This is a genomic window from Roseomonas gilardii (assembly GCF_001941945.1).
Classification (GTDB): Bacteria; Pseudomonadota; Alphaproteobacteria; order Acetobacterales; family Acetobacteraceae; genus Roseomonas.
Map to the genome: position 1 here is coordinate 112,074 of NZ_CP015583.1, position 55,994 is coordinate 168,067.

The window sequence follows — 55,994 nt, forward strand, 5'->3', positions numbered from 1 at the left end:
CCGCATCGCCAAGCCGTTGTCCTGGCCGGGATTTTTCCTGCCCCGGCCTCTGCCTGCGTGGCGAGAATCTCCCCAGGGGCCGTTTCGTCGGATGCTCTGAGCAGAAAGTGCTTGATGATTTTTGGTTTCTGTTTCTAAAAAACGATCCGAACTACCCAACAAAGACCGATTTCTGCTCAGAGGTCCGGAGGAACAGGCCACCGCATGACGCATCCCCTGCCACATCCCCGCCAAAAGCCGACGATCTGGCATCGGGGCCGCGCTCGTGGCCTCCCCGCGCTTTCCCTGCTGGCCCTGCTTGCCGGGGGCGGGCTCCTCGCCCCGGCGGGTGGTTCACCCGTCCAGGCTGCCGAACGCTCCACCGCACGGGCCCAGCAGGACATGCCCGCGTTGCGGCAGGCCCGGACGCGCCTGCCGGCCCTGGAGGCGGCGCTCGGGCGCTCCGGTACTGCGCAAGGAATTGGGCAGGGGCCCGGACCGCGCGGCATGGTGCAGCGGCGGATGGAGAAGCAGCGGCAGCTCGCCCGTGACGAGGCCCGCGCGCGCGGCGTCGCCATGCCGGCGGCGAAGCTGGCCGGGGCCGGCGTGGCGGGGGGGCTGCTGGCCGGCACCGCCCGCCCGGCCCTGTGGAGCGAATTGCCCGGCTGGGAAAGCGACACGGTGAGCGAGGCGATGCCGGCCGTGCTGGCCTCCTGCCGCGCCGTCACCGCGGGCTCCCCCGATGCCTGGCGCCGCGCCTGCGATGCCCTGGCCCAGGCCTGGCGCAACCTGCCGCCCGTGCCGGCCCGTGCCGGCGGCGCTCGTCTGCGCGAGGCGCGGCAGTTGCGCGATGCCCGTCTCCGCGATGCGCTGGAGGAGAACTTCATCCCGACCCCGGTCGGGGAGGGCCTGCTGACGGGCTATTACGAGCCGGTTCTGCGTGGCTCCCGCATGCGGGTGGGCGATTTCCAGACCCCGCTCCACGCCCCGCCTTCCGAGCATGTGCAGCTCGCCCAGGGCGACGGCCAGCGACCCCAGCACGGCCAGATGATGGAGGGCAGGCTGCAGCCGTTGCCGGACCGCGCCGCCATCCAGAACGGCGCGCTGGACGGGCGCGGGCTGGAACTGGTCTGGGTGGATGATCCGGTGGAGGCCTTCTTCCTGCAGATCCAGGGCTCCGGCCGCGTGGTGTTGCCGGACGGCAAGATGCTGCGCCTCGGCTATGCCGGGCAGAACGGCCAGCCCTACCGCTCCATCGGCCGCTCCCTGATCGACCGGGGCGATGTCGCGCCGGAGAACATGTCCGCCGATGCCATCCGCCGCTGGATGACCAAGGTGGGCTATGACCGCACCGCCGCGCTGATGGCGGAGAACCCGTCCTACATCTTCTTCCGCATCAACCAGGGCCTGCGCCCCGACCAGGGGCCGCCGGGCGCCATGGGCATCCCGCTGACGCCGGAACGCTCCATCGCCGTTGATCCCTCGGTGGTGCCGCTGGGCGCACCGGTCTTCGTGGCGGGGGGCGGCATCCGCCGCCTCGTCGCGGCCCAGGACACGGGCGGCGCCATCCGCGGCCCGGGGCGGGGCGACCTGTTCCGCGGCTGGGGGCCGGAGGCCGGCAAGCGGGCGGGCAACCTGCGCGAGCCGGTGCGGATGTGGGTGCTGATGCCGCGGGCGAATGCCCTGCTGGCGGACGGGAGCCGCTGAGCGGCGGCCCTTCCCGCCGCTCAGCGGGACGCGGGGCCTATTCGCCCTCGCCCAGCATGCTGCCGCCGACGGTGCGGGACTGCCCCCGAAAGGTGGCGACCGCCTGCTCCTGCTCATCCACCACCAGGACGTCGTAGATCCCGCTGCGTCCGGCCTCCGCGACACGCCGGGCGCGGGCGGTCAGCACCGTGCCTGCCATGACGGGGCGAATGTAGTGGATGGTGCAGGACTGGCCGACCGTGATGCGGTCGAAGCTGTTGCAGGCGCAGGCGAAGGCGGAATCCGCCAGCGTGAAGATGAAGCCGCCATGGCAGTTCCGGTGGCCGTTCAGCATGTGCGGCGCGACCTGCATCGACAGGTCCGCCTCGCCCGGCGCCACCCGTAACAGCCGCATGCCGAGGCCATTGCTGGCCGGATCGCGTTCCAGCATGGCGGCGACGCATCGCTCCGCGAGTTGCTGCGCCGTGTCCCCTGCTTCCATCCCCATTCCGGTTCCTTCCATCCGTTTTCACCGGCCGCCCGGTCAGGAATAGTCTGCGCGCCGGACCGGCCCGGGACAAGGCGGCCGCGATCCGGCGGTTCCGTGCCGGCCCTGCCCTGGCTATGCAGGAGGCCGATGTCCTCCCCGCTCCTCGATCCGATCCTGCGCCACCTGAACAGCGAGCCGTCGCGCACCTGGTCGGTGGTCATCACCTTCTACGGCGACGCCATCCTGCCACGCGGCGGCTCCGTGGGGCTGCAGACCCTGGCCGAGGTCCTGGGCGGGCTGGGGGTCAACGACGCCGCCGTGCGGGCCGCCGTGTCGCGCCTCGCCGCCGATGGCTGGCTGGAGCGGCGGCGGCTGGGGCGGAACAGCTTCTACCGCCTCGCGGAGAAGGGAGCGGGGACCTTCGCCGAGGCAGCACGGCGCATCTACGGCCCGCACGAGACCCAGCCGGAGGACGACCGCCTGCGTCTGCTCCTCCTGCCGCCGGAGATGGCGCGAGAGCCGGCGCGCGAGGCGCTGCGGGCGGGTGGCTACGGCGCCGCGCTGCCGGATCTCTGGCTGGCGCCCTGGTCACGGACGGTTCCCGCCGAGGCCCGCGCCGCGATCGTGCTGGAAACGCGGGCCGGAGCGGCGGAGGCCGAGCGGCTGGCAGCCCTGGCCTGGGACCTGGAGGGCATCGCCGAGGGCTACCGGCGCTTCCTGGAACCCTTCGGCGAGGTCTCGCGCCGCATGCCGGAGGAAGGCCTGCCGGGGCTGGAGGCGCTGGTGGCGCGGCTGTTGCTGATCCACGAATACCGCCGCGTGGTGCTGCGCGACCCGTTCCTGCCGCGCGCCATGCTGCCGGCGGAATGGCCGGGCGAGGTGGCGCGGCGGATCTGCGCGGACCTCTATGCGCGCCTCCTGCCTGCCTCCGAGGCTTGGCTCGATGCCCATGCGGCGGACGAGGACGGCCCATTGCCCGCTCCGGGGCCGGAACTCTGGCGGCGTTTTCGCGAAGATATGTGACGAATAATTCTTGAACACGTAAATTTCGTCACATATGATCCTCCCAACGAACGACGTCAGGGAGGCCAGCCATGTACACGCAGGCGCTCAATCAGAAGGACGAGCCGCGCGACATCCCCATGCTGGAGGATGCGGAGGCGGCGGCGCGGTTCCAGGCGCGCGTCGATGCCGAGGAGCGCATCGAGCCGAACGATTGGATGCCCGAGGCCTATCGCCGGACGCTGGTCCGTCAGATCTCCCAGCACGCGCATTCCGAGATCGTGGGCATGCTGCCGGAAGGCAACTGGATCACCCGCGCGCCCTCGCTGCGCCGCAAGGCCGCGCTGCTGGCCAAGGTACAGGACGAATGCGGCCACGGCCTCTACCTCTATGCCGCCGCCGAGACGCTGGGCGTGACGCGGGAGGCGCTGACCGACCAGCTCCTTTCCGGCAAGGCCAAGTATTCCTCGATCTTCAACTACCCGACGCTCACCTGGGCGGATATCGGCGCCATCGGCTGGCTGGTGGACGGCGCGGCGATCATGAACCAGATCCCCCTCTGCCGTTGCTCCTACGGCCCCTATGCCCGCGCCATGATCCGCGTCTGCAAGGAGGAGAGCTTCCACCAGCGCCAGGGCTACGAGATCATGCTGACGCTGTGCCGCGGCTCCGAGGAGCAGAAGGCGATGGCGCAGGACGCGCTGAACCGCTGGTGGTGGCCCTGCCTGATGATGTTCGGCCCGCCGGATGCGGCCAGCCAGCATTCCGACCAGTCCACGCGCTGGAAGATCAAGCGCTTCTCCAATGACGAGCTGCGCCAGCGCTTCGTCGATGCCACCGTGCCGCAGGCGAAGTATCTCGGCCTGACCATCCCCGATCCGGAACTGCGCTTCGTGCCGCCCCCGGCGGATGCGCCCGAAGGCGCGACGGGCCACTGGCATTACGGCGCGATCGACTGGGCGGAGTTCAAGCAGGTCCTGGCCGGCAACGGCCCCTGCAACCGCGAGCGCCTGGCCGTGCGCAATAAGTCGCACCGCGAGGGCGCCTGGGTGCGGGAGGCCGCGCTGGCCCATGCGGCCAAGCGCAACGCACGCCGCGCCGCGGCCGCCTGAGCGGGGAAGAGGAACCGATGTCCAAGGAACAGGCCACCCCCCAGACCAACCCCCAGACCACCCCTTTGTGGGAGGTCTTCATCCGCAGCCGCAACGGCCTGTCGCACAAGCATGTCGGCTCGCTGCACGCGGCGGATGCCACTCTGGCGCTGCAGGCGGCGCGCGACGTCTATACGCGGCGGGGGGAGGGGCTCTCGGTCTGGGTCGTGCCCTCCAGCGCCATCACCGCTTCCGATCCGTCGGAGAAGGGCATGATGTTCGAGCCCACCGCCTCCAAGATCTACCGGCACCCGACCTTCTACGAGGTGCCGGACGAGGTCGGGCATATGTGACGGCGCGCGGGAAGGAGAACGCCAGATGGCCACGAGCTCGATCCGCCTCCGCGAGACGCCGCCGGTGCTTTTCGCGCTGCGCCGGGCGGATGACGCGCTGATCCTGGGCCACCGCCTGTCGGAATGGTGCGGCCATGCGCCGATGCTGGAGGAGGACATGGCGCTGGCCAATATCGCCCTCGACCTGATCGGCCAGGCGCGCACGCTCTACGACCACGCGGCGGTGCTGGGCGGGGAGGGGCATGACGAGGACCGCCTCGCCTATCTGCGGGAAGCCGGCCAGTACCGGAACCTGCTGCTGGTGGAGCAGCCGAACGGCGATTTCGCGCAGACCATCCTGCGGCAGTTCCTCTATTCCGCCTTCGCCGACCCGTACTGGCGCGCGATGATGCGCTCCGCCGATCCCACGCTCGCCGCCATCGCCGCGAAGTCGGAGAAGGAGAGCGCCTACCACCTCCGCCACAGTGCGGAATGGGTGATCCGCCTGGGCGACGGCACGGAGGAAAGCCGTGCCCGGGCCGCCGGGGCGCTGGCGCTGCTCTGGCCCTATACCGGCGAGATGTTCGAGGCCGACGCGGCGGAGCGCGAGCTGATCGCGACCGGCGCGGCGGTGGACCCGGACACGCTGCGCGGGACCTGGCTGGCGACGGTACGGGAGGTGCTGGAGGAGGCGACTCTGCCGCTGCCCGACCCCTCGGCCTGGATGCAGAGCGGCGGCCGCAGTGGGCGGCACAGCGAGCATCTGGGGCATCTGCTCGCGGAGATGCAGCATCTCCAGCGCACCTATCCCGGCGCCGTGTGGTGAGTGCCGTGGAAACCCTGTGCGAGCGCGCCCTGCGCGCCGCGGCGGCGGTGGTGGACCCGGAGATCCCCGTGCTGACCATCGCCGATCTCGGCGTGCTGCGCGAGGTGCGGGAGGTGGACGGCACGGTGGAGGTGCTGATCACCCCCACCTATTCCGGCTGTCCGGCGATGAACATGATCGCGCTGGAGGTGGAGATGGCGCTCGAACGCGCCGGCCTGCCGCGCGCCCACGTGCGCACCGTGCTCTCCCCGGCCTGGACCACGGACTGGATGACCGAGGAGGGGCGGCGCAAGCTGCGCGACTATGGCATCGCCCCGCCCGGCCGGACAGGCGGGCGGCGCGCCCTGTTCGGGGAGGAGGAGGCGGTGGCCTGCCCGCAATGCGGCTCCACGCGCACGGAGCGGCTCGCGGAATTCGGCTCCACCTCCTGCAAGGCGCTGTGGCGCTGCCTCGCCTGCCGCGAACCCTTCGACCATTTCCGCTGCCATTGAGGGACGTCTCCCATGTCGAGCACCCTGCCGCGCTTCCACAGCCTCCGCGTCGCGGACCTGCGGCGCGAGACGCCGGATGCCGTCTCCATCGCCTTCGAGGTGCCGGAGGCGTTGCGGCCGCTCTACGGCTTCAAGCCGGGGCAATACCTGACGCTCCGGCGGGATTTCGACGGTGAGGAGGTCCGCCGCTCCTACTCCATCTGCTCCGGCCCTGATGACGGGGAGCTGCGCATCGCCGTGAAGCGCGTGGAGGGCGGCAGCTTCTCCGGCTGGTGCAACACGGCGCTGCGGGCGGGCGATGCGCTGGAGGTGATGGTGCCGACCGGCCGCTTCGGCATCGTGCCCGAGCCGGAGGCGGCGCGGCTGCATCTCGGCTTCGCCGCGGGATCGGGCATCACGCCGATCCTCTCGATCATCCGCTTCCTGCTGGCGCGCGAGAAGCGCAGCCGCTTCTTCCTCTTCTACGGCAACCGCAACGCCGCCGACATGCTGTTCCGCGAGGCGCTGGAGGAGCTGAAGGACCGCTTCCTCGACCGCTTCTCGGTCTTCCATGTCCTGTCGCAGGAAGAGCAGGACCTGCCCATCCTGAACGGCCGCCTGGACGGGGAGAAGGTGCGCCTGCTGCTGCGTCACCTCGTGCCGGCGGCGGGCGTGGACCATGCCTTCCTCTGCGGCCCCGCCGGGATGAGCGAGGATGTCGCCGCCACGCTGCGCGAGCTCGGCATCCCCGAGGAGCGCGTGCATGTGGAGCGCTTCGTCTCCGCCTTCGACGGCCGCCCGCGCCGCGCGGCGGTGCCGAAGCCCGCCCCGGATGCGCCGCCCGCGCACAGCGCCGCGCTGATCGTCGATGGCAAGCGGCGCGAGGTGCCGGTGGCCGAGGGCGAGGCCGTGCTCGACGCCGCGCTGCGGGCGGGGATGGACCTGCCCTATGCCTGCAAGGGCGGCATGTGCAGCACCTGCCGCGCCCGGGTGGTGGAGGGCACGGTGGAGATGGAGGCCAACTACTCGCTGGAGCCCTGGGAGATCGAGGCGGGCTATGTCCTGACCTGCCAGGCGCGCCCGACCAGCGCGCGCGTGGTCATCGACTACGACCAGATGTGACGAGTTCCGGCAGCTCCAGCCGGCTGGGGGCGCCATCCAGCACGAGGCCGACGGCGAGGCGGGCATAGTCCTCCCGCCCGAGCGGCCCGTCCGGGCGGAACCACATGTAGTTCCAGTTCAGCATGCCGAAGAGCGACATGGTCAGCGGCTTCAGCAGCAGGCGGTTGCCGGCCAGGTCCGGCCGCGCCGCCAGCAGGGCCTCGGCGAAGACCGCGACGAGCCGCCGCTCCAGCAGCACCAGCCCACGCTTCTTCTCCGGCGGCAGCAGGCGGAGCTGACCGATCTGCACCTGATGCGCGGCATCCGCCCCGGCATAGGCGCCGAGCAGCGCCACGGCGAGGTCCTCCAGGTAGCGGCGTGGCGCCGCCCCCGGCTGCGGCGAGACCGCCTCCACCACCTCCACCAGCTCCTCCAGGTGGAAGCGGATGATGTCGTGCAGCAGTTCCAGCTTGTCTCGGTAGTAGTGGTAGAGCAGCGCCTTCGACACGCCGCAGGCCTGGGCGATCATGCTGGTCGAGGCACGGTCGTAGCCGTGCTCCGCGAAGAGCTGCGCGGAACGGTCCAGGATCGCGCGGCGCTTGTCGTCATGGTCGGATGCGCGCGGGCGGCTCATTGGCAATTCCTGCTGCGGATCGGAACGGTGGCTGGCATCCGGCCTGGACAGGGCCGTGTCAAGTTCCCGGGCCTTCCGCCACGGCCGGGAGGCCGAGCGGCGGGAGGCGGAGCCTCCCTCCGGGGGCTGCCGCGAGGAGGCACGCCTAGCCTCGCTTGTCGATCACGCGGCGGATCTTGCCGATGGAACGTTCCAGCGCGCCGGGCTGTTCCACCACGACGCGTGTGGTGATGCCGATGGTGTTCTTGATCAGGCGGATGATCTCCTCGGCCTCACGCGCCATGCCGTCGCCGTCCCAGTAGCCGCCCTGGCACTCCACATGCACCGCCATCTGGTCGAGCCGCCCTTCGCGCGACAGGTGGATCTGGAAATGCCCGCTGCACCAACTCTGGCCGAGCAGGATCTCCTCGATCTGCGAGGGGAAGACGTTGACGCCGCGAAGGATGATCATGTCGTCGCTGCGGCCGGTGATCTTCTCCATCCGCCGCATCCCGGGCCGCGCCGTGCCGGGGAGGAGGCGCGTCAGGTCGCGGGTGCGGTAGCGGATGACGGGCATGCCCTCCTTGGTCAGGGTGGTGAAGACCAGCTCGCCCTTCTCGCCATCGGGCAGGACCTCCCCGGTGCGGGGGTCGATCACCTCCGGCAGGAAATGGTCCTCCCAGACATGCAGCCCGTCCTTGGTCTCGGCGCATTCCTGCGCCACGCCGGGACCCATGACCTCGGACAGGCCGTAGATGTCCACCGCCTGCATGTCGAAGGCCTGCTCGATCTGTTGGCGCATCGCGTTCGTCCAGGGCTCGGCGCCGAAGATGCCGATCTTCAGCGAGCTCTGCCGCGGGTCGAGGCCCTGGCGGTGGAACTCGTCCAGCAGCGCCAGCATGTAGCTCGGCGTGACCATGATGATCTCGGGCCGGAAGTCGTGGATGAGCTGCACCTGCCGTTCGGTCATCCCGCCGGAGATGGGCACCACGGTGCAGCCCAGCCGCTCGCCGCCGGCATGGGCGCCGAGCCCGCCGGTGAAGAGGCCGTAGCCATAGGCGTTGTGCAGCATCATCCCGCCCCGCCCGCCGGCGGCGTGGATGGAGCGCGCCATCAAATCGGCCCAGCGGTCCAGGTCGCCCTGGGTATAGCCGACCACGATCGGCTTGCCCGTGGTGCCGGAGGAGCCGTGCAGCCGCGCGATCTTTTCCCGGGGCACGGCCAGCATGCCGAAGGGATAGGTGTCGCGCAGGTCCGTCTTCACGGTGAAGGGGAATTTCGCGATGTCCGGCAGGTCCCGGAAGTCGCGCGGATGCACGCCAGCGGCATCGAACTTCGTGCGGTAGAAGGGGACGTTCTCATAGACATGGCACAGCGTCTGCGCGAGGCGCTCGCGCTGCAGCGCCTGGATCTCGGCGCGGCTGGCGCCCTCCACCGCGTGCAGGAAGGGGCCGGGTGCGGCACTGCCGGGCGGTTCCGCGGCCGGGGCGGAACTCGTGGCTGCGGCGCTCAGGCTTGTGGCGCTCATGGTGTCCGTTCCTCCAGGGGCCTCTTGGCGAGGGCCGTTGTCGCGAAAGCCTAGCCCGCGCGGCCGGTGAAGCGCGGCGGCCGCTTCTCCAGGAAGGCGCGCACACCCTCGGCGTAATCCGGCGTGCGCCCGGCCTGGCGCTGCAGGTCGCGCTCCAGGTCCAGTTGGGCAGAGAGGGTGTTGGTGGCGGAGGCATCCAGCGCCTGCTTCGTCAGGGCCAGGCCCTGGGTCGGCTGGGTGGCCAGACGCGCCGCCAGGGCCTCCGCCTCCGGCATCAGAGCCTCGTCCGGCACGGCGCGCCAGATCATGCCCCAGGCCTCGGCCTGACGCGCCTCGACGGGCTCACCCAGCAGCATCAGCGCGCGGGCCCGGGCCTCACCCACCAGGCGGGGCAGGGTATGGGTGCCACCGGAATCCGGGACCAGCCCGATGCGGGCGAAGGCCTGGATGAACTTCGCGGAATGCGCCGCCAGCACGATGTCGCAGGCCAGGGCGATGTTGGCCCCGGCGCCCGCCGCCACGCCGTTGACGGCGCAGACCACCGGCTTGGGCATGTCGCGCAGCCGGCGCACCAGCGGGTTGTAGAGGCGTTCCAGCGTGTCGCCGAGATCGGGCGGGCCATCCCCGCCCCGCCGGTCGCCCAGATCCTGCCCGGCGCAGAAGCCGCGCCCGGCGCCGGTCAGCAGCACGGCTCGGCAATCGGCATCGGCGGCGGCCTCGTCCAGCGCCGCGGCCAGGGCGGCGTGCAGATCCTCGTTGAAGGCATTGAGCCTGTCCGGGCGATGGAGCGTGAGCTTCCGCCAGCCTTCCAGCCGTTCGACCAGCACCGTGTCGCTCATCGCCGTTCCTCCCTGTCCTGGCCGGGTTTACGATACCCTTGGCCATTTGGTTCATTGACCGTCTGGACGGTCGATTAACCACTGTCCGAGGCCTCCCTGTCAATGACAGATCGTTGCTCCACCATTGGTGCCTTTGCGATGCAGCATTGCCGGTTGCGGACGCGTGGCAAGGAAGTGCTTGCATTGACCGTCCAGACGGTCAAATAATTCCGGCAACCCCGGCCCCGCGCCAGACGCGCCCGCAAGCAGGGGAGAAGCACCGCGAGGCGCCCGGGACGAGGGGCGCCCCCCCAGGGGATAGGGAACACCGATCATGCCGCTCACCCTCCGCAGCCACGCCCTGGACCGCTGGGTCACCCCCGCCGCGCCGGGCGCCGGGATCCGCAGCGCCGTGGACGGAAGGGTGGTCGCCACCGTCTCCAGCGAAGGGCTGGACTTCGCCGCCATGGCCCGCCATGCGCGGGAGGCCGGTGGGCCCGCCCTGCGCCGCTTCAACTTCCATGAACGGGCAGAGATGCTGAAGCGCCTCGCCACCTTCCTCGGCGACCGCAAGGAGGCGCTCTACGACCTCTCCTTCGACACGGGCGCGACGCGGCGCGACAGCCTGATCGACATCGATGGCGGCATCGGCACGCTCTTCGCCTATGCCTCGCGCGGCCGCCGTGAACTGCCGCCGGGGCGCTTCGTGGTGGAGGGCGAGGTCGAGAGGCTCTCGCGCAACGGCAGCTTCGCCGGGCTGCACATCCTCTCGCCGTTGCAGGGCGTGGCGGTGCATGTGAACGCCTTCAACTTCCCCTGCTGGGGCATGCTGGAGAAGCTGGCGCCCGCGATCCTGGCCGGCATGCCGGTGATCACCAAGCCGGCCACCGCCACGGCCTATGTCGCCCATGCGGTGGCGGAGGCGATCGTGGAATCCGGCATCCTGCCGCCCGGCGCCTTCCAGTTCGTCGCCGGCGGCACGGGCGACCTGCTGGACCACCTGACGGGGCAGGACCTGCTCTCCTTCACCGGTTCCGCCGCCACCTCGGTGAAGCTGCGCGACAATCCCGCCGTGTCGCGCAACGCGGTGCGCTTCGTGGCCGAGCGGGATTCGCTGAATGCCGCCATCCTCGGTCCGGATGCGACGCCGGAGACGCCGGAATTCGGCCTCTTCGTGCGGGAGGTGGTGCGCGAGATGACGGCCAAGGCCGGGCAGAAATGCACCGCCATCCGCCGCATCCTGGTGCCCCGCGCACAGGTCGCGGCGGTGGCCGAGGCGCTTTCCGCAGCGCTGGGCAGGATCACGGTCGGCGACCCGCGGCGCGAGGATGTGCGCATGGGGCCGCTCGCCAGCCTGAACCAGCGCCGCGACGTGCGCGCGGCGGTGGCGCGTCTCCGGAGCGAGGCCACGATCCTCTTCGGCGATCCGGAGCATTGCACGGTGCTGGGCGGCGATGCGGAGACGGGGGCCTTCATGGCCCCGGTGCTGCTCCACTGCGAGAGCCCGCTCCGGGCCACGCTGGTCCATGAGGTGGAAGCCTTCGGCCCGGTGGCGACGCTGATGCCTTATGACGGGGTCGAGGAGGCGGTGGCCCTGGCAAGGCGCGGCGAGGGCAGTCTGGTCGCCTCCGCCTTCTCCTATGACCCGGCCGTGACGGCGGAGCTGGTGGCGGGCCTCGCCCCCTATCACGGCCGCCTCTTCCTGCTCGACCGCGACAGCGCGGCGGAATCCACCGGCCATGGTTCGCCTTTGCCGGCGCTGGTGCATGGCGGGCCGGGCCGGGCCGGCGGCGGCGAGGAGATGGGCGGCCTGCGCGGCGTCTTCCACCACATGCAGCGCACCGCGCTCCAGGCCTCGCCCGCCAAGCTTGCCGCGCTCGGCGAGGGATGGATCAAGGGCGCGCCCACGCGCATCCCGGAATCCCATCCCTTCCGCCTGGATTACGATGCCCTCTCGGTTGGCGACACGGTGGAGACCGCGTCGCGCACCATCACGCTGGCGGATATCGAGCACTTCGCCGGCTTCACCGGCGACAATTTCTACGCCCATATGGACGAGGCGGCGGCGAAGGCGAACCCCTTCTTCCCCGGCCGCGTCGCGCATGGCTACCTGATCCTGAGCTTCGCCGCCGGGCTCTTCGTCGATCCCGCGCCTGGGCCGCTCCTCGCCAATTACGGGCTGGACCGGCTGCGCTTCCTCAAGCCCGTCTCGCCGGGGGATTCGATCCGCGTGCGCCTGACCGTGCAGCGGAAGAACCCCGCGCGGAAGCCGGAATATGGCGAGGTGCGCTGGGACGTGGAGGTCTTCAACCAGGAGGACGAGACGGTGGCGCGCTACGAGCTCCTGACCATGAGCACGCGGAAGCCGTGATGCGGGGGGCGGCCTGCCGGTGCCGTCATGTCCCGCCTTCGAAGGGCAGGCACCGCCCGCCTCTCCACCCGCTGGGGATCGGGCGCCAGGCTGGAGGCCGCCACGGAGAGCCCATGAAATCCCCGGGATTCAGCGGGAACCAGCTTCGGGGGCAAGACGGAGTCTCGCCCCCGAAGCGCGCCGACCGACTCACTCCGCCGGCTGCAGCCTGGGCCGGCGGTACAGCGTGGTGACCAGCAGGGCGGCCACCAGACAGAAGCTGCCGGCCACGTAGAGGGCGGGCAGATAGGTGGAGAACTCGGTCCGGCTGAACCCGGCGCCGAAGGCAGCGGTGGCGGCGCCGAGCTGGTGTCCGGTGAAGATCCAGCCGAAGACCAGCCCCGCCTTCTCCGGACCGAAGCGGTTGGCGGTGAGGCGCACGGTCGGCGGCACGGTCGCCACCCAGTCCAGCCCATAGACCACCGCGAAGATGGAAAGGGCATAGACGTTGAACTCGGTGAAGGGGAGGTAGAGCAGCGACAGCCCGCGGAAGGCGTAGTAGGAGGCCAGCAGCCAGCGGTTGTCGTAGCGGTCGGACAGCCAGCCGGACAGGATCGTGCCGGCGAAGTCGAAGATGCCGATCACCGCCAGCATGCTCGCTGCCCCGACCGGTGCCACGCCGTAATCGCCGCAGAGCGCGATCCAGTGCGTCTGGATCAGCCCGTTGGTGCTGAGGCCGCAGACATAGAAGGTCAGGAACAGCACCCAGAAGGTGTAGCTGCCGGCCGCCTCGCGCAGCACGCGGAGGGGAGAGAGGAGGAGGTTGCCCAGCCCCTGCTCGCGCGGCGGCGCGGCCTGCTGCACGGAGGTACCATAGGGCGTGAGGCCAAGATCCGCGGGCCGGTCGCGCATCAGCAGCAGCACCACGACCATGGCGATGGCCAGCGTACCGAGCACGAAGACCAGCGCGGTGCGCCAGCCATAGGCCGTGCTGAGGCTGGCCAGGATGGGCAGGAAGACGAGCTGCCCGGTGGCGTTGCTGGCGGTGAGAAGCCCGACCACGAAGCCGCGCCGTTCCGAGAACCAGCGCGTGGCCACGGTGGCGCCCAGCACGATCGCCGTCATCCCCGTGCCGAGGCCGACGATGACGCCCCAGAGCAGCACGAGCTGCCACAGCTCCCGCATCACCAGCGAGCCGAGCAGCCCGGCGGAGATCAGCACCAGGGCGCAGAGGATGACGCTGCGCACCCCGAAGCGGTTCATGAAGGCCGCGGCGAAGGGGCCCATCAGCCCGAACAGGGCGAGGCGCAGCGCGAAGGCGGTGGAGATATCGGCGTTCTGCCAGCCGAATTCCTGCTGCAAGGGCTCGATCATCACCCCGGCGGAACCCATGGCCCCGGCGGTGGCGAGCATGGTCAGGAAGGTCGCCCCCGCGACCACCCAGCCGTAATGGATGCCCTTCTGCCGCAGGCCCGTGGCCAAGGCGGTGGAGATCATGATGGCGTTTCCCCCGTGGGTGCCCGGTCGGGCGAATGGTTGAATCCGGACGGCAAAGGGTCAGAGGTCATACAGCAAGGCACGCAGGTTGCGGGCGCCCTCCGCGCCGAGCAGCGCCTCGACCTCCGCCTGTGCCTTGTTCCACAGCGGCGCGCCGTCGCTCAGCACCTGCTGCGCCGCCTCGGTCAGCTCCAGCGCGGTCTCGCGCTGGTCCCGTCCGGCTACGCTGCGGATCAGCCCGTCGCGTTCCAGCAGCTTGGCATTGCGCCCGACCGTGGAGCGGTCCAGCAGGCTGAGCCGCGCCAGCTCGGTGAGCGAGACGGGCTGGAAATGCCCGATCCGCCGCAGCAGGCTGTACTGGGCCACGTTGACGCCCGCAGGCGCCAGGGCCTCGTCATAGATCGACGAGACCTTCCGGGCCGCCACGCGGAGCGCGACGCAGTAGCATTCCGTCATCATAGATGCGGGTATATGCCCGCATTAGCCGCCCGTCCAGGGCTTTCTGCGGCCGTGGCGCCCTGATCCCGGGCTCAGATCTGGTCCCGCACCCGCTCCAGCGTCTTGTCCAGATGCATTTGCAGCACCCGCGCCAGCGCCGCGCCGTCGCGCTTCCGCAGAGCCGCGACCATCTGCTCGTGCTCGGCCACGGCGCCCGCCCATTTCTCCGGTCCGGCATTGCCGATGAAGCGGATGTGCTTCATCCGCGCCTGGATCGCCTCATGCGCCCAGATGAGCGTGGCATTGCCGGACAGCGCCACGATGGCCGTGTGGATCGCCTGGTTCAGCTTGAAATAGGCCATGCGGTCCCGGGCGGCATAGCGATCCATCATCGCCTCGTGCAGCGCCGCGACGCGCGCGATCCCCTCCTCGGAGGCCTCGGAGCAGGCGAGTTCCCCCGCCAGCCCTTCCAGGTTGCGCAGCACCGTCAGGCTGTCGGTCACGTCCTTCAGCGTCACCTTGCGCACCACCGCGCCCCGGGCCGGCACCAGCTCCACCAGCCCCTCGCCGGCCAGCATGCGCACGGCCTCGCGCAGCGGCGTGCGGGAAACGCCGAGCTTGGCGCAGAGCGCGACCTCGTTGATGCGGGTGCCAGGGGCGATGGTGCCCTGGGTGATCAGGTCGCGCAGCCGGGCCGCCACTTCCTCCTGGAGGGGGCGGCGCACGATCGGCCCCACGCCACCCGCCGGCAGGCCTTCCAGCCTGTCTTCGTCCATGAGGGCGGATGTGGCCATCAGCTTCGATCCTGATCCATGCTCATCCATGCGGGAGCCCTCTTAGATATGCCTTGACGGGGCCGGCCCGTCCACATTAGGTCTGGATTACTGTATGCAGTGTGAAGCATACTCTATGTGACGGCTGAAACGAAGCCAAAGCAAGAATGCGGGAGAGGGCGGCATGGAAGCGCAACTGCTGACGAGGCCGAGGATCGCTCTGGCCATGGGCGACGCGGCCGGCGTCTCCTCCGAACTGGCCGCCAAGGTGCTGGCCGATCCCCAGGTGCGCGAGGCCGCCGAGATCACCGTGATCGGCGATGCCCGCATGCTGGCCCGCGGCGCCGAATTCGCCGGCGTCAACCCGGATGTCGATGTGGTGCGCGATGGCGAGCCGATGCCACGCCGCGTGCCCGGCCGCCCCGTGCTGATCGATCTCGGCCATGGTGACCCGGACGGCATCAGGCTGGGCGAGATCTCCGAAGCCGGCGGCCGCTTCGCCACCGAGAATTTCCGCCGCGCCCTGCGCATGGCCGCCGCCGGCGAGGCCGACGCGGTCTGCTTCACACCCTTCAACAAGGCGGCGATGCGCCTCGTCACCCCGGGCTACGAGGACGAGATCGGTTTCTCCGCCGAGACCATCGGCTTCCATGGCGTGGCCAAGGAGTTCAACGTCCTGGAAGGGCTGTGGAACGCCCGCGTCACCTCGCATGTGCCGCTGAAGGACGTGGCCGGGCTGCTGACGAAGGAGGCCATCCTCGACAACCTGCGCCTGACCGACGAGGCGCTGCGCGCCTCTGGCGTCGCCCGCCCGCGCATCGCCGTGGCGGGACTGAACCCGCATGCCGGCGACAACGGCAATTTCGGGCGCGAGGAGATCGACGTGATCGCCCCGGCGGTGGAGGCGGGCAAGCGCGAGCAGATCGCCTGCGACGGTCCCTTCCCGGCGGACACGGTCTTCGTGCGCGCCAGGCGCGGCGATTTCGACGCGGTGCTGACCATGTTCCACGACCAGGGCCAGATCGCGATGAAGCTGATCGGCTTCGATGCCGGCGTGACGCTGATGGGCGGCTTCCCCTTCCCGATCTGCACCGCCGCCCATGGCACGGCCTATGACATCGCGGGCAAGGGCATCGCCCATCCCGGCGCCATGCGCAACGCGCTGCTGCTGGCCTCCCGCATGGCGGCGAGCCGCATCGCCGCCTGATCGACCGAACAACGGCGCGAAGGCCCGGAACGGGTGCGCGCCTCATCCCTGGAGGAAAACAAGAATGCGCGTTCTCCCGACGCTGACGCTCGCCTTCTCGCTCGGTGCCGCCTCCCTGGCGGCGACGGCACCCCGCCCCGCCCTGGCGGCCTGGGAGCCGAACCGCCCCGTCGAGTTCATCGTCACCTCCGGCGCCGGTGGCGGCACCGACCTCTTCGCCCGCACCATCCAGGCGGCGATCCAGAAGCATGAGCTGCTGAACGTGCCCGTCGTCGTCACCAACAAGGGCGGCGGATCGGGCGCGGAGGGCTTCGTCTATGGCCGTGGCTCGCAGGGCGACCCGCTGAAGGTGATCTTCGGCACCAACAACGAGTGGCTGCTGCCCTATGTCGCGCGCGTGGCCTGGAAGCCGGAGCAGCTCGTGCCGGTGGCCGCCATGGCCTTCGACGAATTCATGCTGTGGGTGAAGGCCGACGCGCCCTACAAGACCGCCGCCGACTACATCGCCGCGGCGCGCGAGAAGCCCGGCGCCATGAAGATGGGTGGCAGCCAGACCAAGGACACCGACCAGATCCTCACGCTGAAGATCCAGAAGGCGACCGGCGTGCGCTTCACCTACATCCCCTTCCGCGGCGGCGGAGAGGCGGGCGTGCAGCTCGCGGGCGGGCATGTGGATTCCAACGTCAACAACCCCTCCGAAAGCGTCGGCGGCTGGCGCGGCGACCAGGTCCGCCCGGTCTGCGTCTTCCGCAAGACGCCCCTGTCGGTCACGGAGAAGGTAACCGCGACGCAGTCCTGGGCCGATATCCCGACCTGCGCCAGCCAGGGCATCGCGGTGGACGAGTACCGCATGCCGCGCACCGTCTTCCTGCCGCCCGACGTGCCGAAGGAGGCGCAGGAATTCTGGACCAACGTGATGCGCAAGGTCACCGAGACGCCGGAATGGAAGGACTACATCACCCGCACGGTGCAGAGCGCGGTCTTCCTGACGCCTGACCAGATGAAGCCCCTCATGGAGGAGGAGCAGAAATCCGGCAAGGAGATGTTCGCCGCCGAGAAGTGGCTGGTGAACTGAGGCACCGGACGCCGGACAGGGAGCGACGGCCATGCTGACGCGTTACCGGATGGAAATGGCCACGGCGGCCGTCGTCTTCCTGCTGGGTGCCATCGCCGTGATCGGCGCCCTGGAACTGGACTATGGCTGGGCGGAGGACGGGCCGCAGGCCGGCTACTTCCCCTTCCGCATCGGCCTGATCGTCATGGCCGCCGCCGTCGCGATCGCGGTGCAAAGCTGGTACAACCGCACGGCCCTGACGCGGGAGGTCTTCGTGGACCGCGCCGGCAGCGGGCGCGTGCTGCGCTTCGGCCTGTCGATCCTGGCCCTGGTGGTGCTGTCGCTCACCCTCGGCATGTATGTCGCCATGGCCGCCTACCTGTTCGTCATGATGCGCTGGCAGGGGCGGCATTCCTGGCTCGCCAGCATCGCCGTGCCGCTGCTCTACACCATCGCGACATGGCTGGTCTTCGAGCGCTGGTTCCTCGTGCCGCTCCTCAAGGGGCCGGTCGAGGTTTGGCTCGGCCTGGCCTGAGGAGACCGGACGATGTTCGACAATCTCGACGCGCTGATGCACGGCTTCGGCGTCGTGCTCACCTTCCACCACGTCGCCATCATCATGGGCGGGGTGCTGCTGGGCATCCTGGTCGGCGTGCTGCCCGGCCTCGGCGCGCCGAACGGCGTGACCCTGCTGCTGCCGCTGACCTTCTCGATGGACCCTGTCTCGGCCATCATCCTGCTCACCAGCCTCTACTGGGGCGCGCTCTTCGGCGGCTCCACCACCTCGATCCTGTTCAACATCCCGGGCGAGCCCTCCTCCGTCGCCACGACCTTCGACGGCTATCCCATGGCCCGCAACGGACGGGCCACCGAGGCGCTAACCTATGCCTTCCTGTCCGCCGGCTTCGGCGCGCTGGTGGGCGTGCTGGTGATCACCGTGCTGTCCGGCTTCGTCACCTCCTTCGCCCTGCGCTTCGGCCCGCCGGAATACTTCGCGGTCTATCTGCTGGCCTTCGCCTCCTTCATCGCCTTCGGCGGCGGCGCGCCGCTCAAGACGCTGGTCTCCATCTGCCTGGGCTTCGGCTTCGGCATGGTGGGCATGGACACGGTCTCCGGCTCCATGCGCCTGACCTTCGACATCCCCGACCTGATCAAGGGCATCTCCTTCCTCGTCGTGGTGATCGGCCTCTTCGGCATCGGCGAGCTGCTGCTGACGCTGGAGGAAGGGCTGGAGTTCAAGAGCGTCCGCGCCAAGCTCAACCCGATCGAGATCCTGCGCGCCGCCGCGAAGATGCCGCAGTACTTCTTCGCCATGCTACGCGGCAGCGCCATCGGCGTCTGGATGGGCATCACCCCGGGCGGCCCGACCGCGGCCTCCTTCATGTCCTACGGCATCGCGCGCAAGGTCTCGCGCCGTCGCGACAATTTCGGCAAGGGCGAGCCGGAGGGCGTGATCGCGCCGGAAACGGCGGACCATTCCGCCGGCACCGCCGCCATGCTGCCGATGCTGGCGCTGGGCATCCCCGGCTCCGCCACCTCGGCGGTGATGCTGGGCGGGCTGATGATCTGGGGCCTCAACCCCGGCCCGATGCTCTTCATCGAGCAGAAGGATTTCGTCTGGGGCATGATCGCCTCGATGTACCTGGGCAACGTCATCGGCGTGGTGCTGGTGCTGGCCACGGTGCCCTTCTTCGCGGCGCTGCTCTCGGTGCCTTTCACCATCATCGGCCCGATCATCGTCACCGTCTGCCTTGCCGGCGCCTATACCGTCGCGAACTCCGCCTTCGACCTGTGGATCATGCTGGCTTTCGGCGTGGCGGGCTACGTCATGAAGAAGCTGGACTACCCGATCGCCCCGCTCGTCCTGGCCATGGTGATCGGCGACAAGGCGGAGGACGCCTTCCGCCAGTCCATGCTGCTCTCCCAGGGCTCCCTCGGCATCCTCTGGTCGAACCCCTTGGTGGGCACGATCTCCACCGTCGCCATCCTGTTCCTGCTCTGGCCCCTCGTGGCGGCTTTCCTGGGCTGGCGCCGCGCCGGCAAGTCCGTCCTGGCCGCGGGGTCTGGGAGCCAGGCGTGATCGCTGGTGTCCGGCCCCGGGAGGAGGCCCTGCCTCCCCCAGACCCCCTCCGCTGGGGACATGGTATGTCCCCAGACCCCGCCTTGCGTTGGCACGGGCCGGAGGCGTTGTCCGGGAGACTGTGCCGGAGCGCATGTGGACGAGCGGAACTCGTAGAACACGACAGGACGTCCGCGATCGCGGCATCCACAGTCGCCGAAGGGCCCATCCCTTCGGCGCGATCCCGCCGCAGTGAAAGTCAACGAATGGAAGGTCCAGGAAACTCAGTTTCCTGGCGGATAGGGGGCCTGGGGGAAAGGCGGAGCCTTCCCCCCGGGACGGCGCAACGCCCGAACGGAAAGCAGAACAACGCATGAAACTCGCATTCCTGGGCCTGGGGCTGATGGGCGCCCCGATGGCGCGCCGCGTGCTGGCGGCCGGACATGATGTGACGGTGTGGAACCGTTCCCCCGACAAGGCCGCCCCCTTTGCCGAGGCTGGCGCGCATGTGGCGGCCAGCGCCGCCGAGGCGGTGCGCGAGGCCGAGGCCGTGATCCTGATGCTGGAGAACGGCCCGGTGGTGGAGCGCGTGCTCTTCGGCGGCGTGGCGGAGGCCGTACCGCCCGGTGCGGTGGTGGCGGACATGTCCTCCATCAAACCCGCCGAGGCGCAGGACCATGCCGCGCGGCTGGCGGAACGGGGTGTGCATCACGTGGACGCGCCGGTTTCCGGCGGCACCACGGCGGCGGAGGCAGGCACGCTCGCCATCATGGCGGGCGGGGAGGCGGAGCCCTTCGCCCGTGTCGAGCCGGCACTGTGCGCCATGGGCCGGCCGGTGCTGGTCGGGCCGCACGGGGCGGGGCAGCTCGCCAAGCTGGCCAACCAGGTGATCGTCGGCGTCACCATCGGCGCGGTGGCCGAGGCGCTGATGCTGGCCGCGCGCGGCGGCGCCGACCCGGCCAAGGTGCGCGAGGCGCTGCGCGGCGGCTTCGCCGAGAGCCGCATCCTGGAACTGCATGCCCAGCGCATGATCGAGCGAGACTTCGCCACGCGCGGCCGCTGCGTCACGCATCTGAAGGACCTGGACAACGCGCTCGACGCAGCGGAACGGCTGGGGCTGGAAAGCGTGCCCTATTCCGCGCTCACCGCCGATCTCTATCGCGGGCTGATCGAGAGCCAGGGCGACCCCGACCATTCCGCCCTGCTGCTGGAGCTGGAGCGCCGCAACCCGCGCACCGATGCGCGGCAGGAGGTGGAGGCATGAACCACGAGATCCTCTTCCGCGACCTCGGCGACCGCCGCTTCCGCTTCGCGCTGACGGGTGCCAGGGGCGGCTTCAGCCGCACGCTGCTCGCACAGATCCGCGCCATTCCCCGGCTGCAGCCGGCGGTGCTCTGCGACCTCGATCCGGACGGCGTGCTGGCACTGCTGGCGGAGCTTGGCTTCCCGGCGGATGCCGCCCGGATCTGCGACACGCCGGACGCCGCGTGCGATGCCGCCGCTTCCGGCCAGATCGTGGTGCTGCGCGATCAGTCCCTGTTGGGCACCGTGCCGCACGACATCCTGGTGGAGGCCACCGGCCAGCCCGAAGCCGGTGCCCGCATGGCGCTGGAGGCGATCCGCCGCGGTGCGCATGTCGCCATGGTGAGCAAGGAGGTGGACTCCGTCGTCGGGCCGCATCTCAACAGGCTCGCCTGCGAGCGGGGCGTCGTCTACACCACGGCGGATGGCGACCAGCCGAGCAACCTGATCGGCCTCGTCACCTGGGCGCGACTGCTGGGCTTCGAGGTCGTTGCCGCCGGCAAGTCCAGCGAATACGATTTCGTCTTCGACCACGCCACCGGCGCCGTGACCTGTGCCGAACTGCAAGGCGAGGCGCCCACCCTGGCGGATCTCTGGATGCTGGGCGAGGATGTGGGCGCCACGCTGGCTCGCCGTTCCGCCGCGCTCGCCGACCTGCCGCAGAGCGCCACGCCCGACTACTGCGAGATGAACGTGGTGGCCAACTCCACCGGCCTGCTGCCCTCGCGCCCGGAACTCAGCTACCCGCTCTGCCGCATCACCGAGCTCGCGGATGTCTTCATCCCCCGCGAGGAAGGCGGCATCCTCGACCGCACCGGCGTGGTGGACGTGTTCAACTGCCTGCGCCGGCCGGAGGAGGTGAGCTTCGGCGGCGGTGTCTTCGTCGTGGTCCGCGCGGGCGACCGGCCGGTCTGGGAGATGCTGCGCGGCAAGGGCCATCTGGTCAGCCGCAACGGACGCTATGCCTGCCTCTTCCTGCCCTATCACTGGATGGGGCTGGAAACCCCGGTCTCGCTGCTTTCGGCGGCGGGGCACGGCCGCGCCTCCGGCAGCGACACCCAGCGTGTCCATGCGGTGATGGTGGCGCGCACCGAACGCGACTTCCGCGCCGGCGAGATGCTGGAGATGGGCGGCCATCATCACATCATGACGGATTGCACGCCGCTCCTCCTGCCCGCCGCCGAGGCGGAGGGGCTGGCACCCTTCTACCTCGCCGCCAACAAGCCGCTTCTGGTGGATGTGCCGCGCGGCACGCTGATCCGCGAGGAGATGGTGGATCTGGAGGGCTCGCTCCTCCAGTCCCTGCGGCGCGAGGTCACGCTGCCGGCGGCAGGCTGAGCGCCAGGAGGCCGGCGCGGCGGAGAACGCAACACCGGCCAGTCGCCCTCAATGCGGCGCGCCGAGCCCTTGCCCGATCCGTTCCAGCATCTCGTCGAAGAAGGGGTTGGAGGACATGCGGATCAGCGCGTCGAGGCTGACCGCCAGCACGCCGCGCTCCCCCTTCGGGGCGATCGTGCCGAAATGCACGCCGAAATCCTCGTCGGCCGGATCGGGAAACTGCCCGTAGAGGGAGTCGCCCTGCGGGAAGGGCAGGGCGACGTGGGACAGGGAATAGACGTCGCGCGGATAGGTCTCGCGCAGTGGCACCACCCGCGTCTCCGCGCTCCCGGGCTCGGTCACCCGCGCCACCATGGGGTCCTGTCCCGGCACGGCATTGGTGACGACCACGGTGCGGTAGCGGCGCGGGCCGGGCGGCAGCATCCGCTCCAGCGCCGTCTCCGAACTCGGGCTGAGCAGGATGCCCAGCTTGCTGTTGCGGTTGAGGTCGAACAGCACGAGCTCGCTGCCATTGGCCGGCAGCAGGGCATAGAGCGCATCCAGAACGGCGGGCGTGCTGACCGTGGTGTCCAGCACCGACTGGAAGGTCAGCACCGGCGGCAGCCCGTCGAGCCGGCCCTCGCGCGCGCGCTGGCTGACCTGTTCCTGCAGCGCCCGGGTCAGCCGCCAGGACTGGCGTGCGCCATTGACCGGAAAAGAGTTGTACTTGAACGGGTTGAACTCCGGCACGATGCCGAGCCAGCTCGCCTTGGCGAAGCGTGGCAGCAAAGCCGGCAGCCCCGCCAGCCCGGCGAAGCGGGCGAATTCGGTGATGCCCACCATGGGCGAGATCAGCACCACCCGCCCCGGCCGCGCCAGCTTCGGATCGTCCAGCGCCTCCATGGCGTATTTCATCGCCAGCGCGCCGCCATTGGAGAAGCCCACGATCTCGAGCGGCCCTTGCGGGACGCGGCGCCGGGCCTCGCGCACCGCGAGGCGCGTGGCCGCCATCCAGTCCTCCCAGGTCACGTCGCTCAGCGCCGCCGGCACGGTGCCATGCCCCGGCAGGCGGATGCCGATGGCGACATAGCCGTGGTCGCGGTAGAAGCGCCCGACATGCCGCAGGCTGTAGGGCGCGTCGGTCAGCCCGTGCAGCAGCACTACCGCGCCGCGCGGCGGCCCGTCCGGCTCCAGCACGAAGGAACGGTTCCAGTCCTGCCGGAAGCGCGGCGGATAGACGGGGCTGCCCTCGAAATAGCGGTTGAGCGGCGTGCGCTCCTCCGGTTCCAGCTTTTGCGTCACTTCCCGCCGGACCGAGTCGAAGACGCGCTGCTCCGCCGCGAGATAGCTCGCCCAGTCGGATGTCCCGATCTCCTCGGCCCGCATCTCGTTGGGAACGTAGAGGTGCCAGGTTCGCAGCGGCGGGCCGCCCTGGACCTGCCAGACGCGCAGCACGAAGAGCGCCAGGAGGGCCCCGAGAACGACATACAGGCTTCGGCGCAGAAGTCTGATCGGAAATGCCGGCACCGGCGCGCCTCCATCCTTCGGGCTGCCGCAAACCAACCAATCCGAATCGGTATGCTGCCGGCTCTCTGTGGCCATGCTGCAACCCGCCCGCGCCATCGGGCAAGTATGTCGCCACCGTATTGACAACCGACCCCGCGCCTTCCCAATGGCAGGATTGCAGAGGGCGAATCCACATGGGGACCGAGCAGGGCCTCCTATCGCATGTCATGCGCGAACCCGTGCTGCGCGTGACGACGGGCCTCTGCGCGGCGGTGCTCGTCTTCGCATCGCTCCGCGAGGCCGCCTCGGTCTTCGTGCCCGCGACCTTCGCGCTCTTCATCATCGCCGTGGTCTGGCCCTTGCAGAGCCTGCTGCAGCGGCGCCTGCCGAAGGTGCTGGCCCTGGTGATCACGCTGGTCGTGGCCCTGGTCGCGGTGATGCTTCTCGCCCTGCTGGTGGCCTGGGGCTTCTCGCGGATCGGGCAATGGGTCATCGCCAACGCGGCGCGCTTCCAGTCGATCTACCTCCGCCAGGCGGAATGGCTGGAAGGGCACGGCCTCCCCGTGGCGGGGCTGATGGCGGAGAACTTCGACATGCGCTGGGTCGTCTGGCTCGCCCAGGCCGCCACGGGGCAGCTCCAGGGCTTCATGAGCTTCGTCACCGTCACGCTGGTCTTCACCATCCTGGGCATGCTGGAGGTGGACATCCTGCGCCGCAAGCTCGCCACCATGGGCCGGCAGGGGGAAGGGCGCCGCCTGCTCGACGCCTGCGCGCGGGTGGCCTCGAAGCTGCAGACCTACATGCTGGTGCGCACCGTGATGAGCGCGCTGATCGGCGTGACCATCTGGGCCTTCGCTCTGCTCGCCGGGCTGGACCTGCCGGTGGAGTGGGGCCTCATCGCCTTCGCGCTGAACTACATCCCCTTCCTCGGCCCGCTGGTGGCGACGATCTTCCCGACCTTCTTCGCCGCCCTGCAGTTCGACTCCTGGGAAATGCCGCTGACCGTCTTCTTCGGCCTGAACACCATCCAGTTCCTGTCCGGCAGCTACATCGAACCCCGCCTGGCCGGCAGGGCGGTCTCCGTCTCGCCCTTCATCGTGCTCTTCGCCGTCTTCTTCTGGTCCTTCCTCTGGGGCATCGCCGGTGCCTTCATCGGAATCCCCGTGACCATCGCGACGCTGATCCTCTGCGACGCCTATGACGGCTCCCGCTGGATCGCGAACCTGCTGTCCGGGCGCGACACGGCCAGCTGAAACCCTCCGGCCACATGCCCGTGCCACCCGTCGCGCCAGATCCAGAAACCAGGGTACCGGAGCGGGTCCTGCTGCTGCACGGCATCGCCCGCCGCGCCGCCTCCATGTCCGTGATGGAGCATGCGCTGAGCGCCGCCGGCTACGAGACGCTGAACATCGACTACGACGCGCGCCACAAGCCGCTGGAAGCCCTGGAGGAGGATCTGCATGAGGAGGCCGGGGCCTTCCTGCAACGTCCCGGCGGCCGGGTGCATGTGGTGGCCCATTCCATGGGTGGGCTGCTGGCGCGGGCCTACATCACGCGTCACCGCCCCCCGGCCCTGGGCCGGATGGTGATGCTGGGCCCGCCCAACGCGGGCAGCGAGTTGGCCGACCTGCTCTGCGGGCAATCCCTCTACCGCCCCCTCTATCACCGCGTCTTCGGCCCCGCCGGGGCACAGCTCGTCACCACGCCGGATGCGGCGCTGGTCGCGCTGCTCGGCCCGGTGGATTATGAGCTGGGCGTCATCGCCGGCGACCGCGCGCTGAACCTCCTGGCCTCCTGGTTCGTCCTGCCCGGGCCGAATGACGGCAGCGTCTGCGTCGCCCGCACCCGGGTGGAGGGAATGGCCGACCACATCGTGCTGCACGTCACCCACACGCTCATGATGCGCCACCCGGAGGTGATCCGGCAAAGCCTCCACTTCCTGCGCCATGGCCGGTTCGACCATGCGGTCCCGACCTGACGCCAGGGCCGATATCTTGTCTTTCCCGTGTCGTGCCCCGTGGCCGCCCGCCGTGGGAGAGGCGCTGCCTCTCCCACACCCTCTCCGCCGGGGACCGAAGCCGGTCCCCGGACCCCGGGCTTTCGTTGGCTCCCGTGGCAGCCGTCAGCCCGCGGCGCGATCCTGGGGAGCAGGTGGATCGGCGGGGCTCCCGAAAGAAAGACAAAACATCTGTCCGTGCTCGTAGCCCCGGCAGTCCGCCGGAGAGCATGGCTCTTCGGCGCGATCCGGTCACAGGAAGAACCAACGAACGGGGTCCAGGGCGCGCAGCGTCCTGGCGGATAGGGGGTCCGGGGGACAAGGCGGAGCCTTTCCCCCGGGGACGGCGCAACGCCGACCGGCATCAGGCCTTCGGCAGCCGCACCACGAAGCGGGCACCGGCGATGCCGCCATCCTCGCCGCGGCGGTTCTCGGCGGTGATGCGGCCATTCAGCCCTTCCACGATCTGGCGGCAGATGGACAGGCCCAGGCCGGAATGCTGGCCGAACTGCTCGCCCTTGGGTCGCTCGCTGTAGAAGCGGTCGAAGATGTTCTCCAGCTTGGCTTCGGGGATGCCCGGGCCTTCGTCCTCCACCGCGAATTCCACCACGTTGCCCGTGGTGCGCGCCCGCACCCAGACCGTGCCCTTGGGCGGGGAGAAGGAGACGGCATTGCCCAGCAGGTTGCGGAAGACCTGCACCAGCCGTCCCTCGACGCCGCGCACCACCAGGCCCTTGGCCGGTGCCTCCAGCTCCATCACCGGCGCATCCTCGCCCAGCGGGCTGTTCTCGCGCGTTGCGGCGTGCAGCTCGGTCAGCGCGGACAGGATGGGCGCGATGTCCACCGGCTCCGTCGCCGTGCGGGAGAGCTCCGCATCGACGCGGGAGGCGTCGGAGATGTCGCCGATCAGCCGGTCCATCCGCACCGCGTCCTCGGCGATGATGGCCAGCAGCCGCGCGCGGTGCTCCGGATTCTCGATCCGCCGCAGCGTCTCGATGGCCGAGCGCACGGAGGTCAGAGGGTTGCGCAGCTCGTGTGCCACATCGGCGGCGAAGCGTTCGTTGCTGTCCACCCGCGCCCAGAGCGCGGTCGCCGCCTCCTGGAAGGAGCGGGCCAGCGTGCCGATCTCGTCGCCCCGCTCCAGCAGCCGCTGCGGCACCGATCCGGCGCGGCCCTTGCCCTGGCGCATGGCCCGGGCGGCGGAGGCCAGCGCCAGGATCGGCGAGGCCAGGGTGCGGTTCAGGTAGAGCGACAGCGCGACCGTCAGCACCAGCGCCATGGAGAAGAGCGCCAGCACCGAGCCGCGGATCTCGATCAGCCGCTGGTCCACCTCCCGAGCCTCGCGGGTCAGCAGCACGATGCCGACCGGCTGGTTGGCCCGCCGTGCCGGTTCCGCCACGGAGACCAGCAGGCGCCCGTCGGCGGTGCGGCGGACATAGGGGTCCACGCCGCCCTCCAGCGCCAGGCGCAGCTCCTCCCGCCGGTCCGGCCCGCCGGCGGTGTTGTTGAACTCCGGCTGCCAGTCGAAGGAAGGCGCGTCCGGCCCGACATCCACCACCACGTCGTCCGGCGCGCGTGGCACGCCCCAGCGCAGCAGCGTGGTGATCAGCCGGTCGGCAAAGCCACCAACCGGGCCGGGCGGGCTGGGCGGGGGCAGGGGCTCGGTGACGATGTTGCCGTTGGCGCTTTCCCGCACCCGGCTGTCGGCCACCAGCAGCCCGTTGTTGTCGAAGAGCTTGGCCTGGGTGGCCGGGCTCGGCTCGGTCAGGCGGCGCAGCAGCGGCCGGGCGATGTCGGGCACCAGCACCGGATGGTCGTCCTGGATGCGGACGGCGGCCTCGGCCACGCCATTGGCATAGATCCGCGCCTGGGTCCGCAACGCCAGCACCTCCCCGGCCAGCAGCCCGTTCTGGTACTGGTCGAGGTAGAGCAGCGAGGTCGCCAGCAGGAAGGGCGGCAGCGCGTTGAGCAGCAGGATGCGCCGCAGCAGCGGCGACACGTTGCGGCGCATGCCCAGCCAGCCGCGCGGCCGCTCGTCGCGGGCGGAGGCCGCGACCGCGTCATGGGCCGGGCCGCCCGGCGGGGAGGCCCCGGGGCCGAGGGTGGCGCTGCCGTCGGGCATCAGGCCTCCTTGTAGCGGTAGCCGATGCCGTAGAGCGTCTCGATCTGGGAGAACTCCGGATCGACCACGCGGAACTTCTTGCGGACCCGCTTCACGTGGCTGTCGATGGTGCGGTCATCCACATAGATGTTCTCGCCATAGGCGGCGTCGATGAGCTGGTCCCGGTTCTTCACCATGCCCGGGCGGATGGCCAGCGCCTTGACCAGCAGGAACTCCGTGACCGTGAGCTGCACCTGCTGGCCTTTCCAGAGGCAGGTGTGCTTGGTCTCGTCCAGCACCAGGTCGCCGCGCGACAGCACGCCCGTGGCCGCCACGCCCGAGCCCTCGGCGCGGGAGGCCTCGTTGCGCCGCAGCAGGGTGCGGATGCGCTCCAGCAGCAGGCGCTGGGAGAAGGGCTTGGTGATGTAGTCGTCGGCGCCGAGGCGCAGGCCCATCAGCTCGTCCAGCTCGTCGTCCTTCGAGGTCAGGAAGATCACCGGCAGGCTGGTGCGCTGCCGCAGCCGCTGCAGCAGCTCCATCCCGTCCATGCGCGGCATCTTGATGTCCAGCACGGCGAGGTCGGGCGGCCGGGCGAGCAGGCTCTGCAGCGCGCTTTCCCCATCCGTATAGGTCCGCACCTGATAGCCCTCCTGTTCCAGGGTCATGGAGACCGAGGTGAGGATGTTGCGGTCGTCATCCACGAGGGCGATGGTCTGGGGCATGGTCAAAGGGCGTCCGGGCGTTCCGTGATCGTTGGCTCTGGATACTGGAGGTAGATTGTGGCGCAACCGGGGAGCGGCAACGAGGAGGGGTTCGCGGCGGGCGCGAGGGCGCGGGGCCTGATGCGAGGCGCGGCCGTCGCCACTCTGGCCACCCAGGCCGGCGGACAGCCCTTCGCCAGCCTCGTCACCCCCGCCGTGGCGCCGGACGGCGCGGTCCTGCTCTTCCTCTCGACCCTGTCCGAGCACACCCGCCATCTCCTGGTCGAGCCGCGCTGCTCCCTGCTCTTCACCGGCCCCGCGCCGGAGATCAACCCGCAGACCGCCCCGCGCGTGACGGTGACCGGCCTGGCCATCCCCGTGCCGGAGGACGAGGCGGATGCGCTCAAGTCGCGCTGGCTGCTGCGCCATCCCTATGCGGCGCTCTATGCGGGATTCGGGGATTTCGACCTGTGGCGGGTGCGGCCTGCGGGCGCGCTGCTGGTCGCCGGCTTCGCCCAGGCCCGCCGCCTGCGCGGCGGCGAGCTCGCGCCGGACCCGGGTGCCGTGGCGGCCGTGGCGGGGGCCGAGGCGGAACTCGTGGCGGAGCTGAACGCCGGCCATGCCGCGGCCCTGGCGGCGGCCGGCGCCCGGCTTTCCGGCGGCCGGACAGGGGCCTGGAGGCTTCTCGGCCTGGATGTGGATGGGGCCGACCTGGGTTGCGAGGAAGCTGTGGTCAGGCTGCCCCTGCCTGTCCCCGCCACCTCGCTCGAGGCATTGCGGGACGGATTGCTCGCGCTGTTGTGAGGGAGGGCAGGGCAGGGCAGGGAGCCTTGTCCGTCCCAGGTCAGGAAGGCGGCAAAATAAATATTATTGAGACGATATAACTTTTTTTACCGGAAATCCGACCCTCCCGCCACATGCCGGGATGGCATGGACAGCTTGAATCTTTTATATGGTTGCGGACTAAGCGCCCGTTTTCTTTCAGGAGGTCATGCCGGAATGTCAGTCACGCCCCTCACCGCTCTCATGGGTACCGGCGTCTCGGCCGACACGGTTCACGCGAATCTGACGGCTGTGGGTCTCTACGCCCATGCCCTGCGGCGGGGTGAGGGCCGGCTCTCCGCGGATGGCGCCTTCATGGCCGTCACTGGCCAGCACACCGGCCGCTCGGTGCAGGACAAGTTCGTGGCCGACGACCCCGAGGTCTCCAAGGAGATCTGGTGGGGCAAGGTCAACCAGAAGCTCGACCCGGCGAAGTTCGAGGGCTTCACCGCCGACGTCCGCGCCTGGCTCGGCCAGCGCGAGGAGCTCTTCACCGAGGACCTCTACGCCGGCGCCGACCCGGCGCACCGGATCAAGGTGCGGCTGGTGACCACCAATGCCTGGCATGCGCTCTTCGCCCGCAACATGTTCATCCGCCCGCCGGTGGAGGAGCTTGAGGGCTTCGAACCGGACTACGTGATCCTGCACGCGCCGGAGATGGAGGCGAAGCCGGAGCACGGCGGCCGTGCCAACTCCACCACGCTGATCGCACTCTCCTTCGCGAAGAAGCTGATCTGCATCGCGGGCACCTCCTATGCCGGCGAGATCAAGAAGAGCATCTTCACCGTCATGAACTGGCTGCTGCCGGCCGAGGGCGTGCTGCCGATGCACTGCTCCGCCAATGTCGGCAAGGACGGCGACACGGCGCTGTTCTTCGGCCTGTCCGGCACCGGCAAGACCACGCTCTCCTCCGATCCCGAGCGCAAGCTGATCGGCGACGACGAGCACGGCTGGTCGGACAAGGGCGTCTTCAACTTCGAGGGCGGCTGCTACGCCAAGGTCATCAAGCTGAGCCAGGAGGCTGAGCCGCAGATCTGGAACGCCTCCCACCGCTTCGGCACGGTGCTGGAGAACGTGGTGGGCGACGAGCGCGGCAACCTCGACCTCGAAGACAATTCGCTGACCGAGAACACTCGCGCCTGCTACCCGATCGAGTTCATCCCCAACACCCAGCCGAAGGGCATGGGCGCGGTGCCGAAGAACGTGGTGATGCTGACGGCCGATGCCTTCGGCGTGTTGCCGCCGATCAGCAAGCTCTCCTCCGCCCAGGCCATGTATCACTTCCTTTCCGGCTACACGGCGCGCGTCGCCGGCACGGAGAAGGGGCTGGGCAAGGAGCCGCAGGCGACCTTCTCCACCTGCTTCGGCGCGCCCTTCCTGCCGCGCTTCCCCGAAGTCTACGGCAAGATGCTCTCGGAGCTGATCGAGAAGTACGGCGCCGATTGCTGGCTGGTGAACACCGGCTGGTCGGGCGGCGCCTATGGTACCGGCAGCCGCATGAGCATCAAGCACACCCGCGCCCTGCTGCGCGCGGCGCTGGACGGCTCGCTGGCCCAGGCCGAGTTCGAGACGGAGCCCTTCTTCGGGCTTTCCATCCCGAAGAACGTGCCGGGCGTGCCGGCCGAGGTGCTGAACCCGCGCGCGGCCTGGGCGGACAAGGCCGCCTATGACCGCACCGCCGCCGACCTGCAGTCGCGTTTCGAGAAGAACTTCGAGACCTTCTCCGGCTCGGTCGGCGAGGATGTGAAGGCCGCCGCCATCAAGGCTGCCGCCTGAGGCGACAGGTCCGGCCCGGGCTTTCCCCGGGCCGGACCATTCCCCCGGGGGGCCTTGCCGCCCGGCCTGCATGTCCGGCCTCCATCCGGCACGCCCGCAGGGTGGCGCTCCCGGCACAGATGCCCGCTTCCGCTTCCGTTCCAGCCCCGGCATTCCCACATCCCCTTCGCAGCCACAGGGGCCTTTCTCCTGTCCGGGCAGCCCGCCATGGGGCTCCCCTCGATGGCGAAGCCAGAGGAAGATCTTTTCCATCATATGAACTGATCGGTACGATCGGTTTTTTGCCCATTCCGGCGATGCGATATGCGGTGCATATCGTCCTCACCGACGAGCAATCAGGCCCGTCAGGCTCCAAGAGGCCAAGACGATGTCCCCCATCTCTTCCCATATCATCGCCACCACCCTGGCCCTGTCGCTGGGTGCCTTCGCCGCCCCCTTCGCCGGCGCCGCCGAGGTGACGGACTTCTCCAATGCCGGCTCCTCCGGCATCCAGGGTACGCCCGCCTATGAGGCGACCACCTATGCCCTGGCCGGCTCCACCCCCCGCAACACCAGCAATGCCGGCTCTTCCGCCGTCGGCCTCGGATCGCCCCTGGTGGCGCGGCAGGTGATGCTCAGCCGGAACGGCACCGGCGCCTCGCCGACCGACTTCTCGGGCTCCGGCTCCAGCGCGGTAGGCGGCGGCTACGGCACCCAGGCCCGCGGCTTCCACCGCACCCTGGTGGCCTCGCGCTGAGCGCCCAACCCTCTTGGAGGACGCTGTCATGGTCGTGATGGATCATCCCGTTCTCGCCGAGTGGCTGCAGCTCTTCGGCATGCTCTCCCTCTCCGGCGCGGCGGTCTTCGTCGGCCTCGCCATCCGCTCCTTCTGCCGCGGCTAGGGCCCGGCCCCTGATCTCGGAGGACACCCCCATGGACCCGAAGACGAACGAGGCGGACGCTTCCTCCCCGCTGTGGATCTCCCTGCTGCTGGACTGGCTTTCCAGCCATCCGCGGCAGGCCCCCCGGCTCGGCTGAGGCCCCAACTCCCTCTTCCCCCCACGTGAAACAGGGCGCCCTCCCCCGGGGGCGCCTTTTTTCATGCCATCACGCCTGCCCGGCCCCCATCGGACCCGCCGCGGGCCGGGCATCCGGAAACCTCCGGTCTCGAACCATTGTGAAGGCGAAGGGCGGCGCCAGCACGGGCCCGGAGCCCTATATCCCGCTTTTCACGATCCCGACGGGGTGGTGCCGGCACGGCGGTGCGCGACGGTTGACAGCCACCCTGCCGCAGCGGAGACCGCGGACGGCCATGAACAAGCTGCAGGCCATGGAGGTCTTCGCCAAGGTCGCGGAAACCGGCAGCTTCACCCGGGCCGCCGAGGCCATGGACCTGTCGCGCTCCGCCACCAGCGACCATGTCGCGGAGCTGGAGCGGCACCTGGGCGTGCGGTTGCTGAACCGCACCACCCGCCGCGTTAGCCTGACCTCCGAGGGGCAGGTCTTCCTGGAACGGGCCCGGCAGGTGCTGGACCTGATCGGCCTGGCGGAGGAGGAGGCCAGCGTCGGCGCCCTGACCCCGCGCGGCCGCCTGCGGGTGAACGCGCCCGTCTCCTTCGGCCAGCACTACCTCGCCCCGCTCGTCAGCACCTTCCTCGCCCGCTATCCGGAGATCGAGCTGGAGCTGGTGCTGACGGACCGGATCGTGGATCTGGTGGAGGAAGGCTACGACCTCGTGCTGCGGGTCGGACGCCTGCCCGATTCCAGCCTGATCTCGCGCCGGATCACGACCTCGCGGATGCTCCTCTGCGCTTCGCCCGCCTATCTGGAACAGCACGGTACGCCCCGCCACCCGGCCGATCTGGCACGGCATGCCTGCCTGCACCTGATCGGCACGGCCTGGCAGACCTGGAGCTTCGAGGGGCCGGATGGCGCCGTGTCCGTGCCGGTGACCAGCCGCTTCACCGTCAACAACGTGGATGTGCTGATGCAGGCGACGCTGGATGGCGCCGGCCTCTGCCTGCTGCCGCTGAACCTGACCCAGTCGGCCCTCCGCGAAGGGCGGCTGGTGGAGGTGATGCCGGATTTCCGGGGGCGGGAACTCATCCTGCATGCCGTGCAGCCGCCGGGGCATCTCCCCGTTCCCAAGACCCGTGCCCTGATCGACTTCCTGACCGAGCATTTCGGCCCGCGCGCCCAGCGGAACGGGGGCGGAGAGGCATGATGCGCCGACCCGGGAAAGCGGCACTTCCGCCTGGGCCGTCGCGCCGCCCGTGGTGAGGCGCGGGGCCACGGGCATTCCGCCCCGGCGCTGGCCGGGCCGGCTGGCGCGCGGGCTCGTGGCGGGCCTGCTTCTCCTCGCCGGCGCGGGCGGGTTTCTCTGGCTGCGGGACCGGGACCTGCTTCTGGCCAGCGAGCCGGAGCGCCGCGCCGCCCGGCTGGACCTGCCGGCGCAGGAAAGCGCCGTCGCCCTGCAACTGCGCCTGCCCTTCGGCCTGCTGCGCCAGGCGGCGGAACGGGCCGTGCCGGCCGAGTTCCATCAGGCGAGCGAGGCGGATGCCGGGACGCTCTACGATCTGGTGATCCGGCGCGAGGGGGGCTTCACCCTTTCGGAAGCCGGGGGCCGGCTGCGGGTGCAGGTGCCTCTCTCGGTGTCCGGCTCCGTCGGGCTCGGCGGCGGGCTGGCGCAGCTCTTGTCGCTCGACGAGAAGAGGATCGACGCCGCCGCCATGGTGCAGGCGGATCTGGGCCTGACCCTCGATCGCGGCTGGTGCCCCGCGGTGGACATGGCGGTGGACTACCGCTGGACCCGCAGCCCGCGGCTGGAAATCCTCGGCGGCGTCTGGATCGGCATCGAGGAGCGCGTCCGGGCGCAGGTCGAGACGGCCCTGCGCGGCCTGCCGGAACAGCTCGCGAAGCTGATGCCCTGCGACACCATCCGCCGGCAGGCGCTGGAGCTCTGGCAGCCGCGTGACATCCGGGTGCAGCTTCCCGCCGCGCCGCCGCTCTGGATCGGCATCCAGCCGCAATCGGTCGGCCTGTCGGAACTGGTCGTGGAGCCCGGGCGCCTGCGGGTGGTGCTGGGCCTGCGCGCCCGCACCAGCATCGCATCGCGCAAGCCGGAGGCCGCCCCGCCGGGCTTCCTGCCGCCGCTCGACGCCCTGCCGGAACGCTGGAACGAGCGCGACGGGCGGCTCCGCCTCTCGCTGCCGGTGCGCGCGGGCTATGACATGATCCGCGACTGGCTGATGCGGGAATTCGGCAACCGCGACATCCCGGTCGAGACGCCGCTGGGCACGGCGCGGCTTCGGGTACGGGAGATCTTCCTCTATCCCAGCGCCCCCGCCATCGCCCTGTCGGTCCGCTTCAGCGCCGACCTGCCGGGATACTGGCCCGACACCACGGGGCAAGTGGTCTTCTCGGCGCGTCCCGTGCTGAGCCGGGGCGGCACGCGGATCGGGCTGGAGGATCTGCGCTTCGCCCGCAGCCTGGACAGCACGGTCTGGTCGCTGGCCACGCTGGTCTTCGAGCGCCAGCTCCGCGAGCGGATCAGCGAACTCGCCGTCTATGACCTCAGGGACGTGACGGACGGCGCCATGGCGGAGCTGCGGCGCCGCCTTTCGGACCCCGCCTTCACCGGCGGGCTGCGCGTGACCCTGACGAAACCCAGCCTGCGCCTGGAGCAGGTGGTGCCGGAGAACGACGCTCTGACCGTGCTGGGCACCGCCGAGGCGGGGGTGGAGGCCGAGGTGACGGACCTGCCGGTGCCGTAGCGCCCGCGGGAGACAGTACGATTTGCCCGTTGCTGTGCATGGCTCGGGAAGGCTTCGCCTTCCCCGTATCCGCCAAGCACCTGGTCAGACGGATATGCCGGGCCCTGGACCTCGCCTTAGCTGGCTCTCGCTGTGGCCGGCAGCGCAGACGAGGTGCTGTCCTTCTCCCGGGAGAACCGCCGATTCATTGGCGCCCAGGGATCGAGCCTCAGGCTGATGGTCATCACGGCGCCAGCTCGGGCCCGGGCTCCGGGCAGTGTCTCGGATGGCGGTATGGATCGCTACAGATCCGGGTTGTCGACTTTGCAGCCTATGCCATGGCAGCCGATATAGTTGCCCCGGGTATCGAAATTGGGGTTTCCGCCCTTGTCGAACTGGGGTGTGGTGTCGATGAAGCCGCCACTCGATCCCGAACCCAAGGCGTCCCTTCTCGCCTGAGCATCCCGGTTCTGCTGCTCCAGCCAATCCATCGTCTGGCGTTGATCCCGACCACGTTGCCTATCCTGCGCCATCATGCAGTCGGCGAAACGGTTACTGCCCGCCTGGTAGCCATAGGATGCGCATTTCTGCTGATCCAGCACGTTCTGCTCTCCGGCGCTGCCGCATCCGGCGAGCGAGAGCAACGCGACTATGAAGACCGGATATGTCCAGCTTGCAGGATGCATCACGCATGTCTCATCTGGCGGTTCTGGGGACGAGGCTCGCCCGATCGGAAAACATGCGGGTCCCGGTAACCGATGTCAAAAGTGTCTCGGGCTCCGGAATGCTGTCGCCATGAGCGAGGCTGCCGAACGAGACGCGGCCGGGATGCATGCATGCGGTACCGCTGGCGGCCTGTGCGTGTCAGGCGACATCAACCCGCCGCATCTGCCGTCTTGCAGCCCAGAATTGAACCCGATCGGGAATGCCCGAGCCTGCTGCGACGCCCTGAGCCGGCACGCACAGCGACCAGACCTCTCGCGGCCCTCGGTACAGGGGGGTCATGGACGCGGGTCATGCCCCGGCATCGCCCGTATCAGACCTGCCCGTCAGACCGGCCGGCGCGCCCGCAGGGCGGCAGCGAGGGTGCCGTCGTCGAGCACGTCCAGGGCGCCCCCCATGGGAACGCCCTGGGCGAGGCGCGTGACCTGCACCGGCAGGTCGTGCAGCCGGTCATGCAGGTAGTGGCCCGTGGTGGCGCCCTCCACCGTGGCGGGGAGGGCGAGGATGACCTCGCGGATGCCATCTTCCGCGACGCGCCGCACTAGGGACTGGATGCGCAGGTCCTCCGGCCCCACCCCGCCGAGCGGCGACAGCACGCCGCCCAGCACATGGTAGAGGCCACGATGCGCCCCGGCCCGTTCCAGCGCCCAGAGATCGGCCACCCCCTCCACCACGCAGACCAGCCCGCGCTCGCGATGCGGGTCGCGGCAGACATGGCAGGGGGAGGCGGTGTCGAGATTGCCGCAGACCTCGCAGGGCCGCACCGCCTCGGCCGCGATCCGCAAACCGTCGGCGAGGGGCAGCATCAGCCGCTGCGGGTCCTGCAGCATCTTCAGCACCGCGCGCCGCGCCGAGCGCCGGCCATAGCCGGGCAGACGCGACAGCAGGCCGACAAGTTGTTCGACGGGGTCGTTGGGATGGTTCATTCCATGCTCCGCGCCGCACCTTCCGCACCGCAGCGGGGCGCGAACCGGGCCTGGCCGATACCCGGAACATATAGGGATCGGCGGGCGCTTCCGCGAGGGTGCCCGCCGCGCCGCATCCGGCCGCCGAGGGGGCCGGATGCGGCCCCTGGCGGATGGAGGCCCGCGCGCCGGGATGGCTTCCGGGATCGTTTCCCGGTGCTGCCTCATGGGGGCGGCCCTGGGATGCGCGGCCCTGGGATGTGCCGCCGGGGAGGCGCTGGCGGCCCGGCCGGTTCAGAACGGCAGCTTGAAGCCGCCCGGCAGGCCGCCGCCCATGCCGGGGATGTTCAGCCCGGCGGTGGCCTTCTGCATCTCCTCGGCCATCATCGCCTCCACCTTCGCCTTGGCATCGGCATGGGCAGCGATCAGCAGGTCCTCCAGCACCTCGCGCTCCTCCGCCGCCATCAGGGAGGGGTCGATGGTCACGCTCTTGAGGTCGCCCTTGCCGGACAGGGAGACCTTCACCATGCCCGCGCCCGACTGGCCCTCGACCACCTGGGCCTCCAGCTTGGCCTGCATCTCCTGCATCTTCGACTGCATCTGCTGGGCCTGCTTGAGCATGTTGGTCAGGTTCTTCATGCGCGGATGTCCTGGCTGAGGGTTGTCGGAACGCGCCGGAAGCCGCCGCGCCCTGGGATGTCTCCCCCGGTATCTAGGGCAGGGGTGGGGCTGCGTCACCGGCCCGCCCGGTTTCCGCTCCCTGATTCCGGGCGGCGATCCGCGCCACGGGCCGGCGGCCTTGGCAGCCCCGGCGGCGGGGATGAAGCTGGCCACCGGATTCCGGAGCGGTTTCCGGAGGGGGCGGCATGATCGACATCGAGAAGGTCCGGGCGGACACGCCGGCCACGGCCCGGCGGGCCTATCTGCACAATGCCGGGGCTGCGCTGATGCCCGTGCCGGTGGTCGAGGCGGTCAAGGCGCATCTGGACCTGGAGGCGGAGATCGGCGGCTATGCCGCCGCGGCGCAGGAGGCCGGGCGGCTGGACGGGGTGTACCGCTCCGTGGCGCGCCTGCTGAACACGGCGCCGGAGGAGATCGCCCTCACCGAGAATGCCACCGTGGCCTGGCAGATGGGTTTCTACAGCCTGCCCTTCGGGCCGGGCGACCGCATCCTGACCGCCGAGGCGGAGTATGCGGCGAACTACGTCGCCTTCCTCCAGGTGGCCCGCCGCACCGGCGCGGTGGTGGAGGTGGTGCCGAGCGACGAGGTCGGGGAGCTCGACCTCGCGGCGCTGGAGCGGATGATCGACGGCCGGGTGAAGCTGATCGCCGTCACCTGGGTGCCGACGAATGGCGGGCTGGCCAATCCGGCGGCCGCGATCGGGCGGATCGCCCGGGCGCATGGCATCCCCTATCTCCTCGATGCCTGCCAGGCGGTGGGGCAGATGCCGGTGGATGTGCGGGCGCTGGGCTGCGACATGCTGTCCGCCACCGGGCGGAAGTTCCTGCGCGGGCCGCGCGGCACGGGCTTCCTCTATGTGCGGCAGGGGCTGCTGGAACGGCTGGAGCCGGTGGTGATCGACCATTTCGCCGCGCCCTGGGTTGGCCGCGACGAATACCGGCTGCGCGGCGATGCCCGCCGCTTCGAGACCTGGGAAAACAACTACGCCGCCCGTGCCGGGCTGGGGGTGGCGGTGGACTACGCGCTGGAACTGGGGCTGGAGGCGATCGAGGCGCGCTGCCACGCCCTGGCCACCCGGCTGCGGGAGGGGCTGCGCGCGATCCCCGGCGCCACGCCGCGCGACCTGGGGCGGAACCCCTCGGCCATCGTCAGCTTCACGCTGGAAGGACGGGAGGCCCGCGCCGTGGTTGCCCAGGCCGGGGCGGCGGGGATCGTCATCGGAGCCTCCGACCCCGGCAGCACGCGCATCGATGCCGAAAAGCGCGGGTTGCCCAGCCTGCTGCGCGCCTCGCCACACTACTACAACAGCAAGGCCGAGATCGACCGGCTGCTGGAATTCTGCGCCTCGGTGCCGCCGGCCTGAGGGGCCTCAGCACGGCAGGCTTGCCGAAGCCGGGGGCGCGGCCCCATGCTGCTGGGAACAAAGGGAATTCCAGAGGGAACGTCCATGCGACTCGCGCTTCTCTGCGGTGGCCTCGGCATTGGCTTCATGGCCGGGCTACTGGCGGCGCCGGACCTGCCGCGCCTCACCACGCCGGCGGAGGCCCAAACGGCGGCCAGCCCGGCCATCAGTCCGGCGACCGGCCCGGCAACGGGTCCGGCAACCCCGCCTCCCTTGGCCGCAGGCCTGATCAACCTGACCGGGCTGAGCGAGGATGAGATCGGCCCCCTGGTCAGCGGAACCGACCTGCGCTCGCGGACCCTGGTGGTGACGGAATACGGCACCGTGGCGGTGCAGAGCGGCAATGTCTTCAAGCACTACCATGCCGACGCCAACGAGGTGCAGCTGGTGCTGGCGGGCAGCGGCTCCTTCTGGCTGGGCGACCGGGAGGTCCAGGTGAAGCCGGGCGACCTGGTCACCATCCCCAAGGGCACGGTCCATGCCGGCTCCCAGGCCACGGAAGGGCGGTTCCGCGTCCTGGCGATCAAGCTCCCGCCGCAGCGGCCGGACGACACGCACCGCGTGCCATAAGCCCTCAGCCGGAGGCCGTGGGCAGCAGGGTGACGAGCTTGTGCTCGGGATGGGCTGCCGGAACCAGGGTGACCTGCTCGTAGCGGAGCTCCCCATCCTCCGGATGCAGGAAGCCGCGCAGGCCACCCTCCCGCGCCAGCACGGCATGGCTGTTCCAGAAGCGGGTGAAATCGGGGCTGCGCCGCAGCAGATCCTGCACCAGGGTCCGCATGGGCGGGTCCTCCGGATGATGCGCCGTGTCGGCGCGGAACTCGGCCAGGAGGCGCCGGGCGCGGTTGTCCCAGTCCAGGATGAAGCGCCGCGCCAGGGGATCGAGGAAGACCCAGCGCAGCAGGCAGGGCTCGCCGCTGGCGAACCAGGGCGCGAAGAGCCACTCCCCGGCCGCGTTGCGGCCCCGCACATGCCAGAGCCGGTCGAGCAGATAGGCCGGATGGGGCAGGCTCTCCAGCACGGCGAGGAGTTCGGGCGGGGCCGCCGCATCGGCTTCGGCGGGCGGCGGGGCCGGGTCCAGCCGCCGGGCCAGTTCGAACAAGTAGTGCCGTTCCGGCGGGTTCAGGCGCAGCGCATCGGCCAGGCGTGCCAGGGCGGCGGCGGACAGGGCGATGTCGCGGCCCTGTTCCACCCAGGTGTACCAGGTGGTGCTGAGGCCGCAGAGCTGCGCCACCTCCTCCCGCCTCAGGCCGGGCGTGCGGCGACGGGCCAGCGGGTTGGTCGGCTGCCCGGCGGCCCCGGGGCTCAGCGCCTCGCGATGCGCGCGCAGGAAGGCACCCAGGAGGTGGCGCTGCCCGGCCGGGAGGGTCATGCTCGGAGAGTCGTCATGGGGGAAGTTTTCATACCCGTATAAGCGGGCAACTTATACCAGTCGCCGGATGGGTGCAGGAGGTATCCGCCAGACAGGGAGAACAGCCGGCATGAGCCACGCGCAGCACGTCTTCGCCGCCGCCCAGTACGGGGCGCGGGCCCAGGACTATGTCACCAGTGCCGTCCACAGCGCCGGGGCGGATCTCGACCGGATCGAGGAAGCCCTGCGCGGCCGGTCGGGGGCGCGCGTGCTCGATCTCGGCTGCGGCGGCGGGCATGTCAGCTATCGCGCCGCGCCTCATGTGGCGGAGGTCGTGGCCTGCGACGTGACGCCGGACATGCTGCGGGTCGTGGCCGCCACGGCGGCGGAACGCGGCCTGGCCAACATCGCCACGCAGCAGGCGCCGGCGGAACGGCTGCCCTTCCCGGATGGCTCCTTCGACTGGGTGCTGTGCCGCTTCACCACGCATCACTGGCAGGCGATGGAGGCCGGGCTGCGCGAGGCGCGGCGCGTGCTGGGGCCGGACGGGCGCGCGATCTTCATCGACACGGTGGCGCCTGCGGAACGGGCGCTGGACACGCATCTCCAGACCGTGGAGCTGCTGCGCGACGCCTCCCATGTGCGCAACTACAGCGTCGCGGAATGGGTCGCGGCGCTGGGCCGCGCCGGCTTCGCGGTGGAGGGGATGGGGATGCACCGGCTGCGGATGGAGTTCCCCGTCTGGGCCGCCCGCACCCGCACCCCGCCGGAGATGACCACGGCGATCCGTGCCCTGCAGGACGGCGCGCCGCCGCAGGTGCGCGCGCATTTCGCCATCGGCCCGGATGGCAGCTTCGACATTGAGGTGGCGAGTTTCAGCCTGCGGGCCACGCTCTGACCGTGGCGAAAGGCCCGCCCGGCATGGCGGGCCGTTTCGGCGCCGGTATCCGTTTGGGCATGAAGCTGCGCCGGGCCAACCCACGCTCCAGGCAGGCCGGAGCATCCCAGGCGGGCGGCAGATGGCCCGGCCGCTGCGCGCCTTCCTCGACCATCTCGCCCGCGCGAGGCTAGGCTGAGGCTCCCTCTGGCGGAGAAGAGACCCATGGCCGAGCCCCCGGTCGAACCCATGGTCGAGATGGTGATCGAGCAGCGCCGCCGGGACCTGGGCGGCGGCATCGAGGTCGGGCGCATCCTGCCCTTCGCGAAGCGCCGGATGGTCGGCCCCTTCGTCTTCTTCCCCTAGAGGGGGGTTACACCTTATCCTGAGCGCCTGATCAGGGGTGCATCCCATGCCGAAGGCCTACAGCTACTTGAGGTTCAGCACGCCGGAGCAGGCGCAGGGCGACAGGCGGCACGGATGGCACGGGAACGAGCCGAAGCGGCAAAGAACACTCCGTTGGCAAGTCGTGCAGGGCAGCAGGTGATTCCGAAATCATCCCCGCCGGTCAGAAGGTTCGGCCGTTGAGACTGCTCCTGTTGCAGCCGTCCCCGCCGAACCTTCATTCCCGACAACAAGGACAAGAATTCACTTCGCGTAGCAGCTTCACAAGATTGGAATTTTAGAAGTAGCCACGCCCGAGCACTACATCCAGGGTATCATCTTCCTTCTCCGGGAAACACTCATTGAGATGATGGATGAAGCGTTGAAAACTACTGAGGTGGAGCGGATTGTTATCGAGGAACTTTTCATAGGAGTTGCGGGCTTTCTGACGCCCTGTCGCTGTGCGGAACTGGTCGCGCACGTTCGAAGCAAGACGCTTCGCCTTCCTCAACACGATTACTTCGTCGATAGATGTAAGTTTCGTCGTGATAGGCGTCATGTCGAGGTATTCGCATAGCAGGATGCACCGTGCCCCTGGTACAGCCCTCTTCAGCTCGTTCGCTGACTGGGATGCTTCCTGGAACATGGTCTTATCAAGGTTGGTCTTAATCTCCGTGGCAAAATGAGAAACGTAGAACTTGCTGGTAAAACCCTTGCCGCTAGAAGGTTCGTCGCTGATGGTGATGCTATGTGTCTTGGCAACGGCGAAGTCCTGGTCCTTCATTTTCAGGAACACGCCACCCGTCTCAAGAGCCAGGAAAGGAGAGCCGAAACTCAAGCCTGCGAAGGAAGCTTGAGGGCCGCAGACCACGTTCTTGACTCGATCAAAACCTGGGACGAGACGAACATCGAAAAGATAAGGAAGAAACTCCTCCAGAATACTGTTCGATAGCTTGAGCTGCCCATTCTGGCGATAAAGAAAGTTTTCATCAGAGTCGTAAATAAGTTCGAGATCGATGTAGCGTTTATATTCATTGAGGGCGGAGATCAGCACTTCAAGTAGCGCATCCCCATCACCTTGTGCCGTCCGTAGGGTTCTTACCCAGTCCTGATATCGGCCGACTGCTTCTCGTACTCTCGCCTGATCGGATTCCGGCAGACCTCCGTTTGAACTCAGGGCACGAAGTTTATCCCCGTGCGTTGCCGGATGAGTGACCTGCATTGATACTTCTTCGCCTTTCTACTTCGATACCATCAGGGCTGCGGGCGGGTGTATGGTCAGTAGTCGGGAAGGCTCGATCTCTCCTGCTGCATCCATTGCCGCCTCGAGGGTGGTGCGGTTCTTTTCCGGGACAGTAGCGAGAGCAGCACCCAGTGCGCGTACCCCAACTGAACGGGCGAAAGCAGGGTCGATGCGGTCATGCCCCGCACATTCCGCCACGATCACATCCTCGTAGATACGAGCCCCGAACCGATTCGTGAATACCCGCTCAGCAGACCGACGGAGCTTGAAGGCCCCAGCATGCTCCATCAGCTCCACGATGAGATCGCTATTCCGAAAAGCCGCTCCGAGAACATTCGACTCCCGCCCGACGACCATTAATACTGGAGCGCCAGTAATACACACGCGCGACATTTCATCGAGCGTTTGAGATATATCAAGACAATATTGCACGGCAGTGCGAAATCGGTTCATGCGAAACTTTCTATTTGCTCCGATTTCCGACTGTGCCGCCTCCAAGGGGTGCCAACCTAGAAGTTCTGTCGCGGGCCGGTAATTCTGATGGTAATTGAATACATTGATGTAGGGTGGCGATGTAATTACAGCATCAATTGATTGATTTTCGAGGGGTGTGGAGCGAGCATCTGCAAGATGGCAGATACCTATGCCTGAGTAAGAGTCTATCTCGCTCAACAGCGTCTCGATAGCAATCAGTCCTCGTAGTGCGGCATCCGTTGTCCATGTAGGCTTATCGCCCATGCCGAGAAGGACGGCGGCCGCCACACAGAGGCGGAGCATGATGTCGTGCTCCGACGAATGGACTACTGCCAGAACATCAGCAGGTGATGTCCCATGCGAAAACAGATCGCTAGTCCGTGACAATCCTTCGCGCAGGGTGCGCAGGTTATTACGGGTGGATAGCTTCGCGGCAGGGTTTTGGGCGCAGAATGATACAAGGGCCGCAAGGTGCCACGCTGCCGGATTCACTTCTGTCCCAAATCCTGAGCCACCACGTTGCGCCACTTCATACAGGACGGTGCCGCTGCCACAGAATGGGTCGAATACTCGTGAAGCGGTGGGACATACGGTTTCAAGAAGGTATTCTATCAACTCCGGAGAAAACTGCCCTTTCCAGGGAAGGCGGCTAGTGCGAGAGCGACTTGTGATGTTAAGGCGCGATTGCTCTAGGCGAAGATCTTCTAGCTCTGGTTGTGAGGGCGCCATTGAAGGGGCAACATACATTTGCGGCGTCGTCTCCAAGATCGACTTTAGAAATCCTTCCCAGGTATGCCCTCTCCACCGCTTCACAGGAAGCACGGTCGCATAGTGGTCAGCGGTTACATGCCTGACCATCGCTGCGGGCAAGGTGAATAAGGCTGCATCCCACAACAGTCGAGAATGGACCCAGATGGGGATGTAACCCCTATCGAGGGCTTCGACCATATGGGGCCGATCGACCTCGCCCCCGGCATCGACCGGTCGCTGGACGTGCGGCCGCACCCGCATATCGGCCTTTCCACCGTGACCTATCTCTTCTCCGGCGAGATCATGCACCGCGACAGCATCGGCTCGAAGCAGCCGATCCGCCCGAACGAGGTGAACTGGATGACGGCGGGGCGCGGCATCACGCACAGCGAACGCTTCGAGAAGGCGCGCGCCGAGGGCGACCGCCTGCACGGCATCCAGGCCTGGGTCGCGCTGCCCACCGGGGCGGAGGAAGCCGATCCCGCTTTCTCCCACCATGCCGGCGCCGACCTGCCGCAATGGAGCGAGGGCGGCGTGCATGGCCAGGTGATCGCCGGCAGCGCCTATGGGCTGACCGCCGCGGCGCGCACGCATTCGCCGCTCTTCTATGTGCATCTCGGGCTGGAGGCCGGGGCGCGGGCCGAGATCCCGGCGGGCTTCGCCGAACGCGCGCTCTACGTGGCTACGGGCGCGGTGGAGATGGGCGGCGTGCAGTACGGGCCGGGGCGGATGCTGGTGCTGGGCCAAGGGTCGGGACGGGGCGAATCCTCGCTCCGCGCCATTGGCGAGGCGACCGTCATGATCCTGGGCGGCGAGCCGGTCGGGCCACGCTACCTCTACTGGAACTTCGTCTCCTCCTCGCGGGAACGGCTGGCCCAGGCGGCGGCGGACTGGCGCGCCGGGCGCATGAAGCTGCCCGATGCGGACGACCAGGAATTCATCCCGCTGCCCGACGGGCCGATGCCCTCGGCGCCCGCCATGTCCTGAGGCGTCGCGCTATCGGATGCCTCCGTGGGAGAGGCGCTGCCTCTCCCACACCCTCTCCGCCGGGGACCGAAGCCGGTCCCCGGACCCCGGGCTTTCGTGGGCGCTGGTGGCAGCCGTCAGCCTGACGCCCTTCCCTGGGAACAGGTGGATCAGCGGGGCTCCGAGGAAGAAAATCATCATTTCCGCGCTGGCGGCATCGGCAGTCGCCGGAGAGCGATGCTCTCCGGCGCGATCCGGCGTCAGCAGGCGCCAGCGAATGGGGTCCAGGGCGCGCAGCGTCCTGGCGGATAAGGGGGCACGGGGGAAAAGGCGGAGCCTTGTCCCCCGGGACAGAGCGACGCCGGACCGCCGTCCGGATCAGTCGAGATCGTCCATCCCGGCGGGCTCGGCATCCGGCGGGGCGAATTCGCGCTCGTCGCCTTCCTCCATTCCGGCGGTGCCGAAGGCGGCTTCCTCGGCGGCGGCGGGGGGCAGGCCGTATTCGTCCAAGCTGTTGTCCCGCACATCGGCGATTTCCGCACCGGGGAAGGCGGCGAGCACGGCCTGCACCAGCGGATGGCTCTCGGCCAGTTCGCGGGTCTGCGCGGCGACGGCCTTGCCTTGCTGGGCCAGGGTCGGCTCTCCTTCGGCATTGGAGAGCACCACGGTCCAGCGCTGGCCCGTCACCTCGTTCAGCAGGGCGGTGAGCTGGGCGGCGAGGTCGCGCGGCGCCTGCGGCGTCGGGTTCAGTTCCAGCCGGCCGCGCCCGAAGGAGACGAGGCGGACGCTGTGCACCAGATGGGCGTGCAGCATCGGCTTGCGGCCCGAGGCCAGGGCCACGACCTCGCGGAAGGAACCGGGCTGCGGCGCGGGCGCGGCCTCGGCATAGGCCACCGCCCCGCCGCCGGCTGCGGCCATCAGGGAACCGCCGCCGCCACCGGCCATGCGGGCACCGCCATTGGGGGCGGGGCCACCGCCCGGCGAGGGCGCACGGGCAGGAACGCCGCCGCCTTCCTGCAGGCGGCGCAGGATCTCGCCCGGCGTCGGCATCTCCGCCACATGGGCGAGGCGGATCAGCACCATCTCCGCCGCCGCGCGGCGGTCGGGGGCGAGGGCGATCTCCTCCAGCCCCTTCAGCAGCATCTGCCAGGCGCGGCCCAGCACGGGGATGGAAAGCCGGTCCGCCAGGGCGGCGCCGCGGCTGCGAAGCTCCTCCGGCAGGGTGGGGTCGTTGCGCAGCGCCGGGACGGCGCGTAGCCGGGTGATCTGGTGTACCAGATCGGCGAGGTCGGAAAGCAGCACGCCTGGATCGGCGCCGACCTCGTGCGCCCGGTCCATGGCGGCGAGCATGGCGGCGACGTCGCCGCGCATGGCGGCCTCCATCACGTCCAGCACCAGGGCGCGGTCGGCGAGGCCCAGCATGTCGCGCACCGCCTGGGCGGTGACGCCGGTGCCCTCCTCGGACAGCGCGATGGCCTGGTCCAGCAGCGAGAGACCGTCGCGAGCCGAGCCGTCGGCGGCGCGCGCGATCATGGTCAGCGCCTCGGGCTCCAGCCGAGCGCCCTCCTTCTCCGCGATGCGGGAAAAGAGGCCCGCCAGCTCCGCCTGTGACATGCGGCGCAGGTGGAAGGTCTGGCAGCGCGACAGGATCGTGGCGGGGACCTTGCGCAGCTCCGTGGTGGCGAAGATGAAGCGTACCCCGGGCGGCGGCTCCTCCAGCGTCTTCAGCAGGGCGTTGAAGGCCGGCCCGGAGAGCATGTGCACCTCGTCCAGGATGAAGACCTTGCAGCGGCCCTGGATGGGGCGGAAGCGCACCTGCTCCCGCAGCTCCCGCACATTGTCCACGCCGTTGTTCGAGGCAGCGTCCAGCTCCATCACGTCCGGGTGCCGGTCGGCCAGGATGGCGCGGCAATCGGGGCAGACGCCGCAGGGCTCCACGGTCGGGCCGCCCTGGCCGTCCGGCCCGGTGCAGTTCAGCGCGCGGGCGATGATGCGGGCGGTGGTGGTCTTCCCGACGCCGCGGATGCCGGTGAGCATGAAGGCATGGGCGATGCGGTTCTGCGCGAAGGCGTTGCGCAGGGTGCGGACCATGGCGTCCTGCCCGACCAGGTCCGCGAAGCTGCTGGGCCGGTACTTCCGGGCGAGGACGCGATAGGGCTGGGCCGGTGCTTCCAGGGGGGTATCCAGGGGGGGCTGGGCGGCCGGCGGGGGCAGGGGGCCGGGCGCCGGAGAGGACGGGGCCTCCCCGAAGAGGCCGGGGCCCTCGGCAGGCGGCTCGGGGATCTCGTTCTCGGTCGAGGGAAGGTCGCTGGGCATCCGGTCCCGGGGAAAGGGCGTCGTGGACGACAGGTGGGGCGACTGCGGAACCGGCGGGGGAAGGCGGTCCTGCTCGGGGTGGAAGACCGACACACGACCCGGGCGGAAACTCGTTGCGGCTGCTTCCTTCCGGACCTGACCGGGTTGGCGAGGCGCCCGTCCGCGGCCGGCCTTCCGTGGCGACATATGGCGGTTCCGGGGGTGGATGGCAACCGGGGGGGGACGGGGTCAGCCGAGGCGGGACAGCACCTCCGCCAGTGTGGGCGCGCCCAGGCGTCCGCCGGGGCGCTCGCATTTGATGGCTGCGGCGGCATGGGCGAAGCGCACCCGCTCCCCGGTGCCGAGGCCGCGCACCAGCCCATGGACATAGGCCCCGTGCCAGATGTCGCCCGCGTTCAGCGTGTCCACCGCCCGGATCGGCTCCACCGGGAAGGGCTGGAGCGAATCCGGGGCCGCGCGTTCCCAGACCAGGGCGCCCTGTGCGCCGAGCGTGACGCCGACGACCTCGGCCCCGGGCAGTTCCGCGACAAGGCCGCGCAGCGCCTCGGCGGGCGGGCGGCCGCCGGACAGGGCATCGAGTGCGACTTCGGACAGGAGCACATGGTCGGCCAGCGGCATCAGGCGGCGCAGGAGCTCCGGCGGGGCGAGGTCCGCATCCAGCACCGTGGGCACGCCGCGGTCGCGGGCATGGCGCATCGCCACCTCCCCGGCATCGGCCCAGCGCATATCCACCAGCACCGCCCCGGCGCCGTCCAGCCGTTCCAGCGGCAGGGCCACGGGGGCGGCGTAGAGGCGGGGGTCGAAATAGGGCACCACCAGCCGCTCGCCGGCCGGGTCCACCAGGATGGCCGAGACCGGCGTGCGGGCGCCTTCCAGTTGGAGCAGGTGCCCGACATCGATGCCGTCCGCCGCCAGGTTGTCGAGGCAGGCCTGCCCGTTGGCATCCCGCCCCACCAGGGACCAGAGCTCCACCGGATGGCCGAGCCGGGCGATCGCGGCCGCCGCGCTGACCGCCATGCCGGAGGCGATCTGCTGCATCCCGCGCGGCAGGAGCTTCACGCCACGGCCGGGGATCTCGTCGACGAGGAAGCTCGTCTCCCACAACACGCCGCCGATGCAGATGACACGTCCGTCGCTGGCCAAGTCGTTTCCCCGCCCTTTCCCGCTGCCCCTGTCAGGCGGCGTCTTCCTCGTAGTGGTAGCGGAAGTCGCAATGCGAGGCGCCGCCCATGATGGTCTGCGTCCGCTCCATCTTCAGCTTCGGGTCATAGCCCTCGCAGAAGGCGCCGTCGCGCTGGCAGGAGAGCAGGTGCCCGATCTCGCCCAGCCCCATCGCCTTGTACATCTCGGCATAGCGGCAGCGGGTGACGTTGAAGGCGAAATGCGTCGCGTCGCGGCCCACCGTCTCGATCTCCAGCGCCCCGCCGGCGGTCCAGTGGCGCTGGATGTCCACGAAGCTCTGCAGGCTGGTGCCGCCGGGGGCGGAGGCCGCGAATCCGGCGGCCTGGGCGATGGCGGAGCGGCGGACGGATTCGGCGATCAGGTCCTGTGCCTGCTCCCGTCCCAGCTTCGCCTTCAGCGTCTCATAGACCTCCTTCAGCAGCTCCGCCTCGATGCGGCGGCGCTCGATGATCGGGGTGACGGTCTGGTTTTCTGACATCGGAAACTCCCCGGAACGCTTCCCGTCCAACGATCATGGGGCGGCGCGCTCCCGCTTGTTGTCTGCGGAGCGGTTCAGCCGGAAAGGCGGCGCCGCTCCGGCGGCACGAAATAGGGCGTCGGGGCCAGTTCCGGCTCCTCGAACGCCACCACGGCATCGTAGTGCCGCCCGACCTCCTCGGCGAAGAGCGCCTGTCCCACCTCCCGCGCCAGGGTGGTGCAGCCGATGCCCACGGCCGGGATGTCGCCGGACAGGATGCCGTGGCTCGACGCGGCGGCCGGCCCCAGCAGCCGCAGCCGCGCCAGGGCGCCGGCGAGCGGCGAGGCGGGGTCGCGCGGCGTCAGCTCGAAGCCCTCGCCCAGATAGGGGGCGCGGGCCAGTTCCGGGTAGCGGGCTGCTTCCTCCGGCGCCACGCGGTCGCCCCAGAGCTGCATCGCGTCGCGGAAGGCGGCGAGTTCCGGCATGCGTGCCGGATCGACCGTGAAGCCGGTGCCGAAGACTACCGCGTCGAAACGCTGCGGCCCTTCCGCCGTGGTCACGGTCACGCCTTCCGCATCGGCCGCCACGTCGCGCCAGCGCGCGTTGAAGACGAGCCGGAAGCCGGGATGACGTTCGCAGCGGAGCACGGATTCATGCGGTGGCGGGGAGGCCTCGCCAGCGGTGTAGGTCAGGAAGCGCCAGCGCGTCGCGTCGTCCAGCCGCCCGAAGCCACGCAGGAAGCCGGAGAAGACCATGCCGCGCGTCTTGTTCACCTGCGGCAGGAAGGCGCGGCGGGCGAACATGGCCACCTCGGCGACGCCCCCTTCCAGCGCCGTGCCGGCATTGTCGAAGGCCGAGGCATTGGCGCCCAGCACGGCGATCCGCCCGCCCCGGAAGCGGGTGAAGTCGATGGCAAGGTCCACCGAGTGGAAGACCCGTCCGGTGGCCCGCGCCGCCGCATCCAGACCGTTGGGGAGGGAGGGGAAGGGGGGGATGTTCGGCCCGCCCACGCCGTCCCGCCCGCCGGCCAGCACGACCTGCCGGCACAGCAGGCTCTCCGCGCCATGCGGGCCGCGCAATTCGGCGCGCAGCAATCCCCCCGATCCCGGAGCCGCCACCAGTTCCAGCGCAACGAGGGCGGTGTCGTTCTCCACCGGGATCGCCGCCACGTCGCGCACCCAGAGGAGATAGGCGAGCCAGTCCAGCCGGTGGATCTTGTACAGACCCTCCCAGCCCTCCGCGCCATGCTGCGCCTCCCACCAGGCGCGGAAGGTGAGGGAGGGGATACCCAGGTCCGGCCCGGTCAGGTGCTTGGGCGAGCGGAGCGTTGGCATGCGGGCATAGGTGCCCCAGGGGCCTTCCCCGCCGCGCGGGTTGCGGTCGATGACGCGGATGTTGCGGATGCCGTCGCGGATCAGCGCGAAGCCGGCGGTCTGGCCGAACATGCCGCCGCCCACCACCAGCACGTCCAGCACGGGGGCGCCGTCGGCGGCCGGGATGCCGAGCGGCCAGTTGGCCGGCGGGTGGTTCAGCCGGGCGAGGTCGCGCCGGACCTCTGCCTCCAGCGCCGCGAGGCCGCTCACGCGATCTCCTCCGGAACCGGGGTGAGGCCGGATGGCGGGGTCCAGCCGCGTCCCGGCACCGAGGCCAGGAGCGACTTCGTGTAGTCGTGCTGCGGATCGCCGAAGACCTGCACCGCCGTGCCCTCCTCCACCACGCGGCCCCGGCGCATCACCGCGATGCGGTCGCAAATCTGTGCGGCGACGCGCAGATCATGGGTGATGAACAGCACCGAGAGGCCCAGCCTCTGCCGCAGTTCCGCCAGCAGGCGCAGCACCTGCGCCTGCACCGAGACGTCGAGGGCCGAGACCGCCTCGTCCGCCACCAGCACCTCGGGCCGCAGCGCCAGCGCCCGGGCCAGGCCGATGCGCTGGCGCTGCCCGCCGGAGAATTCGTGCGGGAAGCGGTCCATGGCATCGGGGCGCAGCCCGACCAGTTCGAACAGGTCGCGGGCGCGGGCCATGGCCTCCGCGCGCGGCGTGCCGTGCACCATCGGCCCCTGCGCCACCAGCTCGCCCACCTTCCGGCGCGGGTTCAGCGAGGCGAAGGGGTCCTGGAAGACCATCTGGATGCGCTTCGTTTCCGCCCGCATCTCACGCGCCGAGAGTTTCGCGAGGTCGGTGCCGCCCAGCCGGATGCTGCCCTCGTCCGGGTCCAGCAGCCGCACCACGCAGCGTGCGAGGGTGGACTTGCCGGAGCCGCTCTCCCCCACGATGCCGAGCGTGCCGCCTTTGGGCAGGCTGACGCTGACATCGTCCAGTGCCTTGACGATGCGCCGGTTGCGGCGGAAGAGCCCCGCCTTGCCATAGGTCTTGCTCACCCCGCGCACCATCAGCGCCGGCGCGGCACGGCGCGGCGGGCCTTCCGGCGCGGTGGGGCGCAGTGGCGGCACGGCGGCGATCAGGGCGCGGGTATAGGGATGCTCCGGCCGGTTCAGGATGTCCCCGGCCTCGCCCTGTTCCACCACCACGCCCTGCCGCATCACCGCGATCCGGTCCGCGATCTCCGCCACCACGCCGAAATCATGGGTGATGAACAGCACCGCCGTGCCGTGCTTCGCCTGCAGGTCGCGGATCAGCGAGAGGATCTGCGCCTGGGTGGTGACGTCGAGCGCCGTGGTCGGCTCGTCGGCGATCAGCACTTCCGGCTCCAGCGCCAGAGCCATGGCGATCATCGCGCGCTGCCGCTGCCCGCCCGACAGCTCGTGTGGATAGGCTTTCAGCGCCCGCTGCGGATCGGGGATGCGAACCTCCTCCAGCAAAGCGAGCACCCGGCGCTCGATCTCCGCGGCATCGAGGTCGGTGTGGATGCGGAAGCTCTCGCCGATCTGGTCGCCGATATTGCGCAGCGGGTTCAGCGCCGTCATCGGTTCCTGGAAGATCATGGCGATCCGCGCCCCGCGCAGGCGGCGCATCTCCGCCTCGGACTTCGCCAGCAGGTCCTCGCCCGCCAGCAGCACCTGCCCGGCGGCGACGCGCACGCCCTCGGGCAGCAGGCGCATCACCGCGCTGGCGGTCATGGACTTGCCGGAGCCGCTCTCGCCCACGACGTAGAGGATCTTTCCCTTCTCCAGCGTCAGGGTCACGTCCTGGAGGGCATAGGGGCGGTCGGCGCCGGGCGGCAGGGCGACGGAAAGGTCGCGGATCTCCAGGCAGTCCATCAGCCCCGCCCCTTCAGCCGGGGGTTCAGCGCGTCGTTCAGCCCCTGTCCCACCAGGGAGACGGCCAGCACCGCCACCAGGATCGCCAGGCCCGGGATGGCCGAGACATACCACTGCGCCCGCAGCACGCCCTTGCCCGCGCCGATCAGGTTGCCCCAGGAGGCGATGTTCGGGTCGGAGAGGTTGAGGAAGGCCAGCGCGCTTTCCAGCAGGATCGCGGTCGCCATCACCACCCCGGCATAGACGATCACCGGGGGCAGGGCGTTGGGCAGGATCTCGCGGAAGATGATGCGCAGGTTGCCCATGCCCAGCACGCGGCAGGCCTGGACGAATTCCCGCTGCCGCAGGCTCAGGAACTCCGCCCGCGTCAGCCGCGCCGTGGCGGGCCAGGAGACGAGGCCGATCGCCAGCGTGACCGTCACGATGTCGGAGCCGAAGACCGCCACCAGCACCAGCAGCAGCAGGAAGTTCGGCAGGGTCTGGAAGGCCTCCGTGACGCGCATCAGCGCATCGTCCACCCAGCCGCCGTAATAGCCCGACAGCGCCCCGACCACGATGCCGATGGCGATCGAGATCAGCGTCGCGACGATGCCGATCAGCAGCGAGACGCGGGCGCCGTAGAGGATCTGCGCCGCGATGTCGCGGCCCGAGGGGTCGGTGCCCAGGGGGAAGCGCGGGCTGGCGCCGGGCCATTGCAGCGGGCGTCCGGCCAGGCGCAGCGGGTCGTCCGGATAGAGCAGCGGCGCGGCGAGGGCGGCCGCCACCACCAGAAGAAGCAGCAGCAGGCCGATCACCGCCGGCGGGCTGCGGAGATAGCGTCGGAAAGCGTCCATGGCCTCGTTCAGCGGTCGGCGGCGATGCGCGGGTCGAGCTTCGCGTAGAGCAGGTCCACGCAGAAATTCACCACGATCACCAGCAGGGCGGAGGTGAAGACGATGCCGAGCAGCATGTTCAGGTCCCGCTGCACCACCGCGTCATAGGCGAGGCGCCCGAGGCCGGGCAGGGCGAAGACGCTCTCCACCACCACCGAGCCGCCCAGCATTGTGCCGGCCTGCAGCCCCACCAGCGTGATCATCGGCAGCAGCGCGTTGCGCAGCGCGTGGCGCACCACCACGCCGGTCTCGCCCAGCCCTTTGGCGCGGGCGGTGCGGATGAAGTCCTGCGTCATCACCTCCAGCATCGCGGCGCGCATGATGCGGAGATAGGTGGCGAGGAAGATCAGGGCCAGCGTCGCGGTGGGCAGGACGAGGTGCCAGGCGATGTCGAGCGCCCGGGTCAGGCCGGTATGGCCCGCGCCGATCTCCTCGAACCCCCCGGCCGGAAGCCAGCCGAGATTGACCGCGAAGAGCACGATGCCCATCAGCCCGAACCAGAAGGAGGGCGTGGCGTAGAAGACCAGCCCCAGGGTCGAGATCAGCGTATCCGGCCAGCGGTTCACCCGCCGCGCCGCCAGCACCCCCAGCGCCGTGCCGGCGGCGAAGGAGAAGCAGAGCGAGGAGCCCATCAGCAGCAGCGTGACCGGCAGCCGCTCCCCGATCACCCGCACCACCGGCTGTCCGTAGATGGCGGAGTAGCCCAGGTCGAAGCTCAGGAGCCGCATCAGGTAGCGGCCGAGCTGCACCGCCACCGGGGCGTCGAGCCCGTAGAACTGGCGGAGCTGTTCCATCTGCACCGGGTCGCCGCCGCCTATCTGCGCCATCAGCGCATCCACCGTGTCGCCGGGGGCGAGCTGGAGCAGCAGGAAGAGGCCGACCAGGATGATCAGCAGGGTCGGCAGGCTGGCCAGCAGCCGCCGCCCCGCGAGCGCCAGGACCCGCACCGGATCAGCCGGCGGCGAGCCAAGTGTCGTGCCAGTCGCCGGAGCCCCAGCGCGGGTAGTTCATGCCGTTGCGCACCCGCTTGCTGGCGGCGGTCTGGAACTCCCGCTCGGTGATCATCCAGATCGGCAGCGCCTCGTTGATCTCCTTCGTCCACTCGGCATAGAGCGCCTTGCGCTTCGCCGGGTCGAGCTCCGCCGCCGCCCGGTCGGTGAGCTCGTCGATCTTCTCGGACTTCCAGCCCCACTGGTTGGTCCAAGGCGCGCCCTTCGGGCTGCCGGAGCGGTACCAGACGGTGGTGGAGACCGCCGGGTCGCCGCGATACTGGTGCCAGCCGGTGGCCAGGTCGAAGTTCCAGTCGCGATAGACGGCCGAAAGGGCGCCGGCGATGTCGAGGTTCACGATCTCCACCCGGATGCCCACGGCCTGCAGCGACTGCTGGACATAGGTGGCGAGCAGCGGCACGTCCTCGCCGTTCTGGATGGGCACGAGGCGCAGGGTGAAGCGCACCCCGCCGGCGCTGCGCCTGTACCCGGCCTCGTCCAGCAGCGCCTCGGCCTTCTTCTTGTCGAAGGCATAGGGGAACTTCACGTCCGCCGGGTAGAAGGCGGTCGAGGAGGAGGGGATGGGGCCGTTGGCGGGGCGGCCCTGGCCGTAGAGGAAGTTCTCGATGAAGAAGGGCACGTCGATGGCATGCGCGATGGCCCGGCGCACCCGGACATCCGACAGCTCCTTGCGCCGGTGGTTGAATTCCAGCGTGTTGTTGAAGGCATTCGCCTCCGTGCCCCGCGTGGTCACGGTGAAGCGGTCGTCCTTCGCCAGCCGGTCGAGATCGGCCATCGGCAGCCCGTTATAGGCCGAGACCTGGATCTGCCCCGATTCCAGCGCCGCCGAGGCCGCCGAGCGGTCGTTGATGAAGCGCCAGACGATGCGGTCGAGATAGGGGAAGCCCTGGCGCCAATAGTCCGGGTTGCGTTCGGCGATCACGTACTGGCCCCGCTCGTACTGCACGAACCGGAAGGGACCGGTGCCGACCGGGGCGGTGTTGGCCGGGTTCTCCAGCACGTTGGTGCCGGCGAAGAGGTGCTTCGGCACCACGTAGCCGAGGTCGCAGAGCGCACGCAGCAGCAGGTTCAGCGGCATGGGCTGGGAATAGCGGAAGACGGCGGTGCGCTCGTCGGGCGTGTCCACCGCCGTCAGGTACTGCTGCAACTGGGTGGAATAGTTGAGCTGGGTCTTCCACAGATCCATCGCGTTGTACTGCACGTCGGCGGCGGTGAAGGGCTTGCCGTCGTGCCACTTCACGCCCTCCCGCAGCCTGAAGGTGATGGTCTTGCCGTCCGGCGTCGCCTCCCAGCCCGTGGCCAGCACGCCGACGGGCTTGCCCTCGGCATCCAGGTCCACCAGGGATTCGATCATCTTGCTGGTGATGATGTAGACGCCGGTGGAGGCGCGCAGGGCCGGATTCAGGATGCGCTGCTCGCCCGCCAGATGCGCCGTGAGCACGCCGCCCCGGGTGACGCCGGCGGCCCCGCCGGAGGCCTGGGCCAGGGCGCGGCGCCCGAGGAGCGTGCCGGCGACGAGGGCCGGGGCCAGCAACAGGGCATCGCGCCGGGTCGGCTTCATGGTCGCACCTTCCGATAACAGAATCGTAAGGGGCCACGATAATCCGTTTTGCCGCGCCGTAAATCACGACGAACTGACGTTTTTTGGAAGATTACACGATCTCTCCGCAGGATGGAGGAGCCGGTCCGGGGGGGCGGTTCCTGCTTCCGCCCCGCGGCGGCGGATCAGCGGATGGGGGACGAAGCGGACGGCCCGCTGGTTTCCCAGGGCAGCACGGCAGGCGGGCCTTCGTTCAGCGCGACACGGACAGGCAGCCAGGCGGCACCGTGGTCCACCTGATCCTCCATCACCTGGAGGGCGGTCAGATAGACCACAAGCAGCGTGCCGGTGACAGCCAGCGTCCCGAGGAGTTCGGGGAAAAGGCTTTTCCTTCGCATGGGGCGTCCTCATGAGGGGGGATCACAAGGGGCAGGATCGATCCGGGGCCATTACTGAACCGTTTCATGACAGCCGCAACATAAATCCTCCCGCGCGGGCAATCCGGAGATCATTCTCTCCCCGGTTGCACTTCCGGGCACCGACGGGGGGAAGCGATGGCCGGTTTTGCCCTTGGGTGGGCAGCGTGCGGAGTCCATAAGGGAATAAGGGGAACGAAACGCGTCCTTCCCCGCCGAATCCGCCGCGACGGCACCGAGTCTCTGGGAGTTCCGGATTGGAAAACTGGCTGATCCTCCTTCTGGCCCTGCTGCCCGGCCTGGCGGCGCTGCTCCTGCTGCTCTTCCGCCGCCCCGCCCCCGCCGCCCTGCCGGCAGAGACGCTGATGCCCCTGGTGGAGCGGCTGGGCGCGATCCAGTCCGGCGTCGGCGAGCAGCTGGCGCAGCAGGCGCGGGAGGTCGGCGCGGCGCTGTCGGCGCAGAACCAGCGGCTGGCGGAGGCCCAGGCCCTGGCCGCGGAGCGGGCGCGGATGCAGGAAGCGGCGCTGGCCGAACGGCTGGCGCAGGCGACCCAGGTCATGACCGAGAGCCTGATCGAGCAGGGCCGCCGGGTGAACGAGGCGGTGGCGGCGCAGAACGAGCGCCTGAACGCCGCGCTCACCGGGCAGAGCGAGCGGGT

At 69.7% G+C, this 55,994-nt stretch carries 52 protein-coding genes and 1 other RNA gene (1 of these 53 only partly in view); 27 read left to right on the forward strand and 26 right to left on the reverse strand.

The window, feature by feature from the left end; translation table 11 throughout:
- The first annotated feature begins 486 nt into the window (after positions 1–486).
- A complete protein-coding gene (gene mltA / locus RGI145_RS25635) occupies positions 487–1,686 on the forward strand; it encodes a murein transglycosylase A (RefSeq protein WP_167668206.1) in 1,200 nt (399 codons plus the stop codon).
- A gap of 37 nt (positions 1,687–1,723) precedes the next feature.
- Here mltA and paaI read toward each other — a convergent pair whose 3' ends face one another.
- Positions 1,724–2,167, reverse strand: coding sequence for a hydroxyphenylacetyl-CoA thioesterase PaaI (gene paaI, locus RGI145_RS00515; RefSeq protein WP_237183148.1), 444 nt, complete (start codon positions 2,165–2,167; stop codon positions 1,724–1,726).
- 135 nt (positions 2,168–2,302) lie between these two features.
- Between paaI and RGI145_RS00520 the strand changes: the two genes are divergently transcribed.
- The 6 genes from RGI145_RS00520 (at position 2,303) to paaE (ending at position 6,998) form a co-directional block, all read left to right on the forward strand.
- Complete coding sequence (locus RGI145_RS00520) at positions 2,303–3,178, forward strand: PaaX family transcriptional regulator C-terminal domain-containing protein (protein ID WP_075796800.1); 876 nt, start codon at positions 2,303–2,305, stop codon at positions 3,176–3,178.
- 71 nt (positions 3,179–3,249) lie between these two features.
- On the forward strand, positions 3,250–4,269 hold the full coding sequence (gene paaA, locus RGI145_RS00525) for a 1,2-phenylacetyl-CoA epoxidase subunit PaaA (RefSeq protein WP_075796801.1): 1,020 nt from the start codon (positions 3,250–3,252) through the stop codon (positions 4,267–4,269).
- 17 nt (positions 4,270–4,286) lie between these two features.
- Complete coding sequence (gene paaB, locus RGI145_RS00530) at positions 4,287–4,601, forward strand: 1,2-phenylacetyl-CoA epoxidase subunit PaaB (RefSeq protein WP_075796802.1); 315 nt, start codon at positions 4,287–4,289, stop codon at positions 4,599–4,601.
- A gap of 25 nt (positions 4,602–4,626) precedes the next feature.
- The gene (paaC, locus tag RGI145_RS00535) at positions 4,627–5,406 is read left to right on the forward strand and encodes a 1,2-phenylacetyl-CoA epoxidase subunit PaaC (protein WP_075796803.1); all 780 of its coding nucleotides are present in this window, start codon (positions 4,627–4,629) and stop codon (positions 5,404–5,406) included.
- Positions 5,403–5,897, forward strand: a complete 495-nt coding sequence (paaD, locus tag RGI145_RS00540) for a 1,2-phenylacetyl-CoA epoxidase subunit PaaD (RefSeq protein ID WP_418314488.1) — start codon at positions 5,403–5,405, stop codon at positions 5,895–5,897. The genes paaC and paaD overlap by 4 nt, the downstream gene beginning before the upstream one ends.
- A gap of 12 nt (positions 5,898–5,909) precedes the next feature.
- Positions 5,910–6,998 carry a 1,2-phenylacetyl-CoA epoxidase subunit PaaE gene (gene paaE / locus RGI145_RS00545; RefSeq protein ID WP_075796805.1) on the forward strand — a complete coding sequence of 363 codons (1,089 nt, stop codon included), beginning with the start codon at positions 5,910–5,912 and terminating at the stop codon, positions 6,996–6,998.
- Here the strand turns inward: paaE and RGI145_RS00550 are convergent.
- From RGI145_RS00550 to paaG, 3 genes are all read right to left on the reverse strand, one after another.
- Positions 6,976–7,611 (reverse strand): TetR/AcrR family transcriptional regulator, encoded by a 636-nt coding sequence (locus tag RGI145_RS00550; RefSeq protein WP_075796806.1) that lies wholly within the window; start codon positions 7,609–7,611, stop codon positions 6,976–6,978. The genes paaE and RGI145_RS00550 overlap by 23 nt on opposite strands.
- A gap of 145 nt (positions 7,612–7,756) precedes the next feature.
- Positions 7,757–9,118: a phenylacetate--CoA ligase PaaK gene (paaK, locus tag RGI145_RS00555; RefSeq protein ID WP_237183149.1), complete on the reverse strand. Its 1,362-nt coding sequence runs from the start codon at positions 9,116–9,118 to the stop codon at positions 7,757–7,759.
- A gap of 50 nt (positions 9,119–9,168) precedes the next feature.
- Complete coding sequence (paaG, locus tag RGI145_RS00560) at positions 9,169–9,957, reverse strand: 2-(1,2-epoxy-1,2-dihydrophenyl)acetyl-CoA isomerase PaaG (RefSeq protein ID WP_075796807.1); 789 nt, start codon at positions 9,955–9,957, stop codon at positions 9,169–9,171.
- A 313-nt stretch (positions 9,958–10,270) separates the two neighbouring features.
- Between paaG and paaZ the strand changes: the two genes are divergently transcribed.
- Positions 10,271–12,307 carry a phenylacetic acid degradation bifunctional protein PaaZ gene (gene paaZ, locus RGI145_RS00565; protein ID WP_075796808.1) on the forward strand — a complete coding sequence of 679 codons (2,037 nt, stop codon included), beginning with the start codon at positions 10,271–10,273 and terminating at the stop codon, positions 12,305–12,307.
- Between the two features lie 189 nt (positions 12,308–12,496).
- On the opposite strand, the gene RGI145_RS00570 is transcribed toward paaZ, so the two are convergent.
- The 3 genes from RGI145_RS00570 to RGI145_RS00580 all read right to left on the reverse strand — a co-directional run bounded on the left by RGI145_RS00570 (position 12,497) and on the right by RGI145_RS00580 (position 15,015).
- The gene (locus RGI145_RS00570; RefSeq protein ID WP_075796809.1) at positions 12,497–13,783 is read right to left on the reverse strand and encodes an MFS transporter; all 1,287 of its coding nucleotides are present in this window, start codon (positions 13,781–13,783) and stop codon (positions 12,497–12,499) included.
- Positions 13,784–13,843: 60 nt separating this feature from the next.
- Positions 13,844–14,239, reverse strand: coding sequence for a MarR family winged helix-turn-helix transcriptional regulator (locus RGI145_RS00575; protein WP_237183150.1), 396 nt, complete (start codon positions 14,237–14,239; stop codon positions 13,844–13,846).
- A 74-nt stretch (positions 14,240–14,313) separates the two neighbouring features.
- Positions 14,314–15,015: a GntR family transcriptional regulator gene (locus RGI145_RS00580; protein ID WP_156878389.1), complete on the reverse strand. Its 702-nt coding sequence runs from the start codon at positions 15,013–15,015 to the stop codon at positions 14,314–14,316.
- Between the two features lie 163 nt (positions 15,016–15,178).
- Between RGI145_RS00580 and RGI145_RS00585 the strand changes: the two genes are divergently transcribed.
- The 6 genes from RGI145_RS00585 (at position 15,179) to RGI145_RS00610 (ending at position 21,954) form a co-directional block, all read left to right on the forward strand.
- Positions 15,179–16,201 (forward strand): 4-hydroxythreonine-4-phosphate dehydrogenase PdxA, encoded by a 1,023-nt coding sequence (locus tag RGI145_RS00585; RefSeq protein ID WP_075796811.1) that lies wholly within the window; start codon positions 15,179–15,181, stop codon positions 16,199–16,201.
- 64 nt (positions 16,202–16,265) lie between these two features.
- Entirely contained in the window at positions 16,266–17,276 is a 1,011-nt protein-coding gene (locus RGI145_RS00590; protein ID WP_075796812.1) for a Bug family tripartite tricarboxylate transporter substrate binding protein, read from the forward strand.
- A 31-nt stretch (positions 17,277–17,307) separates the two neighbouring features.
- Complete coding sequence (locus RGI145_RS00595) at positions 17,308–17,790, forward strand: tripartite tricarboxylate transporter TctB family protein (RefSeq protein WP_075796813.1); 483 nt, start codon at positions 17,308–17,310, stop codon at positions 17,788–17,790.
- A gap of 12 nt (positions 17,791–17,802) precedes the next feature.
- The gene (locus RGI145_RS00600) at positions 17,803–19,335 is read left to right on the forward strand and encodes a tripartite tricarboxylate transporter permease (RefSeq protein WP_075796814.1); all 1,533 of its coding nucleotides are present in this window, start codon (positions 17,803–17,805) and stop codon (positions 19,333–19,335) included.
- Between the two features lie 352 nt (positions 19,336–19,687).
- Positions 19,688–20,578, forward strand: coding sequence for an NAD(P)-dependent oxidoreductase (locus tag RGI145_RS00605; protein ID WP_075796815.1), 891 nt, complete (start codon positions 19,688–19,690; stop codon positions 20,576–20,578).
- Positions 20,575–21,954, forward strand: a complete 1,380-nt coding sequence (locus RGI145_RS00610; RefSeq protein ID WP_075796816.1) for an NAD(P)H-dependent oxidoreductase — start codon at positions 20,575–20,577, stop codon at positions 21,952–21,954. The genes RGI145_RS00605 and RGI145_RS00610 overlap by 4 nt, the downstream gene beginning before the upstream one ends.
- A 48-nt stretch (positions 21,955–22,002) precedes the next feature.
- On the opposite strand, the gene RGI145_RS00615 is transcribed toward RGI145_RS00610, so the two are convergent.
- On the reverse strand, positions 22,003–23,460 hold the full coding sequence (locus RGI145_RS00615) for an alpha/beta hydrolase (RefSeq protein ID WP_075796817.1): 1,458 nt from the start codon (positions 23,458–23,460) through the stop codon (positions 22,003–22,005).
- A 206-nt stretch (positions 23,461–23,666) separates the two neighbouring features.
- Between RGI145_RS00615 and RGI145_RS00620 the strand changes: the two genes are divergently transcribed.
- Positions 23,667–24,692: an AI-2E family transporter gene (locus RGI145_RS00620; protein WP_075799712.1), complete on the forward strand. Its 1,026-nt coding sequence runs from the start codon at positions 23,667–23,669 to the stop codon at positions 24,690–24,692.
- Between the two features lie 14 nt (positions 24,693–24,706).
- Positions 24,707–25,417, forward strand: a complete 711-nt coding sequence (locus tag RGI145_RS00625) for an alpha/beta hydrolase (protein ID WP_075796818.1) — start codon at positions 24,707–24,709, stop codon at positions 25,415–25,417.
- Between the two features lie 382 nt (positions 25,418–25,799).
- On the opposite strand, the gene RGI145_RS00630 is transcribed toward RGI145_RS00625, so the two are convergent.
- Both RGI145_RS00630 and RGI145_RS00635 read right to left on the reverse strand, forming a co-directional pair.
- A complete protein-coding gene (locus RGI145_RS00630; protein WP_027281489.1) occupies positions 25,800–27,446 on the reverse strand; it encodes a stimulus-sensing domain-containing protein in 1,647 nt (548 codons plus the stop codon).
- 110 nt (positions 27,447–27,556) lie between these two features.
- Entirely contained in the window at positions 27,557–28,258 is a 702-nt protein-coding gene (locus RGI145_RS00635; RefSeq protein WP_027281488.1) for a response regulator transcription factor, read from the reverse strand.
- Positions 28,259–28,315: 57 nt separating this feature from the next.
- On the opposite strand from RGI145_RS00635, the gene RGI145_RS00640 reads away from it, so the two are divergent.
- From RGI145_RS00640 to RGI145_RS00660, 5 genes are all read left to right on the forward strand, one after another.
- A complete protein-coding gene (locus tag RGI145_RS00640; RefSeq protein ID WP_237183152.1) occupies positions 28,316–29,041 on the forward strand; it encodes a HugZ family pyridoxamine 5'-phosphate oxidase in 726 nt (241 codons plus the stop codon).
- A 195-nt stretch (positions 29,042–29,236) separates the two neighbouring features.
- A complete protein-coding gene (gene pckA, locus RGI145_RS00645) occupies positions 29,237–30,835 on the forward strand; it encodes a phosphoenolpyruvate carboxykinase (ATP) (protein WP_083670234.1) in 1,599 nt (532 codons plus the stop codon).
- Between the two features lie 367 nt (positions 30,836–31,202).
- Positions 31,203–31,571, forward strand: coding sequence for a hypothetical protein (locus tag RGI145_RS00650; protein ID WP_075796820.1), 369 nt, complete (start codon positions 31,203–31,205; stop codon positions 31,569–31,571).
- A 555-nt stretch (positions 31,572–32,126) separates the two neighbouring features.
- On the forward strand, positions 32,127–33,038 hold the full coding sequence (locus RGI145_RS00655; RefSeq protein ID WP_075796821.1) for a LysR family transcriptional regulator: 912 nt from the start codon (positions 32,127–32,129) through the stop codon (positions 33,036–33,038).
- Between the two features lie 115 nt (positions 33,039–33,153).
- Positions 33,154–34,587 (forward strand): DUF4403 family protein, encoded by a 1,434-nt coding sequence (locus RGI145_RS00660; protein WP_075799713.1) that lies wholly within the window; start codon positions 33,154–33,156, stop codon positions 34,585–34,587.
- Between the two features lie 281 nt (positions 34,588–34,868).
- Here RGI145_RS00660 and RGI145_RS00665 read toward each other — a convergent pair whose 3' ends face one another.
- The 3 genes from RGI145_RS00665 to RGI145_RS00675 all read right to left on the reverse strand — a co-directional run bounded on the left by RGI145_RS00665 (position 34,869) and on the right by RGI145_RS00675 (position 36,833).
- A complete protein-coding gene (locus RGI145_RS00665) occupies positions 34,869–35,252 on the reverse strand; it encodes a hypothetical protein (RefSeq protein ID WP_075796822.1) in 384 nt (127 codons plus the stop codon).
- Positions 35,253–35,615: 363 nt separating this feature from the next.
- Complete coding sequence (gene recR / locus RGI145_RS00670; protein WP_075796823.1) at positions 35,616–36,215, reverse strand: recombination mediator RecR; 600 nt, start codon at positions 36,213–36,215, stop codon at positions 35,616–35,618.
- Between the two features lie 273 nt (positions 36,216–36,488).
- Positions 36,489–36,833, reverse strand: coding sequence for a YbaB/EbfC family nucleoid-associated protein (locus RGI145_RS00675; RefSeq protein WP_075796824.1), 345 nt, complete (start codon positions 36,831–36,833; stop codon positions 36,489–36,491).
- Between the two features lie 227 nt (positions 36,834–37,060).
- Between RGI145_RS00675 and RGI145_RS00680 the strand changes: the two genes are divergently transcribed.
- Together RGI145_RS00680 and RGI145_RS00685 are read left to right on the forward strand one after the other, a co-directional pair.
- Positions 37,061–38,239 carry an aminotransferase class V-fold PLP-dependent enzyme gene (locus tag RGI145_RS00680; RefSeq protein WP_075796825.1) on the forward strand — a complete coding sequence of 393 codons (1,179 nt, stop codon included), beginning with the start codon at positions 37,061–37,063 and terminating at the stop codon, positions 38,237–38,239.
- Positions 38,240–38,323: 84 nt separating this feature from the next.
- The gene (locus RGI145_RS00685; protein WP_083670236.1) at positions 38,324–38,848 is read left to right on the forward strand and encodes a cupin domain-containing protein; all 525 of its coding nucleotides are present in this window, start codon (positions 38,324–38,326) and stop codon (positions 38,846–38,848) included.
- Between the two features lie 4 nt (positions 38,849–38,852).
- On the opposite strand, the gene RGI145_RS00690 is transcribed toward RGI145_RS00685, so the two are convergent.
- The gene (locus RGI145_RS00690; RefSeq protein ID WP_075796826.1) at positions 38,853–39,650 is read right to left on the reverse strand and encodes a helix-turn-helix transcriptional regulator; all 798 of its coding nucleotides are present in this window, start codon (positions 39,648–39,650) and stop codon (positions 38,853–38,855) included.
- 109 nt (positions 39,651–39,759) lie between these two features.
- On the opposite strand from RGI145_RS00690, the gene RGI145_RS00695 reads away from it, so the two are divergent.
- Together RGI145_RS00695 and RGI145_RS24875 are read left to right on the forward strand one after the other, a co-directional pair.
- The gene (locus tag RGI145_RS00695) at positions 39,760–40,527 is read left to right on the forward strand and encodes a class I SAM-dependent methyltransferase (RefSeq protein ID WP_075796827.1); all 768 of its coding nucleotides are present in this window, start codon (positions 39,760–39,762) and stop codon (positions 40,525–40,527) included.
- Positions 40,528–40,731: 204 nt separating this feature from the next.
- Entirely contained in the window at positions 40,732–40,872 is a 141-nt protein-coding gene (locus RGI145_RS24875) for a hypothetical protein (RefSeq protein WP_156878391.1), read from the forward strand.
- Positions 40,873–41,188: 316 nt separating this feature from the next.
- Here RGI145_RS24875 and RGI145_RS00700 read toward each other — a convergent pair whose 3' ends face one another.
- Both RGI145_RS00700 and RGI145_RS00705 read right to left on the reverse strand, forming a co-directional pair.
- Positions 41,189–42,112, reverse strand: a complete 924-nt coding sequence (locus RGI145_RS00700; protein WP_075796828.1) for a Bpu10I family restriction endonuclease — start codon at positions 42,110–42,112, stop codon at positions 41,189–41,191.
- Between the two features lie 18 nt (positions 42,113–42,130).
- Complete coding sequence (locus RGI145_RS00705) at positions 42,131–43,372, reverse strand: DNA methyltransferase (RefSeq protein ID WP_167668208.1); 1,242 nt, start codon at positions 43,370–43,372, stop codon at positions 42,131–42,133.
- A 138-nt stretch (positions 43,373–43,510) separates the two neighbouring features.
- Here RGI145_RS00705 and RGI145_RS00710 point away from each other — a divergent pair, with 138 nt between their 5' ends.
- Positions 43,511–44,344, forward strand: coding sequence for a pirin family protein (locus RGI145_RS00710; RefSeq protein ID WP_237183153.1), 834 nt, complete (start codon positions 43,511–43,513; stop codon positions 44,342–44,344).
- Between the two features lie 357 nt (positions 44,345–44,701).
- Here the strand turns inward: RGI145_RS00710 and RGI145_RS00715 are convergent, their stop codons facing one another.
- From RGI145_RS00715 to RGI145_RS00760, 10 genes are all read right to left on the reverse strand, one after another.
- Positions 44,702–46,639: a DNA polymerase III subunit gamma/tau gene (locus RGI145_RS00715; protein ID WP_075799715.1), complete on the reverse strand. Its 1,938-nt coding sequence runs from the start codon at positions 46,637–46,639 to the stop codon at positions 44,702–44,704.
- Positions 46,640–46,717: 78 nt separating this feature from the next.
- An RNA gene (ffs, locus tag RGI145_RS00720) (signal recognition particle sRNA small type) lies at positions 46,718–46,814 on the reverse strand.
- Between the two features lie 53 nt (positions 46,815–46,867).
- Complete coding sequence (locus RGI145_RS00725; protein ID WP_075796831.1) at positions 46,868–47,782, reverse strand: PfkB family carbohydrate kinase; 915 nt, start codon at positions 47,780–47,782, stop codon at positions 46,868–46,870.
- A 31-nt stretch (positions 47,783–47,813) separates the two neighbouring features.
- The gene (locus tag RGI145_RS00730; RefSeq protein WP_075796832.1) at positions 47,814–48,299 is read right to left on the reverse strand and encodes an L-2-amino-thiazoline-4-carboxylic acid hydrolase; all 486 of its coding nucleotides are present in this window, start codon (positions 48,297–48,299) and stop codon (positions 47,814–47,816) included.
- 74 nt (positions 48,300–48,373) lie between these two features.
- A complete protein-coding gene (locus tag RGI145_RS00735; RefSeq protein WP_075796833.1) occupies positions 48,374–49,861 on the reverse strand; it encodes an FAD/NAD(P)-binding protein in 1,488 nt (495 codons plus the stop codon).
- Positions 49,858–51,498, reverse strand: a complete 1,641-nt coding sequence (locus RGI145_RS00740; protein WP_075796834.1) for an ABC transporter ATP-binding protein — start codon at positions 51,496–51,498, stop codon at positions 49,858–49,860. Before RGI145_RS00740 ends, RGI145_RS00735 begins: the two co-directional genes overlap by 4 nt.
- Positions 51,498–52,331, reverse strand: a complete 834-nt coding sequence (locus RGI145_RS00745; protein WP_027281478.1) for an ABC transporter permease — start codon at positions 52,329–52,331, stop codon at positions 51,498–51,500. Before RGI145_RS00745 ends, RGI145_RS00740 begins: the two co-directional genes overlap by 1 nt.
- 8 nt (positions 52,332–52,339) lie before the next feature.
- On the reverse strand, positions 52,340–53,317 hold the full coding sequence (locus tag RGI145_RS00750; RefSeq protein WP_075796835.1) for an ABC transporter permease: 978 nt from the start codon (positions 53,315–53,317) through the stop codon (positions 52,340–52,342).
- A gap of 4 nt (positions 53,318–53,321) precedes the next feature.
- Positions 53,322–54,941 carry an ABC transporter substrate-binding protein gene (locus RGI145_RS00755; RefSeq protein ID WP_075796836.1) on the reverse strand — a complete coding sequence of 540 codons (1,620 nt, stop codon included), beginning with the start codon at positions 54,939–54,941 and terminating at the stop codon, positions 53,322–53,324.
- 164 nt (positions 54,942–55,105) lie between these two features.
- Positions 55,106–55,318, reverse strand: a complete 213-nt coding sequence (locus tag RGI145_RS00760) for a hypothetical protein (protein WP_075796837.1) — start codon at positions 55,316–55,318, stop codon at positions 55,106–55,108.
- A gap of 275 nt (positions 55,319–55,593) precedes the next feature.
- Here RGI145_RS00760 and RGI145_RS00765 point away from each other — a divergent pair, with 275 nt between their 5' ends.
- Positions 55,594–55,994: the beginning of a DNA recombination protein RmuC gene (locus RGI145_RS00765; protein WP_075796838.1), read on the forward strand. It continues 871 nt past the right edge of the window; only the first 401 of its 1,272 coding nucleotides appear in the window; its start codon is at positions 55,594–55,596; its stop codon lies off the right edge, out of view.

Bases quoted from the DNA above. Each gene is read 5' to 3' on its own strand.
- mltA (WP_167668206.1), top strand. From the start codon at position 487: ATGGTGCAGCGGCGGATGGAGAAGCAGCGGCAGCTCGCCCGTGACGAG.
- paaI (WP_237183148.1), bottom strand. From the start codon at position 2,167: ATGGAAGCAGGGGACACGGCGCAGCAACTCGCGGAGCGATGCGTCGCC.
- RGI145_RS00520 (WP_075796800.1), top strand. From the start codon at position 2,303: ATGTCCTCCCCGCTCCTCGATCCGATCCTGCGCCACCTGAACAGCGAG.
- paaA (WP_075796801.1), top strand. From the start codon at position 3,250: ATGTACACGCAGGCGCTCAATCAGAAGGACGAGCCGCGCGACATCCCC.
- paaB (WP_075796802.1), top strand. From the start codon at position 4,287: ATGTCCAAGGAACAGGCCACCCCCCAGACCAACCCCCAGACCACCCCT.
- paaC (WP_075796803.1), top strand. From the start codon at position 4,627: ATGGCCACGAGCTCGATCCGCCTCCGCGAGACGCCGCCGGTGCTTTTC.
- paaE (WP_075796805.1), top strand. From the start codon at position 5,910: ATGTCGAGCACCCTGCCGCGCTTCCACAGCCTCCGCGTCGCGGACCTG.
- RGI145_RS00550 (WP_075796806.1), bottom strand. From the start codon at position 7,611: ATGAGCCGCCCGCGCGCATCCGACCATGACGACAAGCGCCGCGCGATC.
- paaK (WP_237183149.1), bottom strand. From the start codon at position 9,118: ATGAGCGCCACAAGCCTGAGCGCCGCAGCCACGAGTTCCGCCCCGGCC.
- paaG (WP_075796807.1), bottom strand. From the start codon at position 9,957: ATGAGCGACACGGTGCTGGTCGAACGGCTGGAAGGCTGGCGGAAGCTC.
- paaZ (WP_075796808.1), top strand. From the start codon at position 10,271: ATGCCGCTCACCCTCCGCAGCCACGCCCTGGACCGCTGGGTCACCCCC.
- RGI145_RS00570 (WP_075796809.1), bottom strand. From the start codon at position 13,783: ATGATCTCCACCGCCTTGGCCACGGGCCTGCGGCAGAAGGGCATCCAT.
- RGI145_RS00575 (WP_237183150.1), bottom strand. From the start codon at position 14,239: ATGACGGAATGCTACTGCGTCGCGCTCCGCGTGGCGGCCCGGAAGGTC.
- RGI145_RS00580 (WP_156878389.1), bottom strand. From the start codon at position 15,015: ATGGCCACATCCGCCCTCATGGACGAAGACAGGCTGGAAGGCCTGCCG.
- RGI145_RS00585 (WP_075796811.1), top strand. From the start codon at position 15,179: ATGGAAGCGCAACTGCTGACGAGGCCGAGGATCGCTCTGGCCATGGGC.
- RGI145_RS00590 (WP_075796812.1), top strand. From the start codon at position 16,266: ATGCGCGTTCTCCCGACGCTGACGCTCGCCTTCTCGCTCGGTGCCGCC.
- RGI145_RS00595 (WP_075796813.1), top strand. From the start codon at position 17,308: ATGCTGACGCGTTACCGGATGGAAATGGCCACGGCGGCCGTCGTCTTC.
- RGI145_RS00600 (WP_075796814.1), top strand. From the start codon at position 17,803: ATGTTCGACAATCTCGACGCGCTGATGCACGGCTTCGGCGTCGTGCTC.
- RGI145_RS00605 (WP_075796815.1), top strand. From the start codon at position 19,688: ATGAAACTCGCATTCCTGGGCCTGGGGCTGATGGGCGCCCCGATGGCG.
- RGI145_RS00610 (WP_075796816.1), top strand. From the start codon at position 20,575: ATGAACCACGAGATCCTCTTCCGCGACCTCGGCGACCGCCGCTTCCGC.
- RGI145_RS00620 (WP_075799712.1), top strand. From the start codon at position 23,667: ATGCGCGAACCCGTGCTGCGCGTGACGACGGGCCTCTGCGCGGCGGTG.
- RGI145_RS00625 (WP_075796818.1), top strand. From the start codon at position 24,707: ATGCCCGTGCCACCCGTCGCGCCAGATCCAGAAACCAGGGTACCGGAG.
- RGI145_RS00630 (WP_027281489.1), bottom strand. From the start codon at position 27,446: ATGCGCCGCAACGTGTCGCCGCTGCTGCGGCGCATCCTGCTGCTCAAC.
- RGI145_RS00635 (WP_027281488.1), bottom strand. From the start codon at position 28,258: ATGCCCCAGACCATCGCCCTCGTGGATGACGACCGCAACATCCTCACC.
- pckA (WP_083670234.1), top strand. From the start codon at position 29,237: ATGTCAGTCACGCCCCTCACCGCTCTCATGGGTACCGGCGTCTCGGCC.
- RGI145_RS00650 (WP_075796820.1), top strand. From the start codon at position 31,203: ATGTCCCCCATCTCTTCCCATATCATCGCCACCACCCTGGCCCTGTCG.
- RGI145_RS00655 (WP_075796821.1), top strand. From the start codon at position 32,127: ATGAACAAGCTGCAGGCCATGGAGGTCTTCGCCAAGGTCGCGGAAACC.
- RGI145_RS00665 (WP_075796822.1), bottom strand. From the start codon at position 35,252: ATGCATCCTGCAAGCTGGACATATCCGGTCTTCATAGTCGCGTTGCTC.
- recR (WP_075796823.1), bottom strand. From the start codon at position 36,215: ATGAACCATCCCAACGACCCCGTCGAACAACTTGTCGGCCTGCTGTCG.
- RGI145_RS00675 (WP_075796824.1), bottom strand. From the start codon at position 36,833: ATGAAGAACCTGACCAACATGCTCAAGCAGGCCCAGCAGATGCAGTCG.
- RGI145_RS00680 (WP_075796825.1), top strand. From the start codon at position 37,061: ATGATCGACATCGAGAAGGTCCGGGCGGACACGCCGGCCACGGCCCGG.
- RGI145_RS00685 (WP_083670236.1), top strand. From the start codon at position 38,324: ATGCGACTCGCGCTTCTCTGCGGTGGCCTCGGCATTGGCTTCATGGCC.
- RGI145_RS00690 (WP_075796826.1), bottom strand. From the start codon at position 39,650: ATGACCCTCCCGGCCGGGCAGCGCCACCTCCTGGGTGCCTTCCTGCGC.
- RGI145_RS00695 (WP_075796827.1), top strand. From the start codon at position 39,760: ATGAGCCACGCGCAGCACGTCTTCGCCGCCGCCCAGTACGGGGCGCGG.
- RGI145_RS24875 (WP_156878391.1), top strand. From the start codon at position 40,732: ATGGCCGAGCCCCCGGTCGAACCCATGGTCGAGATGGTGATCGAGCAG.
- RGI145_RS00700 (WP_075796828.1), bottom strand. From the start codon at position 42,112: ATGCAGGTCACTCATCCGGCAACGCACGGGGATAAACTTCGTGCCCTG.
- RGI145_RS00710 (WP_237183153.1), top strand. From the start codon at position 43,511: ATGGACCCAGATGGGGATGTAACCCCTATCGAGGGCTTCGACCATATG.
- RGI145_RS00715 (WP_075799715.1), bottom strand. From the start codon at position 46,639: ATGCCCAGCGACCTTCCCTCGACCGAGAACGAGATCCCCGAGCCGCCT.
- RGI145_RS00730 (WP_075796832.1), bottom strand. From the start codon at position 48,299: ATGTCAGAAAACCAGACCGTCACCCCGATCATCGAGCGCCGCCGCATC.
- RGI145_RS00740 (WP_075796834.1), bottom strand. From the start codon at position 51,498: ATGGACTGCCTGGAGATCCGCGACCTTTCCGTCGCCCTGCCGCCCGGC.
- RGI145_RS00745 (WP_027281478.1), bottom strand. From the start codon at position 52,331: ATGGACGCTTTCCGACGCTATCTCCGCAGCCCGCCGGCGGTGATCGGC.
- RGI145_RS00755 (WP_075796836.1), bottom strand. From the start codon at position 54,941: ATGAAGCCGACCCGGCGCGATGCCCTGTTGCTGGCCCCGGCCCTCGTC.
- RGI145_RS00760 (WP_075796837.1), bottom strand. From the start codon at position 55,318: ATGCGAAGGAAAAGCCTTTTCCCCGAACTCCTCGGGACGCTGGCTGTC.